Below are 53704 nucleotides of genomic sequence, written 5' to 3'. Positions count from 1 at the left end.
CGCTGATCCTCGCACTCGCGGTGACGGTGATCGAGGTCGGCCTGATCCTGACCCTGATGCAGGCCGAACCCGAGAAGGCGCAGACACTGGCGCGCGACACGGTGTTCGCGGCGGTGATGGTGATCCTCAACCTGCTGATGGGGCTTTGCCTGCTAAGCGGGGCGATCCGCCACCATGAACAGCGGTTCCAGCGTACTGGTATCGGCGCCGCACTCGCGACGCTGACCGTGTTGACGGTCGTGACGCTGGTGCTGCCCAATTTCACGTCGAGCGCGCCGGGGTCCTTTTATTCCCCCGTCCAGCTCGGTTTCGTCGCGGCGGTTTCGCTGATCCTCTATGCGACCTTCGCGCTGGTGCAGACGGTTCGCCACCGCGACTATTTCCTTCCCGACGGCGATGCCGACGGGGACGGCGAACCTGATGCGCACGCCGCGCCCCCGACCGTCCAGCGCACCGCGATATCGGGCGCGCTGCTGCTCGCCAGCCTGGTCGCGGTCGTCCTGCTCGCCAAGAATTTGTCGCCGGTGATGGGCGCGCTGCTGTCCGACTGGGGCGCGCCGCCGGCGGTGCTCGGTGTGCTGATCGCGGCGCTGATTCTCGCGCCGGAAGGGCTTGCCGCAGTGCGTGCGGCCAAGGCCGATCGCTTGCAGACCAGCCTCAACCTCGCGCTGGGTTCGGCGCTGGCGACCATCGGCCTCACCATCCCCGCGGTCGCGATCCTGTCGATCATGACCGACCTGCCGATCAGCCTCGGCCTCGACGCCAAGTCGACCGTGCTGCTGTTCCTGTCGCTGATCGTGTCGGTGCAGACGCTGGCGAACGGACGGACGACGGTGCTGCAGGGGGTGATTCACCTGATGCTGTTTGCGATCTACCTGTTCACGACCTTCGTGCCTTAATGCGTCGCCCCCGCGAAGGGCGACTAGAGTGACGTGCCTCTTGTCGCGGCCGTTGGCGATGTAGCGCAAGGTCGATAGGGACCCCTGCCTTCGCAGGGGCGACGACTATGTCTTCCGAACGAATACAGTCCCTGCGCTATACCCCGCGCCGAACGAACAGATCAGCCCGGTATCTCCCGCCGCCATATCCTCATGGTTCAGGTGAAAGGCGATGATCGATCCCGCGCTCGACGTGTTGCCATAGGTGTCGAGCACCGTCGGGCTCTCGTCCTCGCTCGCCTCATGCCCCAGCACGCGCTGCGCGATCAGCCGGTTCATATTGGTGTTCGCCTGGTGCAGCCACAGCCGGCGCATGTCGGCGCCCTCAAGTCCCAGCAGTTCCATCTGCTCGACGATCAGGTTCGCGACCCAGGGCACGACCTCCTTGAACACCTTGCGGCCTTCCTGGACGAACAGCTTGTCGCTCTTCGGGCCGTCCTGATCGATGCCGCCGTGGCCGCGATTGAGGAACCCGAAATTGTTGCGGATGTTGTTCGAGAATTGCGTTTTGAGCTTGGTGCCGAGGATGTCCCAATGGCCCGTCGGGGCGATGTCCTTGTCCTCGACGAGGATCGCGGTCGCGACGTCGCCGAAGATGAAGTGGCTGTCGCGGTCGCGCCAGTTGAGATGGCCCGAACAGATTTCGGGGTTCACGACGAGCACGCTCTTCGCGTGGCCGGCGCGGATATAGTCGGCGGCGGTCTGGATGCCGAAGGTCGCCGACGAGCAGGCGACATTCATGTCGAAGCCGAAGCCGTCGATACCGAGCGCGTCCTGGATCTCGACCGCCATCGCCGGATAGGGGCGCTGCATGTTCGACGCCGCGCACAGCACCGCATCGACGTCCCCCGCGTCGCGTCCGGCGCGCATCAGCGCGTCTTTCGCCGCCGCGACGCCGATTTCGGCGAGCAGCGAAATCTGGTCATTGCTGCGGTTGTCGAGGCGCGGCGCCATATGTGCGGGGTCGAGGATGCCGGCCTTGTCGACGACGAAGCGCGACCCGATACCGCTCGCTTTCTCGATGAACTCGACGCTCGATTCGGTCAGTTCCGCCACATCGCCCTTTGCGATGGCCTGTGCATTTTCCCTATTGTGCAGTGCAACATACTGGTTAAAACTGGCGACAAGTTCTTCGTTGGAGATGGCTTCGGCGGGGGTAAAAAGGCCGGTCGAGGAAAGTACCGGCTGCGGTGCGTGCGACATGATGGCTCTCGTGTGTCAGTTTCAAGACACGCTGATTAGGCTCCGTCGCGGCATCGCGCAACGCCCCCGAGCCGGATGAACAATCGCCAACGTCATGGTTAACCGGCCACTAACCATTTTGGTGGCAGACTGCCTAATTGCAGGCCTCCGGGGGGATGGCTCCCCGGGCGCCGTGCGGGAGCATGACCATGGCGACGCGTTCTGGACCAGCAGCCGGCGAGCTGTCCTTTGCGGAAATCAAGGAATTTGCGGGCTTCCCTGCGGCGACGCAGCGCTACATCCGCCGCTCGCTCGATATCGGGCTCGAGCGCGACGATGCGATCAGCCGCTGGTCTCGCGACATGGTCGAGGAGACCGCGATCCGCGTCCAGGCGCGCGTCTATCAGCGGATCAACGAAATTCGCGCGCATATTCCCGATGACAGCGGCCTCGACGCGCTCGAACATTTCATGGCGCCGCTCGTCGCGGTGTCGGCCTTCGATCTCGGGCAGGACCGCCTGCCGGGCTTTGCGTCCTACCGCTTCCTCTATGAACGACTGCTCGGCGCGCATGCGCGGCCGTGGCTGCCGGGTGCCTTTTGCGCGGCGGCGTCGCTGCCGCACCTGCACCCCGACAAGCGCAAGATCCTGCTCCAGTCGATCAGCGAAGCGGCGGCCACCGCCCCCGGCTGGTCCGCGCGCGAGCCGAGCTTCTACCCCGAATGGGTCGAGAAGATCGACGAGACCAGACCGGCGAATTGAGAGCGCGGTCCGCTTTGGAGCGAGAAGCGGACCCTTTTTTCCGTTCGCGTCGAGCGAAGTCGAGACACCCCGAAGGCGTGCGCTACCGATGGGTGTCTCGACTTCGCTCGACACGAGCGGGATTTGAAGGGCGGTTTGTCCGCAACCGACCCTTTCCCGCCGCTCGGGGTCAAGCCGCTTGCGTGGTCCGATACCGCCCCGCCACCTCGCGGCGCGACAGCCCCGGTCCCATCGCCAGCCGCGCCGCCTGATAGGCATCCCACTGACCTTCGTCGGCGAGCGGCGGGATCGTGACTTCCTCGCCGCGATCGAGACCGGTCAGCGCCGCATCGACCAGGTCGCCGGCGTCCATCACCATCTCGGCCGGAAACGTATCGATATCCTTGCCCGACCGTTCCCAGATTTCGGTGCGCGTCGCGCCCGGCAGCACTGCTTGCACCAGCACCCCGCGTTCGCGGACGCTGTTCGCGAGCGAAACGCTGAGGTTGAGCAGGAACGCCTTCGACCCGCTGTAGACACCTTCGAACGTCTCGGGCGCCAGCGCGAGCACCGAGGCGATGTTGACGATCTTGCCCGTGCCGCGCGCGGCGAACGCCTTGCCCGCCGCGATCGCCAGCCGCGCCGCGGCAGTGATATTCAGCGCGATGATCGTCTGGATCTCGCTCGTGCCGTTTTCCAGCGTTCCGCCGTTCAGCGACATGCCGGCATTGTTCACGAACAGCGCGATGCCCGTATCGTCGATCAGCCGCTGCTCGATCCGCGTCACATCGTCGCTTTTGGTCAGGTCGGCGGCGATCACGTCGACCGCGACGCCGTAATCGGTGCGCAGCTTCGTCGCGCGCTTCTCCAGCTGCACGCCGTTGCGCGCGACGAGGATCAGGTCGTGGCCGCGCTTGGCGAGGCGGTCGGCATATACGGCCCCAAGGCCGGTCGAGGCGCCCGTGATGAGGGCGGTTCCCTGGATTTTGTCGGTCATCGTCTGTCTCCTTTTGCTGGCCCCAAACGGGTCACTTGCAAAATGATAGTAACTGCTCCATATCCATTCAATGACCGACGATGAAAAAAATTCGGGCACCTGCCCGATCGACCGCGGCCTGACGCTGATCGGCGATCGCTGGTCGATGCTGGTGCTGCGCGACGTGCAGCGCGGCTTCACCCGCTACGATCAGATGCGAACCAGCCTCGGCATCGCGCCGAATATCCTCGCACGCCGCCTCACCGCGCTCGCCGAAGCGGGACTGCTCGAAAAGCGCCGCTACAGCCAGCGCCCGCCGCGCGACGAATATCTGCTCACCGAAAAGGGCCGCGACTTCCTTCCCATCCTCGCCGCGATCGGCGCATGGGGACGCAAGCATAATGGCGGCGGCGCACTGACCCGCCAGATCGACGTCGAAACCGGCGAGCCGATCCGTCCGGTGGTGATCGACGCCAACACCGGCGCACCGCTCGGGACGCGCGAACTGAGGATCGAATATCCGGACTGAAAGCCGGCAGCCTCTTTCTCGTCATCCCGGACTTGATCCGGGATCCATCCTTCCGACGTCGCGTGAATGGATCCCGGATCAAGTCCGGGGTGACGAAGGGGGATGGCTTCGCCTCGATTGCCTAGCCATCTCGCTACACATACATCCCGTCGCGCAAATTGATCCCGTGCTCGATCCAGACCTTGAGCGCGCACAGCATCTGCGACCAGCCTTGGCAATTGCCATAGGATGCGCTGAGCGCCCCTTGGTTCTCGCGCCAGCCTTCCTCGGCGATCTCGACGAGCGTGCGGCCGTCGTCGAGCCCCTTGAAGCTCATCGTCACGCGCGTGCGGTAATCGGCATCCTTGAGTTCGCCGCCCTCCACGTTAGGCGCCTCGCCCTCGTTCGCCTGCCATTCGAGGACGATCTTCTCGTCCTTCATCACCTCGATCACATAGACCGGGAAGGCGCCGGGGAAGTCGTGGAAGTCCCATGTCACCGTCGCGCCGGTCTCCAGCCGCCCTTCGGCGCCCCCGGTGGTGAAATAGTTGGACAGTGTCGCGGGGTCCGCGACCGCCTCGAACACCTCATGCACCGGCTTCGCGATCCGCGCCGCGACTCGAAACTTCAGCTCCATGGTCGATTCTCCGCTTGCTTATCTTCACAATATGTTATAAATTTATAACATGTCAATCCACGAAGAATATGACAAGACTTTCAAGGCTTTATCGTCGCACATTCGCCGCCAGATGCTCGACACCCTCCGCGACCAGCCGCTGACGACCGGCGCGATATGCGCGATGTTCGAGCAAATCGACCGCTGCACCGTGATGCAGCACCTCAAGGTTCTCGAAGAAGCCGGTCTCGTCATCGCCGAGCGCCGCGGGCGCACCCGCTGGAACCATCTCAACGCGATGCCGATCCAGGACATCCACGACCGCTGGATCGGCCCGCACGCCGCCGCCGCGACCGCGCGGCTCGCGCGCTTCAAGCAAAGCCTCGAAGCCCAATGAAAATGGCCGGGGAATTACCTCCCCGGCCATCCTCGTTACGTCGAACCGGTCACCAGCCGGTCGGCTTGCCCTTGTTCTGCTCGTCGAGCCAGGCTTTCAGCGGCGCGAAATATTCGGCCATCGCCTTGCCCGACATCTCACGCCCGCCGGTGAAGGCTTCGAGCGCGTCGGGCCAGGGCTTCGACGCGCCCATCTCGAGCATCGCATTGAGCTTCGCGCCAACCTCCTTGTTGCCATAGAAGGAGCAGCGGTGGAGCGGACCCTGCCAGCCCGCCTGATCGCATGCCGCCTTGTAGAACTGGAACTGCAGGATGCGCGCGAGGAAATAGCGGGTGTAGGGCGTGTTGCCCGGGATATGATATTTGGCGCCCGCGTCGAAGCCATCGGCCGGCCGCTCGCTCGGCGGGACGATACCCTGATACTGGGTCCGCAACTGGGTCCACGACTTGTTGTAATCGGCGGGCTTGATCGTGCCGTCGAACACCCCCCAGCGCCAGCGATCGACGAGCAGGCCGAAGGGCAGGAAGGCAACCTTGTCCATCGCCTGCCGCAGCAGCAAGCCGATATCTTTGTCGGCGCTTGGTACCTTCGCTTTGTCGAGCAGGCCGATGTCGACCAGATATTGCGGCGTGATCGACAGCGCGACGAAATCGCCGATCGCCTCATGGAAGCCGTCGTTGGCGCCGTTGAGGTAGAGCGTCGGCTGGTTCTTGTAAGCGCGCTGGTAATAATTGTGGCCGAGTTCGTGGTGGATGGTGACGAAGTCGTCGGCATTCACCTTGATGCACATCTTGATGCGGATATCGTCCTTGTTGTCGATATCCCACGCCGAGGCGTGGCAGATCACTTCGCGGTCGGCGGGCTTGGTGAACTGGCTGCGCTTCCAGAAGGTTTCGGGCAGCGGCGCCATGCCGAGCGAGGAATAGAAATTCTCACCCGCCTTGACCATGTCGAGCGGGCCCTTGCCCTGCGCGGTGAGCAGGTCGCCGATGTCGTAGCCGAGGTCGCCCGCACCTTGGGGCGCGACGAGCGGATAGATATTGCCCCATTCCTGCGCCCACATATTGCCGAGCAGGTCGGCACGGATCGGGCCGGTCTTGGGCTGCACCGCATCGCCATATTTCTCGTTGAGTTTCCAGCGGACATAGGTGTGCAGCGCCATGTAGAGCGGCTTCACTTCCTGCCACAGGCGCTCGGTGGTCTTGGCGAATTCCTCGGGCGGCATGTCGTAGCCCGAGCGCCACATCGCGCCGGTGTCGGCAAAGCCAAGTTCCTTCGACCCCGCATTGGCGATCGCGACCATGCGGGCATAATCCTTGCCCATCGGTGCGCCGACATTGTCGTGCCAGCTCGTCCACATTTCGGCATATTCGGCCGGCGTGTGGTTCAGGTTGCCCATCTCGGCCTCGATATCCGATCCCGAAATTTCCTTGCCGTCCAGCGTGCCGCGCCCCTTGCCATATTGAGATTGCAGGTTGGTCGCGATCTGGTTGAGCTCGGTCGCGGCACCGGGCTTGGTCGGCGCAGGCAGGACGAGACCGTTCCGCAAGATGTCGAGTTTGCGCCTGGTGTCGGGGCTGAGGCCGGGGGCGGTGGCAAATTTCGCCGCCTCGAGCGCATATTTGACCGCCTTTTCGGTCCCGACCGCGTTGATCCGCGCCGCCATCGCGTCGGTGTCCTCGGTGATATAGGTCGCGTTGACCCAGTTAACCTGGCTGCTCTCGACCGTATAGTCGAACAGGTCCTTTTCGGCCGCCGCGACGAAGGCATCGGCATCGGCGGCGGTGGGCTTGGCGCTCTGCGCGGACGTGTCCGCTTTCTTCTCGGCTGCCAGCGCAGGGCCGGCCAGCGCGAGCGACAGGGCAAGCGACAGCGTCGAAATCATGGCTTTCATGGGGGGTGTATCCTCGGGTCTGGTGGTTGCGCTCTATGGCGCTATGACACCAGCTTGGACCCGCCCGCCAGCGTGGTCAAGCCGCGAGGAAGGCGGCCATCGCTTCGCCCATTTCGGGTTGGGTGACGCTCGACATGTGGGTGCCGGGGATGGTGACTAGCCGTGCATCGGGCAGCGCCTCGGCCAGCTCGGGCGCCGAGCCATTGTCCTGGTCCTGCTCGCCGCAGACAAGCAGGGTTGGCATCGTCAGCGCCGCGAGCGCTTCGGGCGCCGTGTCGGTGAAGCTGTCGAGCAGATGGCCCGCCGCGATGCGATCGACCTTCATCGTCTTCATGAACTGGATCGAAAGCCAGGTGTCGTCGCCGCGCTTTGCCGTCTCGAAATCGGCGATCACGCGCTTGAAGAATTGCCCGCGCCGCTGCCAGCCCGCCAGCCCTGCCAGCCCCATGCCGCCAAGGATCAGCCGACGGGGTTTCATGCCCGCGACGACGGCGCGCGTACTGGTGCGCGCGCCTAGCGAGAAGCCGCCAAGGTCGAAATCGCCGAGGTCGAGATGGGCGACCAGATCCTGCAGGTCGTTCACCAGTACGTCGGGTGGATAATGCCAGTCGTCGTGCGGCGCATCGCTCGACCCGTGCACGCGCAGGTCGGGCATGATGACGCGAAAGCCCTCGGCGGCGATGCGGGCGGCGGTGCCGAATTTGATCCAGTTGACCTCGGCGCTTGAAAACAGGCCGTGGAGCAGCACCACAGGGCGGCCTTCGCCCAGTTCGCGCCAAGCGAGGCGCACCTCGTCGCGCGCTTCGAAAAACTGCGGTTCGATCGTCATGTCGCGTCTTGCACCTTGGCCCAGCGTTGCTGCAGCGGCGCATAGTCATCGGTGCGCATTTCGGGAAGCTCCTCGCCGGCGGTCCAGCCATGGACGCGGCTTTCGATCCCGAAATGGCTGGTGAGCGACACCGCACCCGGATCGTCGAGGGCGCCGACGGTCAGGTCGATCTTGGGACTGTCGGGATAATCGAAGGTCAACGGCGTGCCGCATATCCCGCAAAAACCGCGTCGGCCAAAGGGCGACGACATATAGGCCGCGCGTTCGCCTTTCCACGCCACGCTGTCCTTCGTGACGTTCCAGAAGGCGGCGGCGACATTGCCGAGCGCGCGCTGGCACATGCGGCAATGGCACCAATAGGCGTCGCGGCCGGCGTGCGTGGTCGAAAAGCGCACCGCGCCGCACTGGCAGCCGCCGGTCAGGGCCTCGCTCATCGCGGTTGCAGCCCTTTCTGCTCCATCCGCCAGCGCGCCATCTCGATGCGGTCCTGGCCGAAGAAGGGTTCGCCGTCGAAGACGAGCGTCGGTACGCCCCAGTGGCCCGCGATTTCAAGCGCCACCTGATTGGCGGCGATTTCGGTGTCGAGGGCCTCGGCATCGTGCACCGCTTCGGCATCGAGGTCGGCGAGATCGAGCCCCGCGCGGCGCGCGGCGCCGGCGAGATGGTCGCCGAGGTGCCAGTCCTGCGCGCCGCCCCAGATGAGCTGCGCCGCCTCATGCGCGAAGGCGAGGCTGCGACCGCGGCGCGACGCGGCCTGGCCGAGGCGGGTGAGGCGGTAGATATAGGGCTGCTCGGCGGCGATCTCGCGCGTCATGACATTCTGGACGATCGGGTCAGGCCGCGGCGGGCCGAAGGGGATGCCGTGAAACTGCGCGACGCGGATCATGTCGCGCATCGTGTAGCTGAGCCAATTGGGATGGTTGCGTTCGAAGAAGTCGGGCTGGCGGATCGCGAGCGGATAGACCGGGCGCAGGTTGATATCGACATGATGGCTCGCCGCGAGCGCGCGATAGCGGCCGATGCAAAGGTAGGAATAGGGCGACCGGAAGGACCAGAAGAGATCGGCGGTGAGGGTCATGGGGGTATCTTAGCGCGGCCGCGTAATTTGTCGATCATCGCGCATATCGCGGATGTTGGCGAAGGGGCCGCGCAGCCTGTGGTTGCGTTTAGTAGCAACTGCTATTATATCGCATGCCATGAGTGAGACGATCGGATTCCTGCTGAACGACACCGCGCGGATGTTCCGCCGCACGTTCAATGCGCGCACCCGCGAGAGCGGGATCACCGCGCTGCAATCGCGCGTGCTGACCTATCTCGCGCGCTATCCCGGCATCCGGCAGGGACCGCTCGCCGAACTGATCGAGGTCGAGCCGATCACGCTGTCGCGGATGATCGACCGGCTGGAGGAGTCGGGCCTGGTCGAACGGCGCGCCGACCCGACCGATCGCCGCGCGTGGATGCTCCACCTGACCACCCAAGCCGAGCCCTTGCTCGACCATTTGCGCCAGACGGCGAAGGCGGTCGTCGCCGAAGCCACCGAGGGCATGAGCGACGCCGAACGCGCGCTGCTCACCGACCTTGTCGAACGCGTCCGGACCAATTTGTCGCGCCGCGAATGCCAAAAAGAAAAAGAGACCGCCTGATGGACCAGCTTTCCCCCAACCGCCCGACGGCGGAAGATCCCAAGCCGCCGAAAGCCGCGCCGAAAGCCGCGCCGAAGGCCGACCCCGTGCCCCCAGTGACCGCGGCCGCCGCCGAGGCCAGGGACGCGCCCAAGTGGCGCACCCGCATCCTGATGTTCGGCCTGCCGGCGCTGCTGATCGCGGGCGGTGCCGGCTGGTGGCTGACCAGCGGCGGATCGGTGTCGACCGACAATGCCTATGTCCAGATGGACAAGGTGTCGGTCGCGGCCGAGGTCGGCGGGCGGATCACCGAAGTCGCGGTTCGCGACGGGCAGGATGTCACGGCGGGGCAATTGCTGTTCCGCATCGACGGCGAACCCTATCGGCTGAACGTCGCGCAGGCGACCGCCGCGATCGACGCGGCGCAGGTCGAGGTCGGCAATCTGTCGGCCAGCGCCAACACCTCCGCCGTCGACATCGCGGCGGCACGCGAGGATGTGAAATTCGCCGAGGTCACGTTCGGCCGCCAGGCGGCGCTGATGGAAAAGGGCTTCACCACCAAGGCGGCCTATGACGCGTCGCGCCACGCGGTGGCGCAGGCGCGCGAGCGTGTGCGGCAGGCCGAAGCCGCCGCCGCCGAGGCGCGCACCAAGCTTGCCGCCGGCCCCGCGAGCGGGATCAACCCGCAGGTCGAGGCGGCGCGCGTCCAGCGCGCGCAGGCCGAGGTCAATCTGGGCCGTACCGATGTGCGCGCGCCTTACGCCGGCCGCGTCGCGCAGGCCGACCGGCTGCAGATCGGCCAGATGATGGTGCAGGGCCTGCCCGCGGTGACGATCGTCGACACCGCCCATCCGTGGGTCGAGGCCAATTTCAAGGAAACCGACCTTGCCAATATGCGCATCGGCCAGCGCGCCGAAATCAGCTTCGACGCCTATCCGGGGCTGAAGATTCGTGGCCATGTGCTGACGATCGGCGCGGGGACGGGCAGCGAGTTTTCGGTGCTGCCGGCGCAGAACGCCACCGGCAACTGGGTCAAGGTGACCCAGCGCGTGCCGGTGAAGATCGCCTTTGACGAAAAGCCGTCGCGCGACATGATCGCCGGGCTGTCGGCCGATGTGCGGGTGTTTACGGGCGATGGTGCGGTGGCCGGGAAGTAGGCGGCAATGCCGGGCCATTCCAATCGTCGATCCTCCCTGTCGCGAAGCGATGGGGAGGTGGCAGCGCGGAGCGCTGACGGAGGGGCCTTGGCGCTGCCGTCGCGGCCCCTCCACCACGCCCTTTGGGCGCGGTCCCCCTCCCCATGGCTTCGCCACAGGGAGGATCTGTTCTAGCCATGGCCTCGCGCTCGTTCCCCCGCCGTTCGCCCGCAGCGACGCTACCCGCCGACGACGATCGGCCCTTGCACGAGCGTGTCCGCTATCGCGGGTTGCTGATGGTCGCCGTCATGGGCGCTTCGATCATGCAGATTCTCGATACCACCATCGCCAATGTCGCGATCCCGCACATGCAGTCGGCGCTGGGCGCGACGAGCGAGACGGTGACCTGGGTGCTGACCAGCTATATCCTCGCATCGGCGATCGCGATGCCGATCACCGGCTGGCTCGCCGACCGCATCGGGCGGCGCGAATTGTTCCTCGCCGCGATCACCGGTTTCATCATCACCTCGATGGCGTGCGGCGCCGCGCAGTCGCTCGAACAGATGGTGGTCTTCCGTTTCCTGCAAGGGATCAGCGCCGCCTTCATCGGGCCGCTGTCGCAATCGGTGATGCTCGACATCAATCCGCCCGACAAACAGGCGCGCGCGATGTCGATCTGGGGCATGGGGATCATGGTCGGGCCGATCCTGGGGCCTTTGCTCGGCGGCTGGCTGACCGAAAGCGCCAATTGGCGCTGGGTCTTTTACGTCAATTTGCCGGTCGGGCTGCTGACGATCGCGATGATGTGGGCGCTCCTGCCCGCGACGAAGAAGAGCGATCGCAAGTTCGACCTGTTCGGCTTCTCGATGCTCGCGCTGGGGCTTGCGTCGCTGCAGTTGATGCTCGACCGCGGCGCGCATCAGGACTGGTTCGACAGCATCGAAATCTGGATCGAATGCGGCGTCGCGGTCGCGTGCCTGTGGATGTTCCTCGTCCATATGATCACCGCGCGCGCACCGCTGTTCAACCGCCAGATGCTCGCCGACCGCAACCTCGTCACCGCGATGGGTTTCATGATCGTGATCGGGGTGGTGATGTTCGCGTCGATGGCGCTGTTGCCGCCGATGCTGCAGAATCTGTTCGGCTGGCCGGTGATCGACACCGGCGTCGTGCTCGCGGTGCGCGGGGTCGGCATCCTCGCCAGCATGTGGTTCGCGGGGCAGATGCTGGGCAAGATCGATGCGCGCTGGATGGTGGGTTCGGGCTTGCTCATCGCCGCGCTGTCGCTGTGGCAGATGAGCCACTGGTCGCTCGAAATGGGGATGCAGCCGGTCATCATCAGCGGCATCGTGCAGGGACTGGGCATGGGGCTGATCTTCATCCCGCTCAACACCATGGCGTTCGCGACGATCCTGCCGCAGTATCGCACCGACGGGTCGAGCATCCTGAACCTGCTGCGCAGCGTCGGCGCGTCGGTCGGCATCTCGACCGTCACGACGCTGCTCGGCGCCAATATCCAGCGCAGCCACGAGGATCTGGCGAGCCATGTCACCAACAGCTCGGTTAGCCTGCTCGACCCGTCGACAGCCGACCGCTTCGGCATCGCGGGCGACACCGCGCTGGCGATGATCAACGCCGAGATCAACCGGCAGGCGGCGATGGTCGCCTATATCGACGATTTCTGGTTGATGATGTGGGTGACGCTGGCGTCGATCCCGCTGGTGCTGCTGCTCCGCCCGCCGAAGCCGGGGGCGGCAAAGGCGTCGATGGCGGATATGGGGCATTAGGATGGCGCGCGTGGACCAGCATGAGGTTCGAATGCGGATCGTCATCGACCGGCCGGTACCCGGCGTGCTCCACAGCCTGCAGGGCAGGGACGGCGGCCCCCTCGATGCCAGAGCGTCGGACGCGGGCGAGCCGCTGGCCTTCGATTTCGCTATCCGCGTCGGACCGGGGCCGAAATTCCTTGGCGATCAGGTGCGGCGCGAGGGACCCCAGCGGCGCTTCGTCTATATCCGCATCGGGCAGATGGCGGGTGACCCGTCTTCGCCATGGTCCCGCCGGATGAAGATCGACATCCACGACATCGGACAGGCCATGCTCGACGCCGCGGCGACGGATGGCGGGCGCATCGCGATTTCGGTGGACGGAACCGGCAAGGACGGCACGCCCGCCTGCGCGACGGTGGCGGTTACCGGGCGACGACTGGTTTGAGAAGGGGGCGAGGGGCGCCCCTCGCCCGCCGATGCTGGATATCGGGCATTGCGGCTAGCGGCGGTTTTGGGGTGGGCAGCGGACGTCGCCTCATTTCCCATCGTCATCCCGGACTTGATCCGGGATCCCGCTCTTTTAAAGCATCGGCAGGCTTCGACCTCAAGCGGGACCCCGGATCTAGTCCGGGGTGACGAGACAAGAGAGGGCGACTCTCGGTCGTTACCGGGCGTAACGGTCGCGCAGTTCGCGCTTCAGCACCTTGCCGATCGGGCTGCGCGGCAGTTCGTCGACCACGGTGATCGCGCTGATCCGCTGGGTCTTGCCGACCTTGGCGTTGCAGTCGGCGCGCACGCTCTCGGCGTCGGCGCCGTCCTTCAGCACCACGAACGCCACCGGCGTCTCGCCCCATTCCTCGCTCGGCATGCCGACCACCGCCGCCTCGACGACCCGGTCGTCGGCGAGCAAAATGCCCTCGAGGTCGCTCGGGAAGATGTTGAAGCCGCCCGAGATGATCATGTCCTTGGCGCGGTCCATCAGGGTCAGGAAGCCGTCCTCGTCGATCCGCCCGATGTCGCCGTGGCGATAGAAGAGGTTCCCGTCGGCATCGTGCCAGTGCATCGCCTTGGTCGCGTCGGGGCGGTTGTTGTACCCGGTCATCATCGCCGGCGAGCGCCCGACGACTTCGCCGACCGAACCCTGCGGCAGTTCGTTGCCGTCCTCGTCGATTACCTTGGCGATATGGCCCGGTGCCGGGCGGCCGACGGTGTGCAGTTTGTCGGGGAAATGATGCGCCTCGAGGATGAACGAGGCGCCGCCCTCGGTCATGCCATAGATTTCGACGAGGCCGCCGGGCCAGCGCTTCAGCACATCGGCCTTCAGAGTCGCGGCGAAGGGCGCCGAGGTGCAATATTTCATCACGAAGCTGTCGAGGTCGAAGCTGTCGAAATCCTCGAGCGCCATGATGCGGCGATATTGCACCGGCACCAGCATGGTGTTCGTCGCGCGCTCGCGGCTCGCGAGTTCGAGGAAGCCGCGCGCGTCGAATTTCTTCATCAGCACGACCTGGCCGCCCGACCCGACGGTGGGCAGGAAGCTCGCCATCGTGGTGTTCGAATAGAGCGGGGTCGACAGGATCGTCACCGCGTCGCGGCCATAGGCGGGGGCGCCGCGCTGGATATGCTGCCAGCGCATCGCATGGCTGTGGACGATGCCCTTCGGCGTGCCCGTCGTCCCTGACGAATAGATGATGTTGAAGCCATCGTCGGCACCGATATCGACCGGCGCCGGTTTCGCGCCCGCGAGCCCCAGCCAGGCGTCCATCGGGGTGCCGACGTCGCTGCCGTCGATCGCGATGCGGTCGCTCGCGGTGACGACCCGGCCCTCCAAGCTCGCCGAAGCGGCGCTGTCGAGGAACAGGTGGCGCGCGCCGGTGTCGGCGATCATCGCCGCCATCTGTTCGCCCGTCGCGCTGTTGGTGATGAGGCCCGCGACCCCGCCGGCGCGCAGCGTGCCCAGGATCGCCGCCATCTGCTCGACGCTGTTCAGCCCGGCGACCGCGGTGCGATCGCCTTTCGCGAAGCCGTCCTGCTGCAGCCGCGCCGCGATGCGATCGACCAATGCGTCCAGTTCGGACCAGCTCAGGCGCCGAATCGGATCGGCCGCGGCTATCGCATCGGGGCGTTCGGCGGCGTGGGCGCGGATCAGGTCGGGCAGGGTGGCGAAGTCGCCGGCGAGCATTTCGGGTGCGGTCATGAAGCGGTTCGTTAGCACAGCGGTGGCACGGTGCAACGGAGCGAAAAGGGGACCGATCGAAATGATGTGACGCGCGGGGGAGGGGCGATTGGAGCAAAGCGACCGTCGCGCCGCGACCGGCCCCCCGCCGCTGATCGGCGTCCACCATGCGATCGCGGCGCGCGCACACCGGCTTGCCTGCGCGCTCGAGGCCGGCGGATTTCGCGCCATGTGCCTGCCGCCGCTCGCCGGCGGTGGCCGCGTCTGGCGCGATGGCTGTTTCGACCTGCTCGCCGTCGATCCCTTCGCCGAGTCGCACGATCCTGCCGGTCTCGTCGGCCTCGCGCGCGCGATCGCGGCGCGGCGGCCCTTGCTGATCCTGTCCGATCGCGACAGCCGCGCCGACCGGATGCTCGCGCTCGCTGCCGGGGCCGACGATGCGGTCGGCTGGGTCGACGATCCGGCCGAGGTCGTCGCGCGAATCGCCGGGCTGGTCCGGCGGAGCCGGATGGCCGCGGGACAACTGGGCGGGGGCGAACTGCGGATCGACCTGATCGACCGCCGGGTCGAGCGCGCGGGACGCGAGATCCGCCTGCCGCTGCGCGAATTCGACCTGCTCGCCAACCTCGCGCGCGCGCCCGACCGGCCGGTGTCGCGCGTCGCGCTGCTCAGGGCGGTATGGCGCATCGATTTCGATCCCGGCACCAACCGGGTCGAGGTGCATATGTCGCGGCTGCGCGCCAAGGTCGACCGCGGCTTCGCCTGGCCGATGCTATGCACCGTCAAGGGACAGGGCTATGCGCTCCGCTCGCGGCCCGAGGATCCCCCGTTCTGAAAACGGGGCGGTCATTTGACTCATTTGCTGCCGCGATTTGACCGATCCTGCGCTTCGTAGCGCTGCCGTGCCGCCGTCGCTTGACCAAAAGTTTCAGCTTGCTACTGACTTCGGACATAAAGAAACCAATGATCCCTGCTGGAGAGGTCCCCGATGCATCCGTCCGTCCGCGCGCGCAGCAACCCCGACAAGCCCGCGATCATCGTCGCCGAAACCGGTGCGACGATCAGCTATGGCGAGCTCGATGCCGCGTCGAATCGCGTCGCGCAGCTGTTTCGCGCGCATGGCCTGGGGCATGACGATGTCGTCGCCTATATGCTCGACAACACGCCCGACTATTATGGGCTGACCTGGGGCGCGCAGCGCGCGGGGCTGCGCTACGTCTGCATCTCGTCGCGGCTGACGCAGGACGAGACCGACTATATCCTCGAAAATTCGGGCGCGAAGTTGCTCGTCGTTTCGGCGAGCCTCGCGGGCGCCGCGCAGCAGCTGACGACGCAAATCGAGCGGTTCGCGATGGGCGGCACCATCCCCGGCTACGCGAATTGGGAAGAGGCCGTCGCCGCGATGCCCGCGACGCCGGTCGCCGACGAGCGCGCCGGGGTCGACATGCTCTATTCGTCGGGGACCACCGGCCGGCCCAAGGGGGTGCGCGTGCCGCTGCCCGAGGATCCGGCGATCGACGCGACGAACAGCCTGGTGATGCTGGCGGCGGCGGTGTTCCAGATGAACGCCGACAGCGTCTATCTGTCGCCGGCGCCGCTCTATCACGCCGCGCCGCTGCGCTGGTCGATGACCGTCCACCGTCTCGGCGGCACCGTCGTGCTGATGAAGAAGTTCGATCCCGAGGCGGCGCTGTCGTTCATCGAAAAATATCGCGTCAATTCGAGCCAGTGGGTGCCGACCCATTTCGTGCGCATGCTCAAGCTGCCCGACGAGACCCGCGCGCGCTACGACGTGTCGTCGATGAAGGTCGCGATCCACGCCGCGGCGCCGTGCCCGGTGCCGGTCAAGCAGGCGATGATCGAATGGTGGGGTCCGGTCCTCTTCGAATATTATGCGGGATCGGAGGGCAATGGCATGACCTTCATCTCCAGCGCCGACTGGCTGACCCACAAGGGCAGTGTCGGTCGCCCGATCCTCGGCGCGGTGCACGTCATGGGCGAGGACAATGAAACCGAGCTCGGCCCGAACGAAGAAGGCTGCGTTTTCTTCGAGAGCGAAAATGTCTTCGAATATCATGGGGATAATGAGAAGACCGCGTCGAGCCGCAACTCGAAGGGCTGGTCGACCCTCGGCGATGTGGGCAAGGTTGACGAAGAAGGCTTCCTCTACCTCACCGACCGCAAGAGCTTCATGATCATCACCGGCGGCGTGAACGTCTATCCGCAGGAGATCGAGAATCATCTCGTCACCCATCCCGCGGTCGCCGACGTCGCGGTCGTGGGCGGCCCGCACGACGATTTCGGCGAGGAAGTGATCGCGGTGATCCAGCCGGCGAACATGGCCGACGCCGGCGACGCGCTGCGCGACGATTTGATCGCCTATTGCCGCGAAAAGCTGTCGGGCGTCAAAGTCCCGCGCCGCATCGATTTCATGGAAACGCTGCCGCGCCACGACACCGGCAAGCTATACAAGCGCCTGCTCCGCGACCAATATTGGGCGCGGGCAAACTGACCGCGCGAGTCGGCGGCGGACCGACAGGCCGCCGCCCCGATGTTGGAGGCTGACTTATGAACAAGGCGATGATGACGGCGGCGATGATAGTCGCCGTGGGACTGGCAGGATGCGGCAAGAAGGACGCGCCGCCGGCCGACCAGACAGCCGACCCGGCCGCGACCGCGGCAACCGCCGCCCCCGTGGCGGCGCCCGCGGCGATCCCGATCGATCCCGCGAAACCCAACGCCTGCAACAAGCTGGCCGACGTCAAGCTGGCGGCGACGATCGATGCCGCGACCAAGACGCTCAAGATCAGCGGCACCGCCAATGCGCCGGTCGCGGGCTATGCGACCGCGCTGCAGGCCGGCCCGCTCGACAAGATGAACCCGCCGAACCAGGTCGTGCTGCTGCGCGCGAATGCGCCCGACGGCGCGACGCCGCAGGTGGTGACGAAGGTAGACCTCAGCCTCGACATCCCGAACGCGCTGCCCGCCTATAAGTCGGTGCGGATCGCCTGTCCGGGCGTGCCCGACATCGAACTCAAGGTCGGCTGAACCATGCAGGGAGGTCCAGGGTGAAAGAACGCGTCGAATTCTTCTTTGACCTGTCCTCGCCCTGGACCTGTCTCGCTTTCCACAATTTGCCGGGCGTGCTCGAACGGGCCGGGGCGAGCGCGCGTTACCGCCCGATCCTGGTCGGCGGGGTGTTCAACGCGGTGAACCCCGCAGTCTATGCGGCGCGCGAACAGGCCGACAACCGGCGGCTGCAGCACAGCTGGAAGGTGCTGAAGGACTGGGCGCGGCTCGCGGGCGTGCCGATGAATTTCCCGTCGCAATGGCATCCGGCGAAGAGCATCGCGGCGATGCGTTTCTGTTGCGCGCTCGAGGACGATCAGGCGGCGCTCGTCGGTTTCGCGCGCGCCGCCTTCGCGAGCTATTTCGACCGGCAGGAGAATCTCGACGATGTCGCGGTGCTGACCGCGGTCGCCGATGCCGAGGGGCTGGATGGCGCGGCGCTCGCGGCGGCGGCGGGCAGCGATGCGGTCAAGGCGCGGCTGCGGACCAATACCGAGGAAGTGATCGCGCGCGGCGGCTATGGCTCGCCGACGATCTTCGTCGATCGCGACGACATGTATTTCGGAAACGACCAACTGCCGCTCGTCGCAGCGGCGCTCAAGCGAAGAAGCCAGGGGAAGCCTGAATGAAAGACCGCATTTCGATCACCATGCTGGAAGGTGGCATCGCCGATGTCCGGCTGATCCGCGCCGACAAGATGAACGCGCTCGACGCGGCGATGTGGGCGGCGCTGGCGGAGGCGATCGACCAGCTGAAGGCCACCGCGGGCCTCCGCGTCGTCGTGCTGTCGGGCGAGGGCCGCGCCTTCTGCGCCGGGCTCGACCTGTCGAGCCTCAGCGCCGACCGCGACCCGGGCGCGAGCAGCGCGGGCGGCACGCTGTCCGACCGCACCCGCGGGGTTTCGAATAACGCCCAATATGCGGCGTGGGGCTGGCGCGAGCTGCCGGTGCCGGTGATCGCGGCGGTGCACGGCGTTGCGTTCGGCGCAGGCAGCCAGATCATGGCCGCCGCCGACATCCGCATCGTCCATCCCGACACGCGCATCGCGATCATGGAAATGCGCTGGGGCCTCGTCCCCGACGTTGCCGGCATGGCGCTGTGGCGCACCCAGGTTGCCGACGATGTGCTGCGCGAGATGATCTATACCAACCGCGAATTCAACGGGTCGGAGGCGAAGCTGCTGGGTTTCGCGACGCATGTCTCGGACGACCCGCTGGCGAAGGCGATGGACCTCGCGGCGGTGATCGCGAACAAGAATCCGCACGCGATCCGCGGCGCCAAGCGGCTGTGCAACATGCTCGCCGACGCAAGCGACGCGGAGATTTTGCAGGCCGAGAGCGATGAGCAGGTGCTGGTGATCCGCACCCCGAACCAGATCGAGGCGGTGATGGCGGGCATGGAAAAGCGGGCGCCGAATTTCGCGGACTGAAAAATCCTCCCTGTGGCGAAGCCATGGGGAGGGGGACCGCCCGCAAAGCGGGTGGTGGAGGGGCAATGCAGCCGCAAACCGGCGTTTATGGCGTCGGCCCCTCCGTCAGCGCTCCGCGCTGCCACCTCCCCATCGCTTCGCGACAGGGAGGATCGAAATCAAAGCAATCCCAAAAACCGCACCGCATTGTCCCAGTCGCGCTTGTGCGCCGCGCGTTGCGCCTGCGCCAGCGCATCGGCGCCCCAGCGCCGCTCCTGATAATGCTCGTCGAGGCTGACCGCCGACCACAAATCCTCGGGATCGAACGCCCCCTCGACCATTGCAAGCCCCGCGACCAGCGATCCACCGATGGTCACCAGCGGGGTCAGCGCCGTCATCCGCCACGGATCGAGCGCCAGCACCGCCGCGCGCAACGCCGTCACCGTCGCGGGCGGCTGGTCGATCGGCAAAATGCCCCGCGTAATCTCGAACTCGACCCCGTATCGCGCCTCGGTCCAGGCCAGCAGCGGGTTCCATGCCGCCGCCTGTTCAGCCTGCAGCAAGGCGTCGCGGTCGTCGCGATAACAGAAGAGGTCGGTCGCGGCATATGCGGCGACGGGTTCGGCAAAGACGGCGGGGTCCGGCATCGCCAGATCGATCGCCGCGTTGGCGAGGCCGGTCAGCGGCATGCCCGCGGGATTGATGGTCTCGCCCTGTGCCTGCCATTCGGCGGCGATCGTCTCGGCAAGCGCCGGGTTCGCGACCGCGAGCGGTGCGCGCTGCGGGGTCCGCACCGGGCGCCCGTCGAGCGCGATGCCCCAGCCGCCGCCGGTTTCGACGACGCTGGCCTCTTTCCAGAAACGCTTCATAGCTCTTTGGGCGTCCGCCAGCGGCGCGCGAGCAGCAGCGGAAAAACCGCAAAATCGAACGCGCCCATCAGCACCACCGCGATGCCGATATAGCGGTCGGTCGGTTGTCCCGCCAGGTCCCAGCGCCCCGCGACGAGCAGAAAGCCCGCCATGATGAGCAGCGCGCCGATGATGCGCATCAGGTTGATCGCGAAATAGCGTTTCTTGGCGAGCGCTTCGTCGGCGGCGGTCATCGTCTTTCTCCTCGACCAGCGAGCTGGTCCATCAAATGGGCGAGCGCGCCATGGCCCTGCGCTTGCAGTGCGCCCGCCACCCGCGTGCGTTCGTCGGCGGGCTTGTTCTGCGATAGCTTGAGCGTCGGGCGCCACGCGGTGATGGTCATTTCGAACCCGGTGATCGCATCCGCCATCTTGCCGAAAATCGCCGGGCTCATCTTGTCGCGGGTCCACGGCGGGTCGATGCCGATGCGCCCCTCATGGTGCGCCGACAGCGTATCGAGCTGGCGGATCAGCGCCTCGCGGTCGAGTTTGCGGGCCTTGCCCTCCATCTCGACCGCGACATAATTCCAGGTCGGGACCTGGTCGGGCCCGGCGTACCAGCTCGCGCTGACATAGGCGTCGGGACCCTGCACCACCGCGAGCGCCGCGGCGCCATCGAGATGCCGGGCCAGCCCGTTGCCGCGCGACAGGTGGAATTGCAGCGTGCTGGTATCTTCGCTCAGCACCACCGGCGCGTGCGCGACGCGCGGGCCGTCGGGGGTGCTTGCGAAAATCGCGGCGAAGCCGATCTCGCGCACCAGCAGCGCGGCGAGGTCGTCGTCCTTGGGCCGAAAGGCGGGATCGGGATGCATCAGCTCGGCTTGGCGGGCCGCGCCGGGTGCTTTTTCGCGGTGGGTTTCTTGCCGACGGGTTTCGGCGTCGTCGGCTTGCCCGATTTGGCCTTGGGTTTGGGCTTCGGCTTGCCGACGAAGTCGGTCGGCTTACTGTCGGCAGTGCGCCCGCGCCGTTCGCCGCGCCGGGCCTTGCGGATTTGCTTGCTGTGCGCCTTGGCCTGCGCCTTCAGCGCCGATTTGGGCGGCGGACCTTTTTCCTGCGCGTCGATGCCGATCTGGCCGAGCAGGGTGTCGAAGCCCAGCGCGTCGAGGCTTGCGGCGAAATGGTCGGGCACCTCGGCGCTTATGTCGATCGCGCCGCCGTCGGGATGGTCGATGCGGAGGCGCCGGCTGTGCAGATGCATCTTGCGACTGATCGTCCCGGTCAGGAACGCGCCCTTGCCGCCATATTTGCCGTCGCCGACGATCGGGTGGCCGATCGCCGCCATATGGACGCGCAGCTGGTGGGTGCGCCCGGTCAGCGGTTGGAGCTCGACCCACGCCGCGCTGTTTCCGGCGCGCTCGATGACGCGGTAGCGCGTCTTCGATGGCAGGCCGTCGTCATGGACATGCATCTTCTCGCCGCCCGATCCGGGCTGTTTGGCGAGCGGCAGGTCGATCTCGCCCTGCTGGATTTCAGGAACCCCGACGATCAGCGCCCAATAGGTCTTTTTCGCGCTGCGGTTCGAAAAACTCTTGGCGAAATAGGCTGCCGCCTTTGGCGTGCGCGCGATCAGCAGCGCACCCGACGTGTCCTTGTCGAGCCGGTGTACGAGCTTCGGCCGTGTCGGTCCGTCGAATTTCAACGCGTCGAGCAGTCCGTCGACATGCTGTTCGGTCTTGGTGCCGCCCTGCGTCGCGAGTCCCGGCAGCTTGTTGAGCACCAGCGCGCTCGCGTCGCGGTGGATCAGCATGCCGGTCGCGAGTTCGACGTCGGCGTCGGTCAGCGCGCGGCCCTTGCGTGCCGGACGTGCGGCGGTCTCGACCGGCGGCGACGGCATGACGAGCGTCTGCCCGGTCGCGATGCGGTCCGACACATCGGCCTTTTTGCCGTCGAGCGTCAGCTGCCCCGACCGCGCCCAGCGCGCGAGCAGCGCGTGCGGCGTCCCGGCGCGATGGCGTTTGAACCAGCGGTCGAGCCGGATGCCGTCGTCCTCTTCGGCGATCGTTGCGCCGTCCATGTCGATCTTGCTCATGCCGGCACCTGCCGCATGACGAGCAAGCCGAGACCGCAGGCGGCGATCGCGCCGACCACCGAGGCGAGGACATAGGTGAAGGCCTGTGCGCTCTGTCCGCGTTCGAACAGCGTCCAGAACTCCATGCTGAAAGCCGAGAAGGTCGTGAAGCCGCCGAGCACGCCGACGCCGAAGAACAGGCGCGCCGCTTCGGTCCCGCCGCTGCGCGCGAGCCAGCCGATCAGCACGCCCATCAGCAGGCTGCCGGCGATATTGATCGACAGTGTCCACCAGGGGAAGCCGGGACCGAGGCGCGCGAGCATCGCGCCGCCGACGAGGTGCCGCGCGCCGGCGCCGATGGCGCCGCCGATCATCACAGGAAAAAGGCCGTTCATCCGCCCGCCCTAGCCGCAAAAGCGCGCGGCGGAAAGCCGTGCGTCGTCAGCGGTCGGCAGCCGCGGCGCCGACGGCGGTCGCGGCGCGGTCGTGCACCGCGCGCCAGTCGGCGGGCCGGTCGAAATCGCCCTGCCAGATCCCGCGCCGCGCAAGCTGCGCGGCGCCCTCGTCGGGCAGGTGGGCGTCGTCGGTGGCCACCGCCCAGCCCTGGCGGATCATTTCGGTCGCCAGATCGACGCCGTCGGGCTCGGGCCGGGTGCGGCAGGCGGCGAGGGTGCGGCCATATTTGTCGTTCGCCGCCAGCGCGCAGTGCAGCGGTCCGGACCCGGCAAGGCGCGCGAGCGCGGCGCGCGCTTCGTGCCCGCAGGCCCAGCGGCGGCCATCGGCGCGCGCGCAATCCTGGCGATATTCGACGGCGTCGAGCCCGGTCAGGCGAATCGTGCGCGCGGTGCCGTCATGCGTCACGGTGAGGCTGTCGCCGTCGATGACATGGACGAGCGGGATGGTCCGGGTCGGTGCCGGCTGCGCAAACCAGACCGCTCCCGCCATCGCCGCGAGGAGCAGCAAGGCGCCCAGCGACCGGAGGCGCCGCCGCCAGCGCAGGCGGGTGGAGAGGGAGGGGCGCGGCAGCATGGTATCGCGATCAGTGCGGGGATGGCGCGGGTCTGGCAAGCGCGAATAGGGGATTGACGAGGAGAACAAAACATGTCCAAAATGGATGTTATTCCACCCGCGCGATCCGGATCAAAGGCTGGCTATCATCGGTCAGCATCCGGATCGGCGGCACTCTGGAACGAACAAAAGGTGAATATCGCCATTTTGACGACATAAGGACGCCAAGGCGGAGACACGGCGAGGAAAGGGGCGGCACGATGGACCACAGGATCGACACGGACCCGCGGATATCGGACTTGCCGCCGGTTCGCTTCGACTCACTTGCCCCGCCGCGGTGGGATGCGCCCGCCGATGCCGACGTCGGCCCGGCGGCGGTGCTTTTCGTCGGGCCGCGGGCGATCGGCGCCGATCTGACGCGCACCGGGCGGGCGCGGGTGGTCGACCATATCCCGCCGACACGGATCGCCGCCCATCTGCGCACCATGGCGCTGCCCGATATCGTCTGGCTGATCGACGCCGAGACGATCGAAAGCGAGACGCTCGCCGAAATTTGCGATGCGGTGCTTGCGATGGAATGCGCTTTGGTGTGCGAAACCGCGCTTGGCGCGCTCGACCGCGTCGCGGCGATGGTCCCGGCGTCTATCCGCACCGAATGGCTGGTCGATGCCGATGCCGCCGACCGCCTCGTCGCGCTCGCCGCGGCCTCGCGGTCGCTGCGCACGGCGGTCCATGACATCGCGCGCGACGAGGCGATGGAACGGATCGACCGGTTGCAGGACGAGGTCGCGCGCATCGCGCGGCTGCTCGGCGACCTGTCGGGCCAGCGCGGCCTCGCCGGAACGCCGCCCGCGCTGGCGCCGCGCGAAGAGAATTTTGGCGAGTCCGGCGGCCTCGTCCGTTCGCCGGCGCGCGATTACGCCGCAGGCCCGCGCAGCTTCGAGCCCGAGGAACGCACCGTGCATCGCCAGCGCGCCAAAGCGGTGCGCCGGATGCTGCGCCAGCGCCGGATGCGCGAACAATATTTCCCCGCCGACCTGTTCGCCGATCCGGCGTGGGACATGCTGCTCGACCTGTACGCCGCGCGGCTCGAACGCCAGCCGGTGTCGGTATCGAGCCTGTGCATCGCCGCCGCGGTCCCCGCGACGACCGCGCTGCGCTGGATCAAGACGATGACCGACGCCGGGCTGTTCGTGCGCGAGGCCGATCCGCAGGATGGCCGCCGCATCTTCATCGGGCTTGCCGACGCCGCGTTCGATGCGCTGGCGCGTTATTTCGAGGCGCTGGAGGAATAGGCCTCGGCCTGCGCGATCGCTTCGGCGCATGTCTGCGGCGGGGCCGGCCGCGCCGCGGGCGGTGGCCCGGGAACCGACGATTTTATGGGCGGGGCATGGCCCACCCGCCTGGACAGCGCCTTCAGTTCGTCGCAAGGCCAGCCGCCCGGTTCGGTCGACGTCAGCAGATCGTCGAGTTCGCGCCGGGCGCGGCCGGTGTCGCCGGCGCCGTCGAGCGCATCGACGAGGCAGGTTTTCGCGCCGAAGCTGCGCCGCTCGCGCGGGATGTCGGTTACCGCCGCGGCCGCGGCGTCATAGCGCCGCTCTTCGACGAGCGCGGCGCAGGCGTGACCCGCCTCGAACCGCCCGGTGTTCGCCTTCAGATTTTTTTCGAGGAAGGCGGCATAGTCGGCCCGCCCGGCCTGGCGGAACATCTCGGCCGCCTGCGCATAGGCGCGTTCGCCGCCGCGATAGTCGCCCGCGGCGAAGCGCGACTGGCCCTGAAATTCCAGCATCTCGGCGTGCAGATATTTGCTGCCCGAACCCGCGATACGGTCGACGCCCCGCTGATAGAGTTTCGCGCTCGCGTCATAATCCTGCCGCTCGTCGAGCATCTGGCCGTAGAATTGGGTCGCATAGGCGATTTTCGTCGCATCGCCGACCGCCTCGGCGGCGCGGACCGCCAGCGGGTACCAGCGCTCGACCGACGCCAGGTTGCCGGCCGATACCGAGACTTTGAGCGCCATATAGGCCATTTCGGATTTGGCCTTCGGCTGCTTCGCCCGGCGATAGACGGCCTCGAAATCGGCGAGCGCGGGGCCATATTGTTTTTGCTGCGCGAACAACACCCCGCGGTCGGCGCGAAAGATAGTCTCGCGATCGACATGGCCCGTTCGGGTCGCGCCCTCGATCGCCTCGTCCCAGTTTTGCAGCGCGCGTTCGCCCTGGCCGTCGAGCGCCAGCGCGCGCGCCAGATAGCCCTGCGCCGACCAGCGGTCCGCCTCGGCCATGCGCCCGGCCGCGGCCTCCAGCGCCGCGATCGTGGGCTGCGCCTTGCGCTCGGCGAGCAGCGCCAGGCCTTCGCACAATTGGGGATCCTCGCTTGCCGTCCGCGGCGCGCTGCGGATCGCGTCGGCGCCGGCATGGCGATCGGCCTCGGCGAGGCACCCGGTCGCGACCGGCGTCTTCTTGGGCGCGCAGCCGGTCGCCGCCAGCATGGCCGTGCCGGCAAGCAGCAGGGCCGTCATCCTCGCGCCGTTCGACATATTCGCCCCCATCCCGCCAAAGGACCGACGTTAGGGAGAGAAGGATTATTTTCCGTTTATGCGCAAAGGCGCCTCCCGCTACCTCCGCTCGGCCGCTTGCCAGCGACGGCGGCTTATGGCAGGGGCGCGCTTCTCCGAAAGGGGGCGCTTAGCTCAGTTGGTAGAGCATCTCGTTTACACCGAGAGGGTCGGCGGTTCGAGCCCGTCAGCGCCCACCACACAGGCATCGGCGAAGACGCTTGAGCCTAGTCCGCGTTGTGCGGCGTTTCGGACATTGGCGACCGTTTCGTCGCCGCCTGTCCGCCCACGACCCAACGCGGTTGGGGAGGCCCAAAGGTCAGGGGATGAGGAGAAAGGGCCCCGCAGCCCTGTCCTCCAATGCGCGATGCGCCAGCGGCGCGTCGGTCAGCGGATAGGCGATACCGCGTTCGGCTTTCAGAATGCCCGTTTCGATCGCGCCGAAAAACATGGCGGCGATTGCGTGGAGCGTTTCGGGGGTGCGGACATGATGCGCATAGGCCGGGCGCGAGATCGTCAGGCCCTTCATCGCCAGCCGCGAGATGTCGAAGGGGGCGACGGGTCCGGACGCCTGGCCATAGTTGACGAGATGACCAAGCAGACCAAGCGATTTCAGCGACCCGTCGAACGTGTCGCGTCCGACCGCGTCATAGACGATATCGACGCCGGCGCCGCGGGTCAGGTCGAGTACGCGCTCGGCGACATCCTCCTCGCGATAGAGAATGACCTCGTCGCAGCCATAAGCCCGCGCGGCGGTCGCCTTTTCGCGCGACCCTGTCGTGCCGATGACCCGCGCGCCGATATGCGAGGCCCATTGCACGAGGAGGCGCCCGACACCCCCGGCGGCGGCGTGGACGAGGATCGTATCGCCCGCCCGCACCTGCCGGACGCGGTGCAGCAGGACGGCGGCGGTCAGCCCCTTGAGAAACATCGTGCCCGCGACCCGATCCTCGATCGGTTCGGGCAGGCGCACACATAGGTCGGCGCGTATATTGCGTTCATCGGCATAGGCGCCGTAGGAGGAATCGATATAAGCCACCCGGTCGCCAACCGAAAATCCCCGCGCCGCTTGCCCGACCGCTTCGACGACACCCACGGCCTCAAGACCGGGTATACCGGGAAGGGCGAGCGTCTTGTAGGCACCCGACCGCACATAGATGTCGTGAAAATTCACCCCGATGGCCGTCTGGCGAAGCCGCAGTTCGCCCGGTGCCAATGCGGCGATCTCGACCGGCTCGGCGCGCAGCGCGGCCGGGTCGCCATATTGTCTGAGCATGATCGCCTGCGCCATCCGCCATCCTTTTCGATCGGTTGAAGCCCCGCCTGTCGATCGGCGCTGCGGGGCTTTGGCGCCATTCTGTTACGCCGCCAGCGGGCGGGCGCCGCGCACCAGCCGTCCCGGCACGGCGCCGGTGTGCCGGCCGTGCCGATAGGTCACCACACCCGAAACGATGGTCGCGTCATAGCCATCGGCCAGCTGCCGCAGCCGCCGGCCGCCCGCCGGCAAGTCGTTCACGACCGAGGGATTGTGGAGGCGCAGCGCGGCGAAATCGATGATATTGATATCGGCCTTGGCCCCCACCGTCAGCCGACCCCGGTCGCCAAGCCCGACCATGTCGGCGGGTTCACTGGTCAGCGCGGCGATCGCGGTTTCGATCGGGATGCGCTGGTCGGGGTCGGCATCGGCGGCCCAGCGTTTGAGGAAGAAGGTGGGAAAGCTGGCATCGCAGATCATGCCATAATGGGCGCCGCCGTCGGCCAGGCCGACGACCGTGCCCGGATGCGCCAGCATGGCGTGCACCGCGTCGAGGTTTCCGTCGCGATAATTGGCGCCCGGCTGGTAGAGCAGCGCCTTGCCGTCCTGCTCGAGCAGCAAATCATAGGCATGCTCCTCGGCCGTGATGCCGAGCGCCGCGGCGCGGGTATCGATGCGGTCGGCGAGGTCGGGTTCGTAATCGGGCGCCGCGCCCATCGGATAGGCGTAACGGAACGCCTGCACCGTCTTCACCGACACCGGATTGCTGTCCTCGGGCCGTTCGGACAGCAGCTGTGCCCGGAACGCCGGATCGCGCATCGCCGCGACCTTGTCCGCCAGCGGCCGGTCGAGCAGCGGCCTGAAGCTGGGATGGAGAGAAAAGGGGTGGAAGCTGAGATCGAGCCCATAGAGCATCCCCACCGGCCGCGGCGCGACCTGGGCGCAGATCGGCAGTCCGTCGCTTCGCGCCGCCGACAGCCCGTCGAGCGACACGCGCCATTCGTCGGGGTCGCCCGTCGGCATCTGGAGCAGCGAATAGGATAGCGGCCGGCCCGATGCCTCGGCGAGCCGGCGCATCAGCGCGAACTCGTCGGCCGCGGGTCCCATGACGCGCGGGATGATCTGGTACACGCCGTCGCCCGCGTCGCGCAGGCCGTTCGCGAGCGCGATCAGCTCATCCTCTTCGGAATGGAGGCTGGGGGCCAACTCCCCCGCCTTCGTGCGGTGCATCAGGTTGCGCGAGGTGCTGACCCCCAGCGCCCCGGCATGGATCGCCTCGGTCGTCAGCGCGCGCATCTGCGCCAGATCCTCGGCGGTCGGCGGCTCATGATCGGCCGCGCGTTCGCCCATCACGAAAACGCGCAGCGCCGAATGCGGCAGTTGCGCGGCGATATCGATGTCGAGTTCGCGGGTATCGAGGACGTCGAGATATTCGGGAAAGGTTTCCCAGTTCCACGGCAGGCCCTCGGTCATCACGACCTCGGGAACATCCTCTACCCCCTCCATCACCGCGACGAGCATGTCGCGCTGGTGGGGTTTGCAGGGCGCGAAGCCGACGCCGCAATTGCCCATGACAGCGGTGGTCACGCCATGGTTGGACGAGGGCGCGAGGCGGTTTTCCCAAAGCGCCTGCCCGTCATAATGGGTGTGGACATCGACGAAGCCCGGGGTAACGATTCGCCCCGCCGCCTTGATCTCTTCGCGCCCCTTGCCCTCGATCTGGCCGATCGCGACGATGCGCCCGTCCTTGACCGCAAGGTCCGCCGCCTCGCCGCGATGGCCGAGTCCGTCGAATATCGTTCCGCCGCGAATCACCAGGTCATAATCGGCCATCTTGGTTCCCATCCTGCTTGTCGCCCGACGATAGCAACGCGCCGCGAAGAAAAATGTCGTCTTGTTGACAATCTGCGGCGCGCGATCCAGCGTCGCGACATGGCATCCGATCTGGCCGACATTCTTGCCGCCGACAGCTGGTTCGGGGGCCTGCCGGCCGAGCAGCGTCACGGGTTGCAGGCGCGGGCGCGGGCGCACGACTTGCGCGATGGCGTCCACATCTATCGCATCGGCGACCCGCCGAACGGATTGCATGTCGTGGTCGAGGGTCAGGTGCGGCTGGTCAGCTATCCGGCGGCGGGGCAGGAACTGGTCAACATGATCGTCAAACCCGGCCGCTGGTTCGGCGAGCTTTCGGTGATCGACGGCAAGGAGCGGCCGCACGACGCGATCGCGGCGGGCGCCGTACGCCTGTTGACGGTGCCGATGGCCGCGATCGCCGAGCTGACGGCAGCGATGCCCGACCTGTGGCGCGGCTTGGCGCTGCTCAACTGCGCGCACCACCGGCTCGGCATGCGCGAGGCGGGGCGTGTCCGCGCGCTGCCGGCGCTCGCCCGGCTCGCGGTCTTTCTGGCTGGTGGCGCCGGCAGCGCACCCGATCGTCCGCTCCGCGCGACGCAGGACGATCTGGCGCGGATCGTCGGGGTGTCGCGCCAGCATATGAACGGGCTGCTGCGCCTGCTCGCGGACCGCGGGCTAATCTCGACGGGCTATGGCGGCGTCACAATCGGCGACCGCGCGGGCCTTCTCGCGCTGGCCGATCGGGAGGAACTGGGCTGAGCCGGCACACCATCACCATTTGCGCCGCCATTGCGCGCCGCGGAAGCGGGCGCGCAGGCTTTCGCGGCGCGCCTCATGGTCGATATGCGGGGTGTCGGCGGGCAGGTGATCGCGCAGCTCGGCCAGCTTGACGCGTTTCAGCCGCGGCGTCGGCGCCGAACTCGCCTGATACCAGCGGCCCTGCACGACGCCCTTGTACCGGCCCGCGGTGTCGAGCCAGTTGGGAACCCCCGGATCGTCGACCGATATCACCGCGCGGAACAGCCCGTCACCGTCGCGCTGCGCCTGGAACCCGTTGAGGCTCGACTGGCATTTGTCCCAGTCGATGGTGTTGAACAGCTGATCGGCGAGCAGGACCGACCAATAGCGCACCTGGTCGGGCACTTCGGTTTCGAGGATCAGCGCCTCGCCTTCGGAAAATTCGAACAATCCTTCATAATAGGTCTGCTCGGCCAGCCCGCCGATATCGGACCATGTGTTGAGGACGACGCTGTTCACCGGATGCTGGCTCAGCGTCTTGACGAAGTGGACGAACAGCTGGGCATAGCGTTCGGGAAACCCCGCGAGCCGTTCCATCCGGTACGCGACCTCGTCGATCGTCGGGCGGCCGAAGCCGCCGACATCGTCGAGCCGCTCGATCGCGATGCGGCTGTCGACCTCATTCTCCCAGTCGTAGCTCGCCTCGCGGATGCCGATCGTGCGCGCGTTCGCCGGCAGTTCGTACCAGTCGCCGTCGTAGTTCGCGGGGCGCTCGGCGCTGAGGATCACCGAGAAGCGGCCATCCGCGTCGAGCGTCAGCGTGTCGGCATCGATATGCCCGACCGACGGTCCCGGCTTGTCGTCGACCCCGATATAGCCCGACCCGATGCCGATATGGACGAACAAGGTCGTGCCGCGCCAGCCCGACAGGCGATAGCGGCCATGGCCCTCGACGAAGGTCGATCGATACATATAGTCGGGATTGGGCGCCGCCGATTTGATCACCGGATTGAGGAAGCTGTAGAACCCGGGGACGCGCGCGTCCTGCGCCATGATCGGCGCATAGCCCTGCGACAGGCTCATCGCCATCTGCTGGATCGCCTCCTGCTTCAGCCAGGGATCGCCGGGGTCGATCATATGCTGAAGGCTGCGATCGATGCCGGAAATCAGGTCGATGAAACGTGCCCATTCCATCGGGACGGCGGGTCCGGTCGTCATTACGTTCTTCCTCCCGGTCAATTGCGCGGAATGCGCGCGAAGAATTGCTCGCCCGCCGGTTTCAGATTGATCAGCTCGTAATAATGGCCGAGCTGCGCGGTGGTGTCGGCGTAGTGAAAGTCGAGATTGTCGCCGAAACTGCCGCTGTGCGCGGCCGAGAAGCCCGCGGCGTCCATCTGCGCAATCGCCGAGCGATATGCCTCGTCGCCGAAGACGAGGAAGCCGAGGTGATGGAGGCGGCTGCCGTCTTCGGCCTCCGGAATCCAGTCGCGAAAGAGGGTCTCGGCATCGGGGTCGGGCTCGATCAACTCGATCATAACATCGCCGGCATAGGCGTTGCCGATGAAGCGCGTGCCGTGCCCGGGACCGAGCAGCGCCGCCATGTCCATGACGTCCCATTCGGCGATCCCGAAGTCGCGGGCAAAGCGCGCGCGCGCGGCCTCCAGATTGCGGACGACATAGGCGATCTGGAAATGTTTCTGGAAAAGGACGGTCATGGTCAGGCTCCTGCGGCGGCGGGGTGCTTCAGGTCGAAGCGCGCGATGTAATCGGTAAACAGCGGGGTCACGGCGCTCGACTCGACCGGGGTGTAGCGGTGCGTCGAACGGGCTTCGGGCGGGTTGGCGGTGGCCCAGCCGCGAAAGCGGGTCTCGGCGTCGGGCGACAGCAGAAGGCCGAACTTGCCATAGATGCGCCGGACGACGTCCAGCGGATCGTTCCGGATGTCTTCCTGCCGAATGTGGATGAAGCGGTCGGGCGCGCGGTCCGCGGCGGCCATGCTGCGCCGGGCGCCCTCCGCCCAGAAGCTCGCCTCGCGGGCGAGCAGGCGATCGCGATCGACCGGGGTATCTGTCATCAGGTCGCGAATGCCGCCGAGCAGGCTCATCAGCGAGGCGATCGACGTTGCGGGGTGGCGGTGCGTCTGGACGATGCAGGCGTCTGGAAAGGCCGCCAACAGCGCGTCGATGCCAAAGACATGGCTGGGATTCTTGAGCAGCCAGCGCCGCCGGTCGCCGAGTCCGACCAGCTTCAACACCTCCTTGTAACGCAGAAAGGAGGGCGTCTCGTCGGCGGCGCGGAACCAGGCGTCATAGGCGGGCGCGTCGATGTTGGAGGCGAACCAGTTGCAGACAAAGCTTTGCGCCATCGGCATCAGACATTCGTCGACCTCGCCGGCTTCGGTCGAGTGGGCGGCCATGATCTTTGGGGCCATCGCCCGCATCGCGGCGATGCGCGCGACGCTGGCCCGATAGGCGGGATGCGCGTCCCATTCAGCGCGCGGGGGGCGAACCATCGGGTTGCCCGTCAGCCAGCGCTCGAAACCCTGAAATTGCGGGTCCATGCTGAGCAGCTGGTGCAGCGCGGTCGTCCCGGTACGCGGCAGGCCGATGACGATCAACGGCCGCTCGATCGGCTCGGCGGCATAGGCCGGATTCGCTGCCCAGCCCGCCTGCGTCACCAGCCGGCCGGTGAGCGCCCCGGTAATCACCCCGGTCGCGGAGGCTTCGGTCGCGGGACCCGCGGGCGGATGTTCGTCGATCGCGTCGAGCAGCACGCGCATGGCGTCATGATAGGCGGTGTCGCCGAAATCATCATATCCCGTCGCGATTGTCGCGCCTTCGTGCAGCGCGTCGAAGCGGCCTTTCCAGCGCGTCATCGGCCAAGCCACGGATCGATGAGGAGCTTGCCGCCGCCGCCGGTCCCGGCGCGCAGGCGTTCGAAGGCGGCGGGGGCGTCGGCGAGCGCCACGGTCTCGGTCACCATCGCCCGCGCGCGGTCGCCGTCGGCATCGAGCGCCGCGGCGCATTCGGCATAATCCTCGCGCGTGTAGATCAGCGAGAAGCGCAGGTTGACGTCCTTCATCAGCGCCATGCCCGGCACGAACTGGTCGGGCACCATGCAGAAACCGAGCGAGACGATGCGGCCTTGCGGCCGGACCAGCGCGATCGCGCGGGCGATCGTTCCCGGCACCCCGGCGCATTCGAAGACGATGTCGGGCTTGCCGCCGAGTGCGGCGGCGATGTCCTGCGGCGCGGGGTCGCTTTCGAGGATGAACCGCTCGGCGCCCATCGCTTCGGCGAGCGCCCGGCGCCGGTCGCTGCTTGCGAGCAGCACTACCGATCGCACCCCTGCGCGGTGCAGCCAGAACAGCACCGCGAGGCCGATCGGCCCCGGACCGATGATCAGAACGCGATCGTCGGCCTTGGGGGCGGCGAGCCGGACCGCGCGGCGTCCGACGGCGAAGGGTTCGACCAGCGCGCCGTCGGCGAGCGACATCGTCCGGGGCAGGATCGTCGCGCCGCGCTCGCTGATCCGCGCATAGTCGGCAAGCCCGCCGCCGAAACCCGTCCAGCGCGAACAGAGCACGTCGATGCCGGTGCGGCAGGCTTCGCATTCGCCGCATCCGACGACGGGCAGCGCCGCGACCCGGTCGCCGACCCGCAGCCGTTCGACGCCGCGGCCGACGGCGACGACTTCACCCGCATATTCATGACCGAGTTGCGCGCCGGCGGGCAGGGTATAGCCATGGCCGCTCGTCGAATGGAGGTCGGTGCCGCACACGCCGCAGCGCGCGACCCGGATCACCGCCTCGCCTTCGCCGGGTTCGGGGTCGGGGATATCCTCGATGCTCAGTGGTTCGCCCACCGCCTTGAACAGCGCCGCTTTCATTTCATTCTCCCGAGTCCGTTCTTTCGGCTATATGAGTAGCCTGGATAGCCAAGCGACATTCCCAAATGGGAGGCGGAGAGGATTTTGGACGAGTCACTGGAAGCCTTGTTGCTGTCGATTCAGGCCGGGCCGCTCGAAGCGCCGCCCTGGACGGATTTCGTGCGGCGGCTGCGCAAGCAAATGGACGGCAATTTCGCCAATCTGATCTTCCGCCGCGCCGGCGCCGATCCCGCCGGCGGCATCGAGGTGCGCGACGCGCTCGCGCCGCCCGAATGGCTGTGGACCCGGTATCGCGAGCGCTTCGCCAGCCGCGACCCCATCCCCTATTTCGCGATGCAGCCGGGGCGGGTCTATGCCTATGACGAACTCGAAGGCGTCGCTGCCATCGATCATGACGCGTTTCGCGAGGATTTTCTGCGCGCCGCCGATTTCGAGCATTTTCTGATCTTCCGCGTCGTCGAACCGAGCGGTTGCAACATCTGGGTGACCGTGACGCGCAGCGCCGGCGAGCCGGCGTTTGGAGCCGACGACCGGGTGCTGTGCGAGCGGCTCGCGCGTGCGCTGGTGCCGGCACTCGCTTGTTATTCGGCGTTGTTGAGCCGTTCGATCGAGACGCAAATGTATCGCCGCGCAGCGGACCTTTTGTCCTTTGGGGTCATCACGCTCGATTCGGTCGGACGCATCGTGGCGGTCGACGACGCCGCGCGGCGCTGGGTCGACGAGGCCGGCGTCCTCGCGATCCATGGCGATCGGCCGCACGCGGTTCAGCGCAATGTCGACCTGTCGCAACGCATCGCGGCGGTGATGGAATCGACCGAGGCGGAGGCGATCCATCTGGGCGACGCCGACGGGGTCGACCTGTTGCTCGTCCCGCTCGCGTCGCGCGCCGACGCGGGGCCGCGCGGGGTTTGCATGATGCTCTACCTGTCCGGCCGCCGCCCGTCGCGGCGCGACATTTCGGCGCATGTCGCCGCGCTGTTCGGACTCAGCGACACGCAGGCGCGGCTGGCGATGCTGCTGGCGAACGGCCGCACATTGGCCGAATCGGCGGCCGAGATCGGCATCACCGAACAGACGGCGCGGACCTATTCGAAGGATATTTACGCCCGCACCGGCACCGCGCGGCAGGGCGAATTGATCCAGCGCATCCTGACCAGCGTGGCGATGCTCGACTGATCGAAAAGGGGCTTGCCAAGCAGATAGAGTAATATTAGTTAGATGATTGTAGGTTCATCTGAATCTCTAATCAGGGCAACTCCAATGGGCCGATCCGCAGGGGTCGGCCCTTTTTTTGGCGATCATGTTAAAGCCGGCATTCGCGCCATCCCGATGTCGTTAAGGCAAATCCGCCGTCGCTATCGCCGTCAACGCGCTCTGCAGTCGCGTATCGCCTTCGCCCTCGACCCACGCCCAGCGCAACTGGCGCCGCTCGAGTTCGGCGAGCGCGACGTCCATGAACTGCATTCGCGCCAGTTCGCTGCCGAACAGCCGGGTGCCGTCCTCTTCCCACGGCAGGTCCATCGCCGGGACGAGATAGAGGTCGGCGACGTCGGTCAAGGCATCGATCTCGGGCAAGCGCTCGCCGAGCAGCATCACCGCCCACGCCTGCGTCATCAGCGGATCGGTGTCGGAGACCAGCCACGCCGGGTCGGTGGCCAGCGCCGCGCGCGTCGCCGCGACATGGCCTTCGAAAATCGCCAGCAGGTCGGCGGCGTCGAGGTCGGTGCCGTTCGCCTCGCAATAGGCGCGGCCGAATTCGGGCACGACGACCCCGCCGAGCGCCCGGGCAAGGCGCGGTGCGAGCGTCGATTTCCCGGTGCTTTCGGCGCCGTGCAGGCAGATGTGGCGCGTCATGCCGGCGCCTCCTGCGCCGCGGCGCGGCGCCACTGGATCAGCCCGTCGATCGAGAGGCCGAGGAGAATGACATAGACGATGCTCGTCGCGTACAGCCCGCGCCAGGCGAAAAGCGGCACCGCGATCAGGTCGACGAGGATCCACAGCCACCAGCTTTCGACCCGCCGCCGCGCGAGCAGCCATTGCGCGGTGATGCTGAGCATCGCGATCGCCCCGTCGATCCACGGCGCGACCGCGTCGGTATAGCGGTGCATCAGCGAACTCCACACGACCCAGGCGATGATCGTGACGACGCCCCACAGCAGCCGCGCGCGGTCGGTCATCCAACCGACGGGCACGCCGCGGTCTTCGCGGGCGCGCATCCACGCCGCCCAGCCATAGAGGTTGAGCGCGAAGAAAAACCCCTGCAGCGCCATGTCGCTGTACAGCCGCGCGTCGTGAAAGACGACCGCATAGACGCTGACCGCGGCGAGCGCGAAGGGGTAGTTCCACACGCTGCGCAGCGCGACGAGCGCGACGTTGATCAGGACCAGCGCGGCGGCCAGCCATTCGAGCTGGCTCACGCGGACGCCTCCGCGCGCGCCGTATCCGCGCGGGGCCGCGTCCACAGCCCGTCGCGGCTGATCCGCCGCTGCGGCGGGCGGCGCAGCACCGACCATCCGGCGCGCGCGACCCAGCCCAGCTTGGCGACGATCGAGGTGCCGGCGCGGTGATCCCAGGCATGGTCGCCGCGCGCGCGAACCTCGCGCGCGATGTCGCCGTAAATGCCGGCGGCGGCGAGCACCGCCCAGCGGCTGTGCGGCGGCAATTTGCGCGCGCCCCAGCGCGCCGACGCTTCATATTCCTCGGCCATTTCGGACAGCCATTTCGCCATCACCGACAGCCGCGCGCGAAAGGCGGGGTGCATATGCTGGCCCGGCGGGATGTCGAGTTCGACCATCCATTCGACCGGCAGGTAACAGCGGTCGGCGGCGGCATCCTCGGCGACGTCGCGCGCGATATTGGCGAGCTGAAAGGCGATGCCAAGGTCCGACGCGCGGTCGAGCGTCGTCGCGTCGGCGGGGTCGATCCCCATCACCAGCGCCATCGCGACCCCGACCGCGCCCGCGACATGATAGCTATAGCGCAGCAGATCCTGTTCGCTGCGCGGGCGCCAGTCGGCGGCGTCGAGATCGAAACCGGCGATGATGTCGTCGATGACGGCGCGCGGGATATCGACTTCGGTGAGCAGGTAGCCGAGGCCGTCGAAGGCGGGGTCGCCGGTCGGCTGCCCTGCATAGGCCCGATCGGTCAGGTCGCGGATTCGCGCCACCGCGGCCTTGGCATCATGGCCCGCGGTCATCGTGCCGCCATGGTCCTGCCCGTCGGTCAGGTCGTCGGCAGCGCGGCACCAGGCGTAGAGCAGCCACACCCGCTCGCGGGTTTCGCGGTCGAACAACTGGCTCGCGAGCGCGAAGCTTTTCGATCCCCGCGCGATGCTGTCGTGCGCGAAACCGTGGAGGGTTTGGGGATCATAGGTCAAATCCCCTCCCACTTGTGGGAGGGGCTAGGAGGGCATGTTTAAAACCGTTGGGAAAGAGACAGGCCCTCCCTCGCCCCCTCCCGCAAGCGGGAGGGGAGAGAATGGCGCGTCGCCCTGCTCTCACAGATCATCCGCCGTCATCGCGAAGATCGGGGCGTGCGGCTCGTAGGCCGCCATCTTGTCGAGCAGGGGGTCGAGGCTGGCATCGACGACCATGATCCCCGCATGCGCGGGCCGGATGAAACCGACCTCGATCATATGCCGGTTGAACGCGATCAGATCGTTGTAGAAGCCCGCGGCGTTGAGCAGCCCGACCGGCTTGGCATGATAGCCGAGCTGCGCCCAGCTGATCGCCTCCCACAATTCGTCCATCGTGCCGACCCCGCCGGGGATGGTGAGGAACCCGTCGCTGAGGTCGGTGAACATCTTCTTGCGTTCGTGCATGCCCGACACGACGTGGAGTTCGGTGCAGCCGCGGTGCGCGACCTCGGAGCCGACGAGCGCATCGGGGATCACCCCGATCACCTCACCGCCGGCTTCGAGGGCGCTGTCGGCGACCGCGCCCATCAGTCCGAGCCGGCCGCCGCCATAGACGACGCCGATGCCCTTCTCGGCGAGGGTGCGGCCGACATGGCGCGCGGTGTCGATATAGATCGGGTCGGCGGGGGTGGCGGAGCCACAATAGACGGCAAGGCGTTTCATAAATTCCCTTTACCCGTTCGTGTCGAGCGAAGTCGAGACACCCATCGACTTGGCGCCGAGCGGGATGGGCATCTCGACTTCGCTCGATGCGAACGGAGTTATAAGTCCAACATCAATTGGGCAGTCGCCTTGGCGCTGCCGACGACCCCCGGAATACCTGCGCCCGGATGCGTCCCCGCGCCGACGAAGTAAAGATTGGAAATCGCATCGTCGCGGTTGTGGGCACGGAACCAAGCACTCTGCCACAACACGGGTTCGAGGCTGAACGCGCTGCCCAGATGCGCCGACAGGTCGCGACCGAAATCGGCGGGTGTGTAGTGGAAGCGGGTGACGAGGTTGGCGCGCAGGCCCGGCAGCACGCGCGCCTCGACCTCGTCCAATATCGCATCGGCGAATTGCTGCCCGAACGCACCGTCCCAGTCGGCTTTCGACTTGCCGAGATGCGCGACGGGGGCGAGGGCGTAGAATCCGGCGTGGCCGGGCGGCGCCATGCTCGCGTCGGTCGCGCTCGGATGGTGGAGGTAGAGCGAGAAGTCACCCGGCACGACGCCATTCTTGTAGATGTCGTCGAGCAACCCCTTGTAGCGCGGGCCGAAGAGGATGCTGTGGTGCGCAATGTCAGGATAGTCGCCCTTCACCCCGAAATGGACGACGAACAGCGACGGCGACCAGCGTTTGCGCGCGAGGCTTTTCGCAACCTTCGGTCCGCGTTTGTGATCCGCGAGCAGGTCGCGATAGCTGTGCATCAAATCGCCGTTGGTCGCGACCATATCGGCGTTGCCGTGCCAGCCGTTCGCGGTCGTCACGCCGGTTGCACGGTCGCCCTGCGTTTCGATGCGCGCCACCGGATCGCCAAGCCGCAAGCTTCCGCCAAGCCGTTCGAACAGCGCCACCATGCCGCCGACCAGCGCATTGGTGCCGCCGCGGGCGAACCAGACGCCGCCGTCCTTCTCGATCGTGTGGATCAGCGCATAGATGCTGCTGGTCGTCATCGGATTGCCGCCGACGAGCAGCGTGTGGAACGACAGCGCCTGCCGCAGCCGTTCGTCCTGCACATAAGAGGAGACGATCGAATAGACGCTGCGCCAAGCCTGATATTTCATCAGCGCCGGCGCGGCCTTGATCATCGAGGCGAAGTCAAGGAAGGCGACCGAACCGAGCTTCACATAGCCCTGTTCATAGACCCCCTTCGAATAGGTCAGGAATTTCTCATAGCCCGCGACATCGGCCGGATTGAGCTTCGCGATCTCGGCCGCCAGCGCCGCCTCGTCGTTCGAATAATCGAAACTGGTGCCGTCGGGCCAGTTGAGGCGATAGAAGGGCATGACAGGGACGAGGTCGACATCGGCCGCCATATGCTGTCCGCTGAGCGCCCATAATTCGTGCAGGCACGGCGGATCGGTGATCACGGTCGGCCCGGCATCGAAGGTGAAACCGTCGCGCGTCCAGTGATACGCCCGCCCGCCGGGCTTGTCGCGCGCCTCGACCACCGTCGTTGCCACCCCCGCCGACTGCAAGCGGATCGCGAGCGCGAGGCCGCCGAAACCGGCGCCGATGATGATCGCGCTGCGGCTCATTTCCAGTCGAATTTCCGCACCGCGCTCAGCGCGCGCGCGACCGGCACCGGCGGCTTGCCCGCCAGCAGGCGCAGCTTGTCGCCGCGCGTCGACTGGCCGGCATAGAAGCGCGAAATCAGCCGCGGCGACAGGCGATAGAAGCGTTCGAAGACGCGGATGCGCTGCGCGGGTTCGGCGGCGCGGAACAGCATCGCGTCGAGCAGGCGATAGAAACGCTGGCGCCGCCAGCCGCGCGCCGCGCGCGCGCGCAGCTGCGCGCCGAGGTCAGCACCGTCGACCAGCCGCGGCAGCGCCGCGGCGGTGCGTACCGCATCGGGGAGCGAATAGCCGGTCGTCGCGTGAAACGCCCCGGCGCGGGTGCCGATCCGCCCGACCTTGTCGCCCTCGGGCCAGAAACGGTCGAATTCGCCCGCGATCACCACCGGCAGCACGCCCGTTTCCTCGCGCGACACAGCGGTGACCTCCCACTGCCGCCAGGCGGCATAGGCGCCGATCCGTTCGCGGATCAGGTCGGCGTCGAGGTCGGGGCTATCGCTGTAATAGGTGTCCTCGACGAACACCGTCTCTTCGCTCAGCGGCAGCAGGTAGACGAAGCGATAACCGTCGAGCTGCGCGACGCGCGCGTCCATCACCACCGGGTGGGCGAGGCCGTGGCCGCCCTTCACCGTCAACACCTGCCCGACGAATTTCTGCCAGCCGCAGGTCAGCGCCGACAGATGGCCCGCGCCGCGCGCGTCGATGACATGTTTCGCATCGAGCCGGCCGCCGCGCCCGAACAGCAGATGGTCGGCGGCGACATGCTTGACCCGGTCGGCGATGATGCGCTCGGCGGGCAGCGCCGCCGCGACCGCTTCGGCCAGCGCCTCGCCGGGGATGCTCTTATATCCCATGCGCAATGTGCGACGATGGTGCGGGAATTGCACGTCGTAACCGTGCCAGTAATGGCGGACGAGCGGCGCGACGAGCCAGCGGTCCTTCTCGGCGATATCGCCGTCGAAAAAGGACCAGATATGGTTGCCGCCGACCGGTCCCGGCTCGACCAGCCGCACGTCGAGGTCGGGGCGCTTCGCCGCCAGCGCGAGCGCCGCGAGCCCGCCCGCAAGCCCGCCGCCGACGATAGCGATGTCGCACGAGAGATCTGCCTTGCCCATGCCCCAGCCCTAGCCGCGCTTGGCAAGCGGCGCAAAGCGATTGCGCCATGGCGTGCACCCGCTATCCCGAACGCATGATCGCCGCCCCCGCCATCCTGCTTTCCGCGCTCGCGATGACGCTGATCGTCGGGGTGCGCTATCTGATCAGCAGCGGCGGCTTCGCGCTGGCGACGCGGATCAAACATCCGGGCCTCTATCGCGGGCTCGAGCCGCAGATGCGGCGCGAGATCGGGTGGAGCCTTGCCAGCGCGGCGATTTACGGCGTGCCCGCGGGCATCGTCGCCTGGGGGTGGCAGGAGCATGGCTGGACGCGTATCTATACCGACATCGACGCCTTCCCGCTCTGGTATCTGCCGGTCAGCCTGCTTTGCTATTTGCTGATCCACGACACATGGTTCTACTGGACCCACCGCTGGATGCACCGGCCGGCGCTGTTCCGCATCGCCCACGCCGTCCACCACGACAGCCGACCGCCGACCGCCTGGGCGGCGATGAGCTTCCACCCGCTCGAGGCGCTAACCGGCGCGGTCGTCATCCCGGCGCTCGTCTTCCTGATCCCGATCCATGTCGCGGTGCTGGGGCTGGTGCTGACGATCATGACCATCATGGGCGTCGGCAATCATATGGGCTGGGAAATGTTCCCGCGCGCGCTTGTTCATGGACCGGCAGGGCGCTGGCTGATAACCGCGACCCACCACCAGCAGCATCACGCCGCTTACCGGGGGAATTATGGGCTTTATTTCCGCTTCTGGGACAAGGCGTGCGGCACCGATCTGGGGCTTGGCCGCTTTGGCGATGCTGACCGCCGCGAGCGCGCCGCCGCCCCCTGAGGTCGACGTCAGCATCACCGGGCTGCGCAACAGCAAGGGACAGGTCCTCGTCTGCCTGACCACCAATCCCAAGGCCTTTCCCGATTGCAGCAAGGACAAGGCGTCGGTGCGGATGGCGGTGGCGACCAGCGCCGCCGCGCATTTCAAGATCGCGGCGCCCGCCAACGGCACCTATGCGATCGCGGTCGTCCATGACGAGAACAGCAACAACAAGATGGACCTCGCGATCTTCCTGCCCCGGGAGGGCTTCGGCTTCTCGCGCAACCCGACGATCACCGTCGGCGCGCCGAGTTTCAAATCGGCGAGCTTCGTCGTGACCGGCGACACCGCGCAGACGATCAAGATGAAATATATGCTCTAGTGAGCGCGCGGGCGGGCCGCTAAAGCAGCGCGCGTGACCGCTTTATCCCCCCGTATCGCCGCTTTCGCCGACCGCTGGCCCAAGCTGATCGCCCTGCTGCTCGGCGCCGTGTCGGCGACCGGTTTCGCGCCGCTCCATTTCTGGCCGCTGACGCTGGTCGCGCTCGCCGGCTGGATGGCGCTCGTCGCGCGTAGCCCGAAAGGGCGGCGCGCCCTTGGCATCGGCTGGGCCTTCGGGGCCGGGCATTTCACGATCGGGCTGAACTGGATCGCCACCGCCTTCACCTATCAGGCGGCGATGCCGGCGTGGCTCGGGTGGATCGCGGTGCTGCTGCTGGCGCTGTATCTGGCGGTCTATCCGGCGCTGGCGGCGTGGGGGGCGTGGATGGTCGCGCGCTTCAAGGGCAGGTCAGGCACGGCCGCCTCCCTCTCCTTCATCCTCGCCTTTGCCGCGCTGTGGACGCTGACCGAGTGGCTGCGCAGTTGGGTGTTCACTGGCTTTGCGTGGAATCCGCTGTCCGTAGTGATGTTGCGGGATTTTTTCGGTCCGGCCGTTATCCGATGGATCGGCACTTATGGCGCGTCGGGTATTTTGGTCGCCCAGATCGGTGCAATGATCTGGTTGTGGCAGTATCTTCATAGGCCCGACCACCCGACATTGGCGGGTCGGCCTTTTGCACAATTTTTTGTTTGGTGGCTTGCCGTAGGGGTGCTCAATGCGCCCCTAGCGCTCTTGGACAAGGCCAGTCGGAGCGACGATTATGTGCGTGGAATACCCGGAAACGCGACCTCCATCACCGTCGTCCAGCCCAATGTGGGTCAGGAAGACAAATGGGTCGGCACCAAGGCCGACGCCAATTTCGCGAAGCTCGCGCGCCTCACCGCACCGAAGAACGACACACCGCGCCTGATCCTGTGGCCCGAGGCGGCGGTGCCCGACTATCTCGAGACCGGTTATCCGCTCGTCTATTACGACCGCTCGCCCGCCGAAGCGCGCGGGCGGCTCGTCGCGCTGATGAACCCCGACGACGTCATGCTGCTCGGTGCGCTCAAGCTCGAACTCGACAGGACCGGCGAGGTCGTCGGCGCCCGCAATGCGGTGATGACCGTCCATGCCGACGGCACCCTCGGCCCGCGCTACGACAAGTCGCATCTGGTGCCTTACGGCGAATATCTGCCGATGCGGCCGATATTGTCGGCGATCGGCCTGTCGCGGCTGGCGCCCGGCGACATCGATTTCTGGCCCGGCCCCGGCCCGCACACGCTCGACCTCGGCCGCTTCGGCAAGGTTGGGCTGCAGGTCTGTTACGAGATCATCTTTTCGGGTCAGGTCGTCGACCGTGACCACCGTCCTGCTTTCCTGTTCAACCCGTCGAACGACGCCTGGTTCGGGTCGTGGGGTCCGCCGCAGCATCTGGCGCAGGCCCGGCTGCGCGCGATCGAGGAGGGGCTGCCCGTCGTTCGTTCGACCCCGACCGGGATCAGCGCGGTGATCGACGCCGACGGATGGGTGCGCGAATCAATCCCGATGCATCAGGCGGGACGGATCGACACGATGCTGCCGCCGGCGCACGCGCCGACGTTGTTCGCGCGCTATGGCAACATACTTCCCGTCGGATTTGCGCTGCTGTTGCTCGCAGCCGCCATTGCCTTTCGGCGGCGCGGGCGTTAACAGCGCCCACACATAAAGCTTCCTTTATATTCGATCCAAGAAGGCTCCCATGCGCAACAGCTTCCTCTTCACGTCCGAAAGCGTTTCCGAAGGGCACCCCGACAAGGTGTCGGACCAGATCAGCGATTCGATCGTCGACCTGTTCCTGTCGAAGGACCCCGAAGCGCGCGTCGCCTGTGAAACGCTGACCACGACCCAGCTCGTCGTCCTCGCCGGTGAAATCCGCTGCAAGGGCGTGTTCGAGAACGGCGAATGGGCGCCGGGCGCACTCGAAGAGATCGAGGCCACCGTGCGCAACACGGTCCGGGAAATCGGCTATGAGCAGGACGGCTTCCATTGGGAGACCTTCCGCTTCGAGAACAACCTCCACGGCCAGTCGGCGCATATCGCGCAGGGCGTCGACGAGAGCGGCGACAAGGACGAAGGCGCCGGCGACCAGGGCATCATGTTCGGCTATGCGTCGGACGAGACCCCCGATCTGATGCCCGCGACGCTCGATTACAGCCACAAGATCCTCGAGCGTATGGCCGCCGACCGCAAGGCCGGCACCGCACCCTTCCTCGAGCCCGACACCAAGAGCCAGGTCACGCTGCGCTACGCCAACGAGCGCCCGGTCGAGGCGACCGCGATCGTCGTGTCGACCCAGCATGCGCCGGGCTATTATTTCCACAATGGCGAAGGCGACGAAGCGAAATACGCCGAGCTGCGCGACTATGTGAAGGGCGTCATCGCCGACGTGCTGCCCGCCGAACTGCTCACCGCGAACACCGTCTATCACATCAATCCGACCGGCCGTTTCGAGATCGGCGGCCCCGACGGCGACGCCGGGCTGACCGGCCGCAAGATCATCGTCGACACCTATGGCGGCGCCAGCCCGCACGGCGGCGGCGCGTTCAGCGGCAAGGATCCGACCAAGGTCGACCGCTCGGCCGCCTATGTCACCCGCTACCTCGCCAAGAACATCGTCGCCGCGGGCCTCGCGCGCCGGTGCACGATCCAGCTCAGCTATGCGATCGGCGTCGCCGAACCGCTGTCGATCTATGTCGACCTGCACGGCACGGGAAATGTCGACGAAGGCAAGCTCGAAGCGGTGATCCCGCAGCTCGTGCGCCTGACGCCGAAGGGCATCCGCACCCACCTCGGCCTCAACAAACCGATCTACAAGCAGACCGCAGCTTACGGCCATTTCGGCCGCACCGCGACCGGCGATACGTTCCCCTGGGAACGCACCGACCTGGTCGACAAGCTGAAGGCCGCACTCGCCGAATAAAGCGCCGCAAGGCCCGCTTGCCATCGCCCTCCCGTTCTGACAGCTATCGGTCGGGGACGGGAGGATGAGCGATGGCAAACATCTGGTATCGGGCATTTTTTGTCGCCGCGGCGCTGAGCGCCGCGCCCGTCGCGGCGCAGGAACCGCTGGCGGTCGCCGAGGGCAAGCCGTGGACGCACGCACATAGCGGAATCATCGTCCCCGCCGCGCTCGACGAACTGCCGCGCGTGCGCGCCACCAGCTTCGCGGCGCCCGAACTCGACATCAGCCAGAATTTCGCGTCGGACGACGGGCGCGAATCGCTCACCGTCTACATCTTTCGCAACACCAATGGCGCGGTCCCGGTCTGGTTCGCGCAGGCGCAGCGCGCGATCAGCCTGCGCACCGACCTCGCCGATCCGCCGCTCGGCGTCGCGCCGGTCGCCTTCACCCCGCCCGGACAAAGCACTGCGAGCGGAATCAAGGCGGTGTTCGCGCCGGTGGGGGTCGAGGGCATCCGCAGCACCGGGGTCGCGCTGTTCGCGGTGGGCGACTGGTATGTGAAGCTGCGCGCCAACTCCGCCACGCTGACCCCCGCCGACCTGTCGGGCTGGATGGAGGGGGTGCTGGCCGAACTCACATTGCCGCGCGGCACCGCGCCCGCGGTGCGCCCGATCGCCGATTGCGCGCCGAAGCTGGTCTTTGGCCCCGACGCGACCGATTCGACGCTACCCGACACCGCATTGACCGCGGGGGTGAGGACCGCGGCGGCGCGGATGGTCGGCACGCGCTGGTGCCTCGACCAGGTCGTGCGCGGCAACCAGGCGGTGTACCGCCCCGACGGCGCGCGCGACCGTTATCTGCTGGCGACCGGCGACAACGGCAAGGCGTTCGCGGTCGAGCCGCAGGGCGCCGTCGGCGCGACCTATTATTCGGCCAATCTGGTGGGCGCCCGCCAAACTTTCACAATCGTCGCGCAGGACAGGATGCCGTCGCCGCAACACGTCCTCGATCTGGCCGCCGCCGACCGCAGCGTCGCGGCGATCGAGACTTGGCCGACACGCTAACCGACCGGCAACATTACTTAAAACGTGCCGAATCGATCCCTAAAAGAATCAATTGCCAGCGGACCGGTAAACAGTAGACTCCGGAGCCGGGGGTCGCGGCAATTGTGCCATGGAATCCCTGTTGCTTGCAGAAATGAGGGGGGTACCATGACGGATATTCCGAATATCATTTGGGCGTGGGGTTGTTTCGTGGCGCGCAGCCACGGCACCGGATGCCATTTTACCCAAGCGCTCGATTATTCCCAAGCCAGCGAGCTCGATGGCGGCGACGACGGCGGCTCCTATCATCGCTACCAATGCTCCGCGACGGTGAACGATGTGCAACTGTCGGTCCGGCAGTCGACCCCGAACCCCAGTTCCTATGTCGCGTCGGACATCTGGTACGACAATGACACGAGCACCCAGCAATCGATTACCTTCGCCGCCAGCACCTCGACGACGCAGACCTATACGATGTCGATCACCGAATCGATCAGCCTCGGCATCGAAATGTCGGTGACCGTCGGGGTGGCGGGGGTCGCCACCGACACGTCGAAGGTATCGCTGACGATGTCGGTCTCGTCGACCCAGTCGCAATCGACGACCGCCCAGCACAGTTGGTCGGTATCGATCCCGGTGACGATCCCGGCGCAAAAATCGAACCATTGCATCGCCTATATGGACACGCAGGATTTCACGATCCCCTGGACCGCCGATTGCCGGATCAGCGGCAGCGTCGCGGTGTGGTTCGACGACTGGATCGACATCAACGGCGGCAGCAACGTCCATCACCTGTGGTTCGTGCCGATCGGCTATGTGCTCGACGCGGTGGTCGCCAACAATCTGTATGACACGACCGGTTTCCGCGCAGACGGCGCCGATGTCGTCGGCACCATTTCGGGCACCTTCTCCGGCAGCGAGGGTATCGACATCAACGCCCGTCCCGAGGAACAACCGCTGCGTCCGCGCCCGATGATGAAAGTGATGGTGCCGACCGCGGTGCCCGGAAAGACGGGGCTGGTCGCCGCCTGATCGCCCTCTTCGATGCCACTTGCCTTGCCCTCCCCGATCTGACAGCGTCGCTGCCAGATCGGGGAGGGTCATCATGCGAAACCGTTGGATCAAGGGGCTTATTGTCGCGGGCGCGCTCATGCTTGTCCCGGCGGCACCCGTCGCCGCGCAGCAGGATCTGGCGATCAGCCATGGCGAGGCCTGGACCCACGCGCACAGCGGTATCACCGTGCCCGCGACGCTCGGCGGCAATGCGCTGACCAAGGCCAAGGCCTATGCGCAGGACGAACTCGACGTCGGCCTGTCGTTCGAGCCGGAGGGGGCCGAGGATTATGTGTCCTTCTATATTTTCCGCAACACCAATGGCGGCGTGCCGGTGTGGTTCGCGCAGGCGCAATGGGCGATCGAGAACCGCGACCAGTTCGGCAAGCCCGGCCTGATAATTCCGCCGCAGGCCTTCATCCCGCCCGGGCAAACAGGTGCCACCGGGTTGAAAGCGGTCTACCAGCCGCATGGGGACGCCGGTTACAAGAGCACGGGGTTGGCGTTGCTGCCTTTCGGCGACTGGTATGTGAAAATACGGATCACCTCGCGCACGAAATCGCCGCAGCAATTGTCGGCGCTGATCGACGGCGTGCTGAACGAAATCCGCTGGCCGACCGGGACCACGACCGAGGCGCCGGTCGCGGTGCCGATCGCCGACTGCACACCAGTCCTCGACTTTCCGGTGGCGGCGAAGGACGCGCCGCAATCCTCCGGGACGGGAATAGCCGAGGCGTTCGGCATCATATTGACGAGCGGCGACAGCACACGCTTCATGCGCCCGAAAGCCCCGGCAACATGGTGCCGCGATTCCCCGATCTCGGATAATCAGCGCCTCTATCGCCCCAACGGCAGCCCCGATCATTATCTCGTCGCGCTCGGCGACAATGGCAATGCGGTGCTCGTCGGCACTGCCGCAGCATGGGGTTTCATGCCGCCATCAAAAGAGAAGCCGGCCCCCTATTCGATCCAGTTTGTCGATGCTTTCGAATCGACGCTCTATGCGCCGCAGGACCGCCTCCCCTCGCCCGACCGCGTTATCGAGATCATCAATGCAAATCGCGTCGTGGCGAAACTCAACACCTGGGGCAAAAACACCAATATCGAGATCGCGTCCGACCCGAAATAGCACATCGGCCTTTCGCCGCGCCGGACACCGCGCTAACGCGCGCGCCATGACTGCATACAAGCCCGGCGATCCGACGACGATCAACCGCCTCTATGGCCGCTCGAAAGGCAAACCGCTGCGCGCGGGCCAGCAGGACCTGATCGACACGCTGCTGCCGCAGATCGCGGTGCCGCTCGACGGCGAGGTCACCGCCGAAGCGCTGTTCGGTTATGACCGCCCGCTGCATTTCGAGATCGGCTTCGGCGGCGGCGAGCATATGGCGGGGCGCGCCGACATGTTGCCCGACCATGGTTTCATCGGCGCCGAACCCTTTATCAACGGCGTTGCGCAGGCGCTGGTCCATGTCGCGGGCGACCATGGCGCCGGCCTGCCGCTCGGCAATGTCCGCATCCATCATGGCGACGCGCTCGAAGTGCTGCGCCGCATTCCCGACGGCGCGCTCAGCTTCGCCTATCTGCTCCACCCCGACCCCTGGCCCAAGGCGCGCCATGCCAAGCGGCGGATGATGAACGACGGCCCGCTCGACCTGATCGCGGCGAAGCTGAAGCCCGGCGGCGAGTTCCGCTTCGGCACCGACCATCCGGTCTATCTGGAACATGCGCTGATGGTGATGCGCCGCCACCGCCACCAATATGAATGGCTGGCCAAGGACGCGCAGGACTTTCTCGTCCGCCCCGCCGGCTGGCCCGAAACCCGCTACGAGGCCAAGGCCCGCGCGCAGGGCCATGAGGTGTGGTATTTCCGCTACCGGCGGCGCTGAGGCTCGCTAGCCGGCGACGATCCGGCGGAGGTCGGGCGGCGGCGCCGCACCCGATCGGTCGAGCGCGGCGAGCGTCGCCAGCGCCATTGCGCGATAAGCGGGCAACAGGTCCGGGCAATCGCGCATGATCGCGTCGATGTGCGCGGCGATCGTGTCGCCATCGCCGCGCAGCAGCGGCCCCGACAACGCCCCGAAGCCTTTGGCCAGGCTGTTCTCCAGCGCCGCCCGCACCAGCGGCGCGAGCAAGGCCTCCGGCTCGTCGTCGCCCGCGACGCGCAGCGCATGCGACGCCCCGCCGAGCAAGGTCACCAGATGGTTCGCGGCGTGCGACAGCGCGGCGTGATAGAGCGCGCGGCGATCCTCGGCGATCGCGACCGCCACGCCGCCGAGCAGGCCGACGAGCGTCCGCGCCTCGGCCATGGCCTCGCCATCGGGCGCGGTGATCGCGAAGCGCGCACCCGCCATGCGCTCGACCTCCTGCACCGGGTCGCCGGTGAAGGTCATCGCCGGATGGACCGCCGCGGTCAGCGCGCCGCGCGCGGCCAGCGGTGCCAGCACCGCAGCGCCGCTGCCGCCGCTGACATGGCAGACGAACGGGTCGCGGCCCGGCGCCAGCGCCGCAGCCAGGCTGGCCGCGACCGCCGCCAAGGCATCGTCGGCGACCGCAAGGACGATCGCGTCGCAACGCTCCGTCAGCCATTCGATCGCTTCCGCCGCTCCGGCGCCGGCCACTTCCGCGGCATCCCGCACGCGCTCGGGCGAGCGTCCCCACAGCAGCACCGGCTCGGCCGAGAACGGCGCCAGCGCCAGCGCCAGGGCCCGCGCCACGCGCCCCGACCCGGCGATGCCGACGCGATGATAGCGAACCGCCATCAGCCCGCCAGCTTCGGCAGCCCGTCCATGATCGCGGTCAGCGCCAGCGCATTCTCGCGCTCCATCGCGCTGTGCCCGGCGTTGGTGATCACATAGGTGGCGGGTTCGGCCCCCGCCCCGCGCAGCGCCGCGACGAGGCGCGACGCCTGCGTCAGCGGGCAAACCTGGTCGAAACGGCCATGGACGATATGCACCGGGATTTTCGCGAGGATATCGGCGCTGCCGAGCAGGTGGCCGGGTTCGATGAACAGGTTGTTGGCGAAATAATGCGCCTCGATCTGCGCGAAGCAGAGCGCGAAATCGGCGTCGCCGAACTTGCCCGTCGCCGCCGATTCGGGGATCATGTTCGAGATCACCCCTTCCCACAAAGACCAGGTGACCGCGGCGTCGAGCTGCTGTTTACGCTCGGCGTCGGTCGCGGGGACCATGTCGAAAATACGCTTGTACGACGCCATGACGTCGCGCCGCTCCTCGGGGTTCAGCACCGACAGCAGCTCCGCCCATTCGTCGGGATAATGGATATAGGCGCCGGGCGCGGTCAGCGCATAGGGCGCCTCGTGAAAGCTCGCGGCATTGCCCTGATAGAGATAGTCGAGATCCTCGGCCGCGCCGAGGAAGATGCCGCGCAGGATCAGGCTGGCGCAATGGCCGGGGTGCTCGATCGCATAGGCCATGGCGAGCGTGCTGCCCCAGCTGCCGCCGAAGACATGCATCGGCCCGGCGATACCCAGCGCGTCGCGGAGCTTGACGATATCGCCGATCAGGTCGGCGGTGGTGTTGTGACGCAGCGCCACCGCGGGGCCCGCCGAGGCGACCGTCGGCTCGCTCTTGCCGCAGCCACGCTGGTCGAACAGGATCACGCGGTAGCGCGCGGGGTCGAAGAACCGCGCCATGTCGGGGGCGCAGGCGCCGCCGGGACCGCCGTGGAGGAACATCACCGGTTCGCCGTCGGGATTGCCATACTCCTCCCAGTACAGGCGGTGGCCGGCGTCGCTGTCGACGTCGAGCAGGCCGCTGCCGAGCGGAGCGGCGGCGGGATAGACCCAGGCGTCGCCGATCTTGCTGCTCTCCTGAAGGCGCGAAAAATCCATGGTCAGCCCCCGATACCGAGCAGTTCGACGGTGAAGAACAGGGTCGCGCCGCCGGGGATCGGGCCTCTGCCGCCGGCGCCATAGGCGAGATAATAGGGAATCGCGAATTCGACCTTGTCGCCCACCGCCATATAGGTGACGCCCTCGGTCCAGCCGTCGATCACGCGGTTGAGCGGAAAGGTCGCGGGCTCGCCGCGCGCGACCGAGCTGTCGAAGATGCTGCCGTCGACGAAGCTGCCGACATAATGGACGGTGACCGAGTCACTCGGTCCCGGGCGCGGCCCGGCGCCGGTGCCCGCGACGCGGCGCCAGCGCAGCCCGCTCGCCATCACGTTCCAGCCGTTGCCGGCATTGCGTTCGGCGAGCGCCGCCGACTGGCGGTTGAGCCAGGCGGTGCTCACCTGCTGCGTCGGGGCATCCTGCGCGGCGGTCGGCACGGCGAACGCCATCAGGCTGGTGGCGGCAAGGACGGAAAGGCGGCGCGATAGGGTCATGGACGAAAACTCCCGGTTGGAGTTCGCGGCATAACCGCCCGGTGCCGCCGCGCAATCCCCCGCACCAACAAATCGGGGCGGCCCTGTGTCAGGTGCCGCCCCAGTTGGTGGATCCGTCGGGGAGAGGGAGAGGACGGATCGGAGATTGGTGTCCTGGTGGCTTAGGCTTAGTTGGCCGACGCCATCTTGCTGTCGGTTTCGAGTTCGGCGACGCCGGCGAGCTTGAGCGCGGCGCGGAACTGCTTGGCGGCGGCGCGTTCGTTGCCCGCTTCGCAAAGCTTCTTGCCGGTCGACACGAAGCGCTTGGCATTGACCTGCTTGCCGGCTTCGGCACCGCCGGCGGCGGTCGCGGCCTGATCGGCGAGACCGGCGCAGCGATAATCGCTGGCCGACTGGGCGTAAGCGGGCGAGGTGGAGGCGACGAGGCCGGTGAAGGCGAGAGCCGAAGCCGCGACGATCGTGAAGGCGGTCGGGAAGCTGCGGAAGGTGGAGAGCTGAATGGCCATGGGAGAGGTTCCTTTCGTTTCGTTGTGCAACCTTTTTAGCTGCGCTTGCGCGCATAGATAATCCTCTATAATCTGCAAGTGCCTTGAAGCAGGATTTAACAATCCCCCATGGGGTGCTCGACGGGATCGAAGCTTTCCTGCGTGTCGCGGTCAGGCGGAGCTTTTCCGCCGCGGCCTCCGATCTTGGCGTTTCCCCCTCGGCGATCAGCCAGACGATCAAGGGCCTCGAGGCCCGCGTCGGCGCGCCCTTGTTCATGCGCACGACGCGCAGCGTCGGGCTGACCCAGGCGGGCGAGATGTTCCTCGAACGCGCCGCCCCCGCCTATGCCGGGCTTGCCGACGCCTATGAAGCGGCGCGCAACCTCGGCAACCGGCCCGCCGGACGGTTGCGCATCAACCTGATGCGCGGCGCGATCCAGCCCTTGTTCGAACCGATCATCGCGGGCTTTTGCGAAACCTATCCCGACATCGAGCTCGAAATCTACGCCGAGGATGCGCTCGCCGATCTCAGCGCCGGGGGCTTCGACGCCGGGGTGCGGATGGGCGAATCGCTCGACGCCGATGTCATCGCGGTCCGCCTGACCGGGCCGTTCCGCTTCGCCGCCTTTGGCGCGCCCGCCTATTTCGAACGCCATGGCCGGCCGCAGGAGCCCGCCGACCTGCGCCATCATCGCTGCGTGCGGCTGCGCCTGTCCAGCGGCGGGCTGCTCCCCTGGTCGTTCATGGACGGCAATCGCGAGATCGAAATCGGGGTCACCGGCCCGGTGATCGTCAACGACCAGAGCGCGATCATCATGGCGGTGCGCAGCGGCATCGCGCTGGGCATGACCGCCGAACCCGTGCTCGAGGAACTGGTCGCGCGCGGCGAGGTCGAACTCGTGCTGCCCGAACGTGCGGTGTCGACTGCGGGGCTGTTCCTCTATTATCCCAGCCGCAAACAGGTGATGCCGAAACTGCGCGCCTTCATCGACTATGCGCGCGAATATCTTCCCGACGACATCGGCCGCTAAACCCCGGCAAAGCGCGGCTTCAGCATGGCGTAGAAACTATTCCCTTCACCGGGGGGAGAAAAATTGCTCTGGCGCAAGGACGAGAATCGCGGCAGCAGGTTGTCAACTAAAAGGGTTGGAATAAGATTATGATCGATTTCGCGGCCATCGACTTCTCGGCCTTGCTTCCCTTCATCCTGATCGGGTTCGCGGCGCAGCTCGTCGATGGCGCGCTCGGCATGGCGTTCGGCGTGATCTGCAACACCCTGCTCGTCGCGGTACTCGGCGTGCCGCCCGCGACCGCCTCGGCCCGCATCCATGTCGTCGAAATCTTCACCACCGGCGCTTCGGGGCTCAGCCATCTGTTCCATCGCAACATCGAATGGCCGCTCTTCTGGCGGCTGTTGATCCCCGGCATGATCGGCGGGGTGCTCGGCGCCTATGTGCTGTCGTCGCTCCACGCCGATGTCGTGAAACCCTTCGTGCTCGGCTATCTGGTGCTGATCGGCGTGTGGCTGCTGATCCGCGGGCTGCTCTATCCGCCCAAGTTCGAAAAGCCCAAGATCGTCGCGCCGCTTGCCGTCGTCGGTGGCTTTCTCGACGCCGCGGGCGGCGGCGGCTGGGGTCCGGTCGTGACCTCGAACCTGCTCGTCCAGGGCGGCGAACCGCGCAAGGTCGTCGGCACCGTCAACAGCGTCGAATTTTTCCTCGCGCTCACCGTATCGGCCGCCTTCATCTATCAACTCGGCTTCGAGCAAATCCTGGGCCCGACGCTGGGCCTGATCATCGGCGGCGTCGCCGCCGCGCCGCTGGGCGCGATGATGGCCAAACGCTTCTCGCCCAAGGTGATGCTGGTGATGGTCGGCATCGTGCTGATCGCGACAAGCGCCTTCGGGCTGTACAAGTCGCTGACCTGAGCGGGACCGGTTTCGACCGGCTCCTGCCCTATTCTTCATCGTCACCCCGGACTTGATCCGGGGGCCCGCTTGAAGTCGAAGCCTGCCGATGCCTCAAAAAAGCGGGATCCCGGATCAAGTCCGGGATGACGTAAGAGAAATGGGCGGAGTTGGCGTTCCCCGGCCGTCGCCGGGGAACGGGTTTTGCCGGACTGTCGGCTCCCCACCCCAAAGCCGACATTCGTTCCGTGGGTTTGCAAAAGATATGGTCGCCCTATTTACGCCCCGTCCCGCGATCGGTTGTGAAAGCTTGCGCGCCGCGCGGCGGCGTCGCGGTCGAAGCCGGCGTTGCGCATGATTTCATGGTCCAGCCCCTCGGCCAGCCGCATGCCGTCGGTGTTATAGATCAGCCGCTTGTTCTCGGCATTGCTGTGCCAGCTGTTGGCGAGGATGGTCCGCGCCAGTTCGGCGACCG

General features: G+C 66.8%; 58 protein-coding genes and 1 tRNA gene (2 of these 59 only partly in view). 27 read left to right on the top strand and 32 right to left on the bottom strand.

Annotated elements, in window-relative coordinates:
* Window positions 1-899, top strand: partial view of a calcium:proton antiporter gene (locus EEB18_RS08155; RefSeq protein ID WP_056344355.1) — the 3' portion only. 190 nt of this gene lie to the left of the window's left edge; only the last 899 of its 1089 coding nucleotides appear in the window; the start codon falls outside the window, past its left edge; the stop codon is at window positions 897-899.
* A gap of 105 nt (window positions 900-1004) precedes the next feature.
* Here EEB18_RS08155 and EEB18_RS08150 read toward each other — a convergent pair whose 3' ends face one another.
* Window positions 1005-2141 carry a beta-ketoacyl-ACP synthase III gene (locus EEB18_RS08150; protein WP_187139146.1) on the bottom strand — a complete coding sequence of 379 codons (1137 nt, stop codon included), beginning with the start codon at window positions 2139-2141 and terminating at the stop codon, window positions 1005-1007.
* A 188-nt stretch (window positions 2142-2329) separates the two neighbouring features.
* On the opposite strand from EEB18_RS08150, the gene EEB18_RS08145 reads away from it, so the two are divergent.
* A complete protein-coding gene (locus EEB18_RS08145; protein WP_056344349.1) occupies window positions 2330-2881 on the top strand; it encodes a hypothetical protein in 552 nt (183 codons plus the stop codon).
* Window positions 2882-3050: 169 nt separating this feature from the next.
* On the opposite strand, the gene EEB18_RS08140 is transcribed toward EEB18_RS08145, so the two are convergent.
* On the bottom strand, window positions 3051-3857 hold the full coding sequence (locus tag EEB18_RS08140) for an SDR family NAD(P)-dependent oxidoreductase (RefSeq protein WP_187139145.1): 807 nt from the start codon (window positions 3855-3857) through the stop codon (window positions 3051-3053).
* A 70-nt stretch (window positions 3858-3927) separates the two neighbouring features.
* Between EEB18_RS08140 and EEB18_RS08135 the strand changes: the two genes are divergently transcribed.
* Entirely contained in the window at window positions 3928-4365 is a 438-nt protein-coding gene (locus tag EEB18_RS08135) for a winged helix-turn-helix transcriptional regulator (protein ID WP_187139144.1), read from the top strand.
* A 133-nt stretch (window positions 4366-4498) separates the two neighbouring features.
* Here EEB18_RS08135 and EEB18_RS08130 read toward each other — a convergent pair whose 3' ends face one another.
* Complete coding sequence (locus tag EEB18_RS08130; RefSeq protein ID WP_187139143.1) at window positions 4499-4981, bottom strand: SRPBCC family protein; 483 nt, start codon at window positions 4979-4981, stop codon at window positions 4499-4501.
* A 49-nt stretch (window positions 4982-5030) separates the two neighbouring features.
* On the opposite strand from EEB18_RS08130, the gene EEB18_RS08125 reads away from it, so the two are divergent.
* A complete protein-coding gene (locus EEB18_RS08125) occupies window positions 5031-5357 on the top strand; it encodes an ArsR/SmtB family transcription factor (RefSeq protein WP_187139142.1) in 327 nt (108 codons plus the stop codon).
* A 49-nt stretch (window positions 5358-5406) separates the two neighbouring features.
* Here the strand turns inward: EEB18_RS08125 and EEB18_RS08120 are convergent, their stop codons facing one another.
* The 4 genes from EEB18_RS08120 to EEB18_RS08105 all read right to left on the bottom strand — a co-directional run bounded on the left by EEB18_RS08120 (window position 5407) and on the right by EEB18_RS08105 (window position 9158).
* The gene (locus EEB18_RS08120) at window positions 5407-7251 is read right to left on the bottom strand and encodes a M2 family metallopeptidase (RefSeq protein WP_187139141.1); all 1845 of its coding nucleotides are present in this window, start codon (window positions 7249-7251) and stop codon (window positions 5407-5409) included.
* A gap of 76 nt (window positions 7252-7327) precedes the next feature.
* On the bottom strand, window positions 7328-8080 hold the full coding sequence (locus tag EEB18_RS08115) for an alpha/beta fold hydrolase (RefSeq protein WP_187139140.1): 753 nt from the start codon (window positions 8078-8080) through the stop codon (window positions 7328-7330).
* Window positions 8077-8514, bottom strand: coding sequence for a GFA family protein (locus EEB18_RS08110; protein ID WP_187139139.1), 438 nt, complete (start codon window positions 8512-8514; stop codon window positions 8077-8079). The genes EEB18_RS08115 and EEB18_RS08110 overlap by 4 nt, the downstream gene beginning before the upstream one ends.
* The gene (locus EEB18_RS08105) at window positions 8511-9158 is read right to left on the bottom strand and encodes a 2-hydroxychromene-2-carboxylate isomerase (protein ID WP_187139138.1); all 648 of its coding nucleotides are present in this window, start codon (window positions 9156-9158) and stop codon (window positions 8511-8513) included. The genes EEB18_RS08110 and EEB18_RS08105 overlap by 4 nt, the downstream gene beginning before the upstream one ends.
* A gap of 118 nt (window positions 9159-9276) precedes the next feature.
* Here EEB18_RS08105 and EEB18_RS08100 point away from each other — a divergent pair, with 118 nt between their 5' ends.
* The 4 genes from EEB18_RS08100 to EEB18_RS08085 all read left to right on the top strand — a co-directional run bounded on the left by EEB18_RS08100 (window position 9277) and on the right by EEB18_RS08085 (window position 13052).
* Window positions 9277-9723, top strand: a complete 447-nt coding sequence (locus EEB18_RS08100; protein WP_056344324.1) for a MarR family winged helix-turn-helix transcriptional regulator — start codon at window positions 9277-9279, stop codon at window positions 9721-9723.
* A complete protein-coding gene (locus EEB18_RS08095) occupies window positions 9723-10859 on the top strand; it encodes an HlyD family secretion protein (RefSeq protein WP_187139137.1) in 1137 nt (378 codons plus the stop codon). The genes EEB18_RS08100 and EEB18_RS08095 overlap by 1 nt, the downstream gene beginning before the upstream one ends.
* 176 nt (window positions 10860-11035) lie before the next feature.
* Entirely contained in the window at window positions 11036-12625 is a 1590-nt protein-coding gene (locus tag EEB18_RS08090; protein ID WP_187139136.1) for a DHA2 family efflux MFS transporter permease subunit, read from the top strand.
* Window position 12626: 1 nt separating this feature from the next.
* The gene (locus EEB18_RS08085; RefSeq protein WP_187139135.1) at window positions 12627-13052 is read left to right on the top strand and encodes a DUF5990 family protein; all 426 of its coding nucleotides are present in this window, start codon (window positions 12627-12629) and stop codon (window positions 13050-13052) included.
* 219 nt (window positions 13053-13271) lie between these two features.
* Here the strand turns inward: EEB18_RS08085 and EEB18_RS08080 are convergent, their stop codons facing one another.
* Window positions 13272-14804: a class I adenylate-forming enzyme family protein gene (locus EEB18_RS08080; protein ID WP_187139134.1), complete on the bottom strand. Its 1533-nt coding sequence runs from the start codon at window positions 14802-14804 to the stop codon at window positions 13272-13274.
* Between the two features lie 88 nt (window positions 14805-14892).
* Between EEB18_RS08080 and EEB18_RS22675 the strand changes: the two genes are divergently transcribed.
* The 5 genes from EEB18_RS22675 to EEB18_RS08055 all read left to right on the top strand — a co-directional run bounded on the left by EEB18_RS22675 (window position 14893) and on the right by EEB18_RS08055 (window position 19281).
* Window positions 14893-15618 (top strand): response regulator transcription factor, encoded by a 726-nt coding sequence (locus EEB18_RS22675; RefSeq protein ID WP_262408163.1) that lies wholly within the window; start codon window positions 14893-14895, stop codon window positions 15616-15618.
* A gap of 153 nt (window positions 15619-15771) precedes the next feature.
* The gene (locus tag EEB18_RS08070) at window positions 15772-17295 is read left to right on the top strand and encodes an acyl-CoA synthetase (protein WP_187139133.1); all 1524 of its coding nucleotides are present in this window, start codon (window positions 15772-15774) and stop codon (window positions 17293-17295) included.
* Between the two features lie 56 nt (window positions 17296-17351).
* Window positions 17352-17831: a hypothetical protein gene (locus EEB18_RS08065; RefSeq protein WP_187139132.1), complete on the top strand. Its 480-nt coding sequence runs from the start codon at window positions 17352-17354 to the stop codon at window positions 17829-17831.
* A gap of 20 nt (window positions 17832-17851) precedes the next feature.
* Entirely contained in the window at window positions 17852-18481 is a 630-nt protein-coding gene (locus tag EEB18_RS08060; RefSeq protein ID WP_187139131.1) for a 2-hydroxychromene-2-carboxylate isomerase, read from the top strand.
* Window positions 18478-19281: a crotonase/enoyl-CoA hydratase family protein gene (locus tag EEB18_RS08055; RefSeq protein ID WP_187139130.1), complete on the top strand. Its 804-nt coding sequence runs from the start codon at window positions 18478-18480 to the stop codon at window positions 19279-19281. The genes EEB18_RS08060 and EEB18_RS08055 overlap by 4 nt, the downstream gene beginning before the upstream one ends.
* A gap of 158 nt (window positions 19282-19439) precedes the next feature.
* On the opposite strand, the gene EEB18_RS08050 is transcribed toward EEB18_RS08055, so the two are convergent.
* The 6 genes from EEB18_RS08050 to EEB18_RS08025 are packed head-to-tail and all read right to left on the bottom strand — an operon-like array spanning window position 19440 to window position 23204.
* Entirely contained in the window at window positions 19440-20129 is a 690-nt protein-coding gene (locus EEB18_RS08050) for an ATP12 family chaperone protein (protein ID WP_187139129.1), read from the bottom strand.
* On the bottom strand, window positions 20126-20362 hold the full coding sequence (locus EEB18_RS08045; protein WP_056344294.1) for a hypothetical protein: 237 nt from the start codon (window positions 20360-20362) through the stop codon (window positions 20126-20128). The genes EEB18_RS08050 and EEB18_RS08045 overlap by 4 nt, the downstream gene beginning before the upstream one ends.
* A complete protein-coding gene (locus EEB18_RS08040; protein WP_187139128.1) occupies window positions 20359-20979 on the bottom strand; it encodes an FMN-binding negative transcriptional regulator in 621 nt (206 codons plus the stop codon). The genes EEB18_RS08045 and EEB18_RS08040 overlap by 4 nt, the downstream gene beginning before the upstream one ends.
* Window positions 20979-22196: an RluA family pseudouridine synthase gene (locus EEB18_RS08035; protein WP_187139127.1), complete on the bottom strand. Its 1218-nt coding sequence runs from the start codon at window positions 22194-22196 to the stop codon at window positions 20979-20981. Before EEB18_RS08035 ends, EEB18_RS08040 begins: the two co-directional genes overlap by 1 nt.
* Window positions 22193-22570: a fluoride efflux transporter CrcB gene (gene crcB, locus EEB18_RS08030; RefSeq protein WP_056344289.1), complete on the bottom strand. Its 378-nt coding sequence runs from the start codon at window positions 22568-22570 to the stop codon at window positions 22193-22195. Before crcB ends, EEB18_RS08035 begins: the two co-directional genes overlap by 4 nt.
* 46 nt (window positions 22571-22616) lie before the next feature.
* Window positions 22617-23204, bottom strand: coding sequence for a thermonuclease family protein (locus tag EEB18_RS08025; protein ID WP_187139126.1), 588 nt, complete (start codon window positions 23202-23204; stop codon window positions 22617-22619).
* Window positions 23205-23443: 239 nt separating this feature from the next.
* Here EEB18_RS08025 and EEB18_RS08020 point away from each other — a divergent pair, with 239 nt between their 5' ends.
* Complete coding sequence (locus EEB18_RS08020) at window positions 23444-24478, top strand: winged helix DNA-binding protein (protein WP_187139125.1); 1035 nt, start codon at window positions 23444-23446, stop codon at window positions 24476-24478.
* On the opposite strand, the gene EEB18_RS08015 is transcribed toward EEB18_RS08020, so the two are convergent.
* Window positions 24454-25704 (bottom strand): hypothetical protein, encoded by a 1251-nt coding sequence (locus EEB18_RS08015; RefSeq protein WP_187139124.1) that lies wholly within the window; start codon window positions 25702-25704, stop codon window positions 24454-24456. The two genes, EEB18_RS08020 and EEB18_RS08015, sit on opposite strands and share 25 nt — an antisense overlap.
* Window positions 25705-25864: 160 nt before the next feature.
* On the opposite strand from EEB18_RS08015, the gene EEB18_RS08010 reads away from it, so the two are divergent.
* Window positions 25865-25940: transfer RNA gene (locus EEB18_RS08010), tRNA-Val, on the top strand.
* 119 nt (window positions 25941-26059) lie between these two features.
* On the opposite strand, the gene EEB18_RS08005 is transcribed toward EEB18_RS08010, so the two are convergent.
* Together EEB18_RS08005 and EEB18_RS08000 are read right to left on the bottom strand one after the other, a co-directional pair.
* The gene (locus EEB18_RS08005; RefSeq protein WP_187139123.1) at window positions 26060-27031 is read right to left on the bottom strand and encodes a quinone oxidoreductase family protein; all 972 of its coding nucleotides are present in this window, start codon (window positions 27029-27031) and stop codon (window positions 26060-26062) included.
* Between the two features lie 69 nt (window positions 27032-27100).
* Window positions 27101-28828, bottom strand: a complete 1728-nt coding sequence (locus EEB18_RS08000) for an N-acyl-D-amino-acid deacylase family protein (RefSeq protein WP_187139122.1) — start codon at window positions 28826-28828, stop codon at window positions 27101-27103.
* 99 nt (window positions 28829-28927) lie between these two features.
* Here EEB18_RS08000 and EEB18_RS07995 point away from each other — a divergent pair, with 99 nt between their 5' ends.
* On the top strand, window positions 28928-29608 hold the full coding sequence (locus EEB18_RS07995) for a Crp/Fnr family transcriptional regulator (protein WP_187139121.1): 681 nt from the start codon (window positions 28928-28930) through the stop codon (window positions 29606-29608).
* A gap of 12 nt (window positions 29609-29620) precedes the next feature.
* Here the strand turns inward: EEB18_RS07995 and EEB18_RS07990 are convergent, their stop codons facing one another.
* The 4 genes from EEB18_RS07990 to EEB18_RS07975 are packed head-to-tail and all read right to left on the bottom strand — an operon-like array spanning window position 29621 to window position 33475.
* Window positions 29621-30805, bottom strand: coding sequence for a DUF1214 domain-containing protein (locus tag EEB18_RS07990; protein WP_187139120.1), 1185 nt, complete (start codon window positions 30803-30805; stop codon window positions 29621-29623).
* A 17-nt stretch (window positions 30806-30822) separates the two neighbouring features.
* Window positions 30823-31302: a VOC family protein gene (locus EEB18_RS07985; RefSeq protein WP_187139119.1), complete on the bottom strand. Its 480-nt coding sequence runs from the start codon at window positions 31300-31302 to the stop codon at window positions 30823-30825.
* A gap of 2 nt (window positions 31303-31304) precedes the next feature.
* Window positions 31305-32462 carry a sulfotransferase family protein gene (locus tag EEB18_RS07980; protein WP_187139118.1) on the bottom strand — a complete coding sequence of 386 codons (1158 nt, stop codon included), beginning with the start codon at window positions 32460-32462 and terminating at the stop codon, window positions 31305-31307.
* On the bottom strand, window positions 32459-33475 hold the full coding sequence (locus EEB18_RS07975) for an alcohol dehydrogenase catalytic domain-containing protein (RefSeq protein ID WP_187139117.1): 1017 nt from the start codon (window positions 33473-33475) through the stop codon (window positions 32459-32461). Before EEB18_RS07975 ends, EEB18_RS07980 begins: the two co-directional genes overlap by 4 nt.
* An 84-nt stretch (window positions 33476-33559) precedes the next feature.
* Here EEB18_RS07975 and EEB18_RS07970 point away from each other — a divergent pair, with 84 nt between their 5' ends.
* Window positions 33560-34651 carry a helix-turn-helix transcriptional regulator gene (locus EEB18_RS07970; RefSeq protein WP_187139116.1) on the top strand — a complete coding sequence of 364 codons (1092 nt, stop codon included), beginning with the start codon at window positions 33560-33562 and terminating at the stop codon, window positions 34649-34651.
* Window positions 34652-34810: 159 nt separating this feature from the next.
* Here EEB18_RS07970 and EEB18_RS07965 read toward each other — a convergent pair whose 3' ends face one another.
* From EEB18_RS07965 to crtY, 6 genes are all read right to left on the bottom strand, one after another.
* Window positions 34811-35329, bottom strand: coding sequence for an AAA family ATPase (locus EEB18_RS07965; protein WP_187139115.1), 519 nt, complete (start codon window positions 35327-35329; stop codon window positions 34811-34813).
* A complete protein-coding gene (gene pnuC / locus EEB18_RS07960) occupies window positions 35326-35892 on the bottom strand; it encodes a nicotinamide riboside transporter PnuC (protein WP_187139114.1) in 567 nt (188 codons plus the stop codon). The genes EEB18_RS07965 and pnuC overlap by 4 nt, the downstream gene beginning before the upstream one ends.
* A complete protein-coding gene (locus tag EEB18_RS07955; RefSeq protein ID WP_262408162.1) occupies window positions 35889-36851 on the bottom strand; it encodes a phytoene/squalene synthase family protein in 963 nt (320 codons plus the stop codon). The genes pnuC and EEB18_RS07955 overlap by 4 nt, the downstream gene beginning before the upstream one ends.
* A 120-nt stretch (window positions 36852-36971) precedes the next feature.
* On the bottom strand, window positions 36972-37553 hold the full coding sequence (locus EEB18_RS07950) for a TIGR00730 family Rossman fold protein (RefSeq protein ID WP_187139112.1): 582 nt from the start codon (window positions 37551-37553) through the stop codon (window positions 36972-36974).
* Window positions 37554-37651: 98 nt separating this feature from the next.
* On the bottom strand, window positions 37652-39130 hold the full coding sequence (locus EEB18_RS07945) for a phytoene desaturase (protein WP_187139111.1): 1479 nt from the start codon (window positions 39128-39130) through the stop codon (window positions 37652-37654).
* Window positions 39127-40281, bottom strand: coding sequence for a lycopene beta-cyclase CrtY (gene crtY / locus EEB18_RS07940; protein WP_187139110.1), 1155 nt, complete (start codon window positions 40279-40281; stop codon window positions 39127-39129). Before crtY ends, EEB18_RS07945 begins: the two co-directional genes overlap by 4 nt.
* A gap of 74 nt (window positions 40282-40355) precedes the next feature.
* Here crtY and EEB18_RS07935 point away from each other — a divergent pair, with 74 nt between their 5' ends.
* The 8 genes from EEB18_RS07935 (at window position 40356) to EEB18_RS07900 (ending at window position 48380) form a co-directional block, all read left to right on the top strand.
* Window positions 40356-41111 carry a sterol desaturase family protein gene (locus tag EEB18_RS07935; RefSeq protein ID WP_187139170.1) on the top strand — a complete coding sequence of 252 codons (756 nt, stop codon included), beginning with the start codon at window positions 40356-40358 and terminating at the stop codon, window positions 41109-41111.
* Window positions 41077-41472, top strand: coding sequence for a DUF2141 domain-containing protein (locus EEB18_RS07930; protein ID WP_187139109.1), 396 nt, complete (start codon window positions 41077-41079; stop codon window positions 41470-41472). Before EEB18_RS07935 ends, EEB18_RS07930 begins: the two co-directional genes overlap by 35 nt.
* 33 nt (window positions 41473-41505) lie before the next feature.
* Entirely contained in the window at window positions 41506-43143 is a 1638-nt protein-coding gene (gene lnt / locus EEB18_RS07925; RefSeq protein WP_187139108.1) for an apolipoprotein N-acyltransferase, read from the top strand.
* 49 nt (window positions 43144-43192) lie between these two features.
* Window positions 43193-44413, top strand: a complete 1221-nt coding sequence (gene metK / locus EEB18_RS07920) for a methionine adenosyltransferase (RefSeq protein WP_056344250.1) — start codon at window positions 43193-43195, stop codon at window positions 44411-44413.
* A gap of 71 nt (window positions 44414-44484) precedes the next feature.
* Window positions 44485-45459, top strand: a complete 975-nt coding sequence (locus EEB18_RS07915) for a hypothetical protein (RefSeq protein WP_187139107.1) — start codon at window positions 44485-44487, stop codon at window positions 45457-45459.
* A gap of 147 nt (window positions 45460-45606) precedes the next feature.
* Window positions 45607-46470, top strand: a complete 864-nt coding sequence (locus EEB18_RS07910) for an ETX/MTX2 family pore-forming toxin (RefSeq protein WP_056344243.1) — start codon at window positions 45607-45609, stop codon at window positions 46468-46470.
* Between the two features lie 73 nt (window positions 46471-46543).
* Window positions 46544-47620 carry a hypothetical protein gene (locus tag EEB18_RS07905; protein WP_187139106.1) on the top strand — a complete coding sequence of 359 codons (1077 nt, stop codon included), beginning with the start codon at window positions 46544-46546 and terminating at the stop codon, window positions 47618-47620.
* 46 nt (window positions 47621-47666) lie between these two features.
* The gene (locus tag EEB18_RS07900; protein WP_187139105.1) at window positions 47667-48380 is read left to right on the top strand and encodes a tRNA (guanine(46)-N(7))-methyltransferase TrmB; all 714 of its coding nucleotides are present in this window, start codon (window positions 47667-47669) and stop codon (window positions 48378-48380) included.
* A gap of 6 nt (window positions 48381-48386) precedes the next feature.
* Here the strand turns inward: EEB18_RS07900 and EEB18_RS07895 are convergent, their stop codons facing one another.
* The 4 genes from EEB18_RS07895 to EEB18_RS07880 all read right to left on the bottom strand — a co-directional run bounded on the left by EEB18_RS07895 (window position 48387) and on the right by EEB18_RS07880 (window position 51344).
* Complete coding sequence (locus EEB18_RS07895) at window positions 48387-49253, bottom strand: DUF2520 domain-containing protein (protein ID WP_187139104.1); 867 nt, start codon at window positions 49251-49253, stop codon at window positions 48387-48389.
* Window positions 49253-50344: a prolyl aminopeptidase gene (pip, locus tag EEB18_RS07890; RefSeq protein ID WP_187139103.1), complete on the bottom strand. Its 1092-nt coding sequence runs from the start codon at window positions 50342-50344 to the stop codon at window positions 49253-49255. Before pip ends, EEB18_RS07895 begins: the two co-directional genes overlap by 1 nt.
* Window positions 50345-50346: 2 nt before the next feature.
* A complete protein-coding gene (locus EEB18_RS07885) occupies window positions 50347-50838 on the bottom strand; it encodes an FKBP-type peptidyl-prolyl cis-trans isomerase (protein ID WP_187139102.1) in 492 nt (163 codons plus the stop codon).
* Between the two features lie 167 nt (window positions 50839-51005).
* Complete coding sequence (locus EEB18_RS07880) at window positions 51006-51344, bottom strand: hypothetical protein (protein WP_187139101.1); 339 nt, start codon at window positions 51342-51344, stop codon at window positions 51006-51008.
* A 113-nt stretch (window positions 51345-51457) separates the two neighbouring features.
* On the opposite strand from EEB18_RS07880, the gene EEB18_RS07875 reads away from it, so the two are divergent.
* A complete protein-coding gene (locus tag EEB18_RS07875; RefSeq protein WP_235535570.1) occupies window positions 51458-52354 on the top strand; it encodes a LysR family transcriptional regulator in 897 nt (298 codons plus the stop codon).
* Window positions 52355-52482: 128 nt separating this feature from the next.
* A complete protein-coding gene (locus EEB18_RS07870; protein ID WP_056344221.1) occupies window positions 52483-53250 on the top strand; it encodes a sulfite exporter TauE/SafE family protein in 768 nt (255 codons plus the stop codon).
* Between the two features lie 257 nt (window positions 53251-53507).
* On the opposite strand, the gene EEB18_RS07865 is transcribed toward EEB18_RS07870, so the two are convergent.
* Window positions 53508-53704, bottom strand: partial view of an enoyl-CoA hydratase/isomerase family protein gene (locus EEB18_RS07865; protein ID WP_187139100.1) — the 3' end only. It continues 574 nt past the right edge of the window; the window shows 197 of its 771 coding nt (coding positions 575-771); the start codon falls outside the window, past its right edge; it ends in the stop codon at window positions 53508-53510.

The organism is Sphingopyxis sp. OPL5, assembly GCF_003797775.2.
Taxonomy (GTDB): Bacteria; Pseudomonadota; Alphaproteobacteria; order Sphingomonadales; family Sphingomonadaceae; genus Sphingopyxis.
This window is presented reverse-complemented; position numbering and strand designations above follow the sequence as displayed.

Bases quoted from the DNA above. Each gene is read 5' to 3' on its own strand.
- EEB18_RS08105 (WP_187139138.1), bottom strand. From the start codon at position 9,158: ATGACCCTCACCGCCGATCTCTTCTGGTCCTTCCGGTCGCCCTATTCC.
- EEB18_RS07895 (WP_187139104.1), bottom strand. From the start codon at position 49,253: ATGGCGGTTCGCTATCATCGCGTCGGCATCGCCGGGTCGGGGCGCGTG.
- EEB18_RS07945 (WP_187139111.1), bottom strand. From the start codon at position 39,130: ATGAGCCGCAGCGCGATCATCATCGGCGCCGGTTTCGGCGGCCTCGCG.
- pip (WP_187139103.1), bottom strand. From the start codon at position 50,344: ATGGATTTTTCGCGCCTTCAGGAGAGCAGCAAGATCGGCGACGCCTGG.
- EEB18_RS08025 (WP_187139126.1), bottom strand. From the start codon at position 23,204: ATGCTGCCGCGCCCCTCCCTCTCCACCCGCCTGCGCTGGCGGCGGCGC.
- EEB18_RS07930 (WP_187139109.1), top strand. From the start codon at position 41,077: ATGCTGACCGCCGCGAGCGCGCCGCCGCCCCCTGAGGTCGACGTCAGC.
- EEB18_RS07950 (WP_187139112.1), bottom strand. From the start codon at position 37,553: ATGAAACGCCTTGCCGTCTATTGTGGCTCCGCCACCCCCGCCGACCCG.
- EEB18_RS07990 (WP_187139120.1), bottom strand. From the start codon at position 30,805: ATGACGACCGGACCCGCCGTCCCGATGGAATGGGCACGTTTCATCGAC.
- EEB18_RS08020 (WP_187139125.1), top strand. From the start codon at position 23,444: ATGGACCACAGGATCGACACGGACCCGCGGATATCGGACTTGCCGCCG.
- EEB18_RS08015 (WP_187139124.1), bottom strand. From the start codon at position 25,704: ATGACGGCCCTGCTGCTTGCCGGCACGGCCATGCTGGCGGCGACCGGC.
- EEB18_RS08035 (WP_187139127.1), bottom strand. From the start codon at position 22,196: ATGAGCAAGATCGACATGGACGGCGCAACGATCGCCGAAGAGGACGAC.
- EEB18_RS08145 (WP_056344349.1), top strand. From the start codon at position 2,330: ATGGCGACGCGTTCTGGACCAGCAGCCGGCGAGCTGTCCTTTGCGGAA.
- EEB18_RS08150 (WP_187139146.1), bottom strand. From the start codon at position 2,141: ATGTCGCACGCACCGCAGCCGGTACTTTCCTCGACCGGCCTTTTTACC.
- EEB18_RS08135 (WP_187139144.1), top strand. From the start codon at position 3,928: ATGACCGACGATGAAAAAAATTCGGGCACCTGCCCGATCGACCGCGGC.
- EEB18_RS07995 (WP_187139121.1), top strand. From the start codon at position 28,928: ATGGCATCCGATCTGGCCGACATTCTTGCCGCCGACAGCTGGTTCGGG.
- EEB18_RS08005 (WP_187139123.1), bottom strand. From the start codon at position 27,031: ATGGCGCAGGCGATCATGCTCAGACAATATGGCGACCCGGCCGCGCTG.
- EEB18_RS08065 (WP_187139132.1), top strand. From the start codon at position 17,352: ATGAACAAGGCGATGATGACGGCGGCGATGATAGTCGCCGTGGGACTG.
- EEB18_RS08000 (WP_187139122.1), bottom strand. From the start codon at position 28,828: ATGGCCGATTATGACCTGGTGATTCGCGGCGGAACGATATTCGACGGA.
- EEB18_RS08090 (WP_187139136.1), top strand. From the start codon at position 11,036: ATGGCCTCGCGCTCGTTCCCCCGCCGTTCGCCCGCAGCGACGCTACCC.
- EEB18_RS07880 (WP_187139101.1), bottom strand. From the start codon at position 51,344: ATGGCCATTCAGCTCTCCACCTTCCGCAGCTTCCCGACCGCCTTCACG.
- crtY (WP_187139110.1), bottom strand. From the start codon at position 40,281: ATGGGCAAGGCAGATCTCTCGTGCGACATCGCTATCGTCGGCGGCGGG.
- EEB18_RS08040 (WP_187139128.1), bottom strand. From the start codon at position 20,979: ATGCATCCCGATCCCGCCTTTCGGCCCAAGGACGACGACCTCGCCGCG.
- EEB18_RS08140 (WP_187139145.1), bottom strand. From the start codon at position 3,857: ATGACCGACAAAATCCAGGGAACCGCCCTCATCACGGGCGCCTCGACC.
- EEB18_RS08080 (WP_187139134.1), bottom strand. From the start codon at position 14,804: ATGACCGCACCCGAAATGCTCGCCGGCGACTTCGCCACCCTGCCCGAC.
- EEB18_RS08055 (WP_187139130.1), top strand. From the start codon at position 18,478: ATGAAAGACCGCATTTCGATCACCATGCTGGAAGGTGGCATCGCCGAT.
- EEB18_RS08095 (WP_187139137.1), top strand. From the start codon at position 9,723: ATGGACCAGCTTTCCCCCAACCGCCCGACGGCGGAAGATCCCAAGCCG.
- EEB18_RS07980 (WP_187139118.1), bottom strand. From the start codon at position 32,462: ATGACGCGCTGGAAAGGCCGCTTCGACGCGCTGCACGAAGGCGCGACA.
- EEB18_RS07915 (WP_187139107.1), top strand. From the start codon at position 44,485: ATGGCAAACATCTGGTATCGGGCATTTTTTGTCGCCGCGGCGCTGAGC.
- crcB (WP_056344289.1), bottom strand. From the start codon at position 22,570: ATGAACGGCCTTTTTCCTGTGATGATCGGCGGCGCCATCGGCGCCGGC.
- EEB18_RS08115 (WP_187139140.1), bottom strand. From the start codon at position 8,080: ATGACGATCGAACCGCAGTTTTTCGAAGCGCGCGACGAGGTGCGCCTC.
- EEB18_RS07870 (WP_056344221.1), top strand. From the start codon at position 52,483: ATGATCGATTTCGCGGCCATCGACTTCTCGGCCTTGCTTCCCTTCATC.
- EEB18_RS07910 (WP_056344243.1), top strand. From the start codon at position 45,607: ATGACGGATATTCCGAATATCATTTGGGCGTGGGGTTGTTTCGTGGCG.
- EEB18_RS07975 (WP_187139117.1), bottom strand. From the start codon at position 33,475: ATGAAAGCGGCGCTGTTCAAGGCGGTGGGCGAACCACTGAGCATCGAG.
- EEB18_RS08085 (WP_187139135.1), top strand. From the start codon at position 12,627: ATGGCGCGCGTGGACCAGCATGAGGTTCGAATGCGGATCGTCATCGAC.
- EEB18_RS07965 (WP_187139115.1), bottom strand. From the start codon at position 35,329: ATGACGCGCCACATCTGCCTGCACGGCGCCGAAAGCACCGGGAAATCG.
- EEB18_RS08110 (WP_187139139.1), bottom strand. From the start codon at position 8,514: ATGAGCGAGGCCCTGACCGGCGGCTGCCAGTGCGGCGCGGTGCGCTTT.
- EEB18_RS07885 (WP_187139102.1), bottom strand. From the start codon at position 50,838: ATGACCCTATCGCGCCGCCTTTCCGTCCTTGCCGCCACCAGCCTGATG.
- EEB18_RS07900 (WP_187139105.1), top strand. From the start codon at position 47,667: ATGACTGCATACAAGCCCGGCGATCCGACGACGATCAACCGCCTCTAT.
- EEB18_RS08045 (WP_056344294.1), bottom strand. From the start codon at position 20,362: ATGACCGCCGCCGACGAAGCGCTCGCCAAGAAACGCTATTTCGCGATC.
- EEB18_RS08070 (WP_187139133.1), top strand. From the start codon at position 15,772: ATGCATCCGTCCGTCCGCGCGCGCAGCAACCCCGACAAGCCCGCGATC.
- EEB18_RS08130 (WP_187139143.1), bottom strand. From the start codon at position 4,981: ATGGAGCTGAAGTTTCGAGTCGCGGCGCGGATCGCGAAGCCGGTGCAT.
- EEB18_RS07935 (WP_187139170.1), top strand. From the start codon at position 40,356: ATGATCGCCGCCCCCGCCATCCTGCTTTCCGCGCTCGCGATGACGCTG.
- EEB18_RS08100 (WP_056344324.1), top strand. From the start codon at position 9,277: ATGAGTGAGACGATCGGATTCCTGCTGAACGACACCGCGCGGATGTTC.
- EEB18_RS08050 (WP_187139129.1), bottom strand. From the start codon at position 20,129: ATGAAGCGTTTCTGGAAAGAGGCCAGCGTCGTCGAAACCGGCGGCGGC.
- metK (WP_056344250.1), top strand. From the start codon at position 43,193: ATGCGCAACAGCTTCCTCTTCACGTCCGAAAGCGTTTCCGAAGGGCAC.
- EEB18_RS08125 (WP_187139142.1), top strand. From the start codon at position 5,031: ATGTCAATCCACGAAGAATATGACAAGACTTTCAAGGCTTTATCGTCG.
- EEB18_RS07985 (WP_187139119.1), bottom strand. From the start codon at position 31,302: ATGACCGTCCTTTTCCAGAAACATTTCCAGATCGCCTATGTCGTCCGC.
- EEB18_RS07905 (WP_187139106.1), top strand. From the start codon at position 46,544: ATGCGAAACCGTTGGATCAAGGGGCTTATTGTCGCGGGCGCGCTCATG.
- EEB18_RS08120 (WP_187139141.1), bottom strand. From the start codon at position 7,251: ATGAAAGCCATGATTTCGACGCTGTCGCTTGCCCTGTCGCTCGCGCTG.